This window comes from Sorangium sp. So ce327, from assembly GCF_051530205.1.
Taxonomy (GTDB): Bacteria; Myxococcota_A; Polyangia; order Polyangiales; family Polyangiaceae; genus Sorangium; species Sorangium cellulosum_B.
Genome location: NZ_CP150330.1, coordinates 11,930,136 through 11,987,806, shown reverse-complemented (window position 1 = coordinate 11,987,806; position 57,671 = coordinate 11,930,136). Strand labels below are relative to the sequence as shown.

Below are 57,671 nucleotides of genomic sequence, written 5' to 3'. Positions count from 1 at the left end.
CGTGGCGTCGGTGACCGGCTCGCCGTTCAGGGAGATCTCCCCGCCTTCGGGCGCATACAGCCCGACGAGCAGCTTCGCGAGCGTGGTCTTGCCGCTCCCGTTGCCGCCGACGAGGAACACGACCTCTCCGGCGCGGAGCTCGATGTCGATGGGGCCGAGCAGGAAGGCGCTGTCCTCGAGCTCGCGGTAGTACGAGTGGGTGACGCGCCGCAGCCGGAGCCGCTCGAACGGGGGCGGCGCGGCCGCGGCGGCGGGCGGCTCTGCGCCTTCGAGGCTGCCGGCGACCTGGTGGATGCGCTCCAGCGCGATGCGGGCGCGGCTGACGCTCGGGATCGCCATGAGCACGGCGTCCATCGGGAGCATCATGTACAGGAACACAAGGGCGTACCCGGACATGACGTGCGCCTCGACATCGAAGATGCGGCCGAAGATGAACAGGACCGCTCCGATGAAGACGAAGAACAGGAAGCTGCCCCAGCTCTCCGCGACGACGTAGATCGTCATGCCCTTCACGCGCTCTGCGCGCACGGTCTCGATGCTGCGCGCGAGCAGGTGGGACAGGAAGGCCTGCTTGCGCGGCCTGTGGAGCTTGAGCTCCTTCGCCCCGTCGAACAGGGCGCGGAAGTGGTGAAACAGCCCGTCCTCGTGCTTGCGTGAGGTGCGCAGGAAGTCGAGGGCCCTCGTGTGGGCGCGGAGGTACGCCGACGAGCCCAGCAAGACCATGAGGGCGGCGAAGAGGAACACCTTCCACGAGAGGACGCAGAGGTAGACGAGGCACCCCAGGACGACGGCGCCGTTCATGATGAGGTTGGGGAGGGTCACGAAGAACTGGGAGACCGTCCCGATGTCCTCCGTGAGCACGGCGAGGATACGCGCCGATCCCTGGACCTCGAGGTGGCGATAGGGCGCGTCGGCGACCTTGCCGCTCACGAACGCGCGCATCGAGGCGAGCGTGCCCTGGCTGAGGTGCACGAACAGCGATTGCGAGATCCAGCGGGCCGCGAGCACGACGAGGCTGAGCCCGGCGAACTTCCACCCGAGCGCGGGCATCGCGCCGGATTCTGCGGTGAGCGCCTGGTTGATGACGGCGACGAGCGCCGCTCCGCAGAGGCCGCTGACAAGGCTCGTGACGAGCGCCGCGAGCAGCAGCCAGCGCGACGACTGGATCAGGAACGCGAGCAGCGCCGCGCCCCGCCATCTCTCCTTTCGCTGCGACACGCCTCCGCCGAGCGTCTCCGCTGCTTCGTTCATCCCTCTCTCCGCGCTGCCTCGCGGCCGCCGGCCGCCGTGTCGCTCGCTCCCCGCGCCTCGTCCCCGTCGCGGGGGCGACGCCCTCGCTCAGGAGGGGCGGCGCCCGCCCGTGGCGGTCGAGGTTGCGAAGCCTCCCCCATGTACAGTGCGCCCCCAAACACGTCAATGGAAATTGAATGTCATTTTCATTCTCAAGATGGGCGCGGATGCCGCTGTCGGTGGAAATTTGTATCAGCCTTGTGCGTCGCACGTGGCGCTGGCTCCAGGGCGGCGAAGGACCGCTCCCTGAGCGCTCACGGGCTCGAGCGCAGGCCCCCTTCGCGTGCCTCGCGGCGCTGGAGTCCGCTGGGCGCGCCGCGCGGTTCGCGCTCGGCCAGCGGGCGTCGGGCGAGCTGCGGCTGTCGCAGGAGCTCTATCGGCGCGACGTCAAGCGCTTGTGCACGCGGCGTGCTGGCCGGGTTCCGGGCGCCGACGCCGCTCCCATGGAGACCGGGCCGGCGGCGGCCGCAGCGCGCGGCTCACGGCGCAGCTCGCCGCGGCTCAGATTGAAGAGGCGGCGAGGATCTTCGGTCAGGCGCTGGCTGCGGCTTCTCTGTAGCTGTCGTTCGGGGGGAGGGATCTCGGGGACACGGAGACGCCGTGTTCAGGATTCGGTCGTGGCGAGCAGCTCCCTGGCGTCGCTGACCACCGCGGCGCGGCGGATCCAGCGGTCCAGCTCGTCGAGATCGGTGCTCGCGAGGACGCGCTCTCGCACCTCGACGGGGACCTCCAGCCCGCGGGCCTCGAGGACGGCGAGCACCGCCTGTGCCTTGGTCTTCAGGGTGCCCTCCCGCATCCCTTCCTCTCGCCCCTTCGCCACGTAGCTGCGCGCGAATTCGCTCTGAAACTGGTAACCGCTCTTCATCATCGCCTCCAACTTCCGCCTCGCCGCTGCGTTCAGCGAGGATAGCACCAGGTCCCCGTAGACGGCTCGGCGCTCCTCATCGAGCTCGTCCGCCGCTGCCAAGAAAGCCAAGCCGATCGCCTCCGCCGCCTCGCTCTGTCCGTGCGCCATGGCCGAGAGCACGGCCACCTCGGGCGCCGCCTTCGCCTGCTCGGCGTCGGTGACGACCGGGACGCCCTGGGGCCCGAGCACCAGCGGCGTCAGCGCCCAGCCAAGGTGGCCAGTGTCGATCGGCCGCGCGCTCCACCGCGCCATCGCTGCGTTGATGGTGACGACCAGCAGCTGGGTCGGGCAGCGGTGCCGGGCGCGCGTCTGGGTGACGTACACGGGCCAGACGTAGGGCTTGTCCGGGTCCACACCGAGCTGGACCTCGACCACGATCGCCATCGCGGGCCGTTGCTGCTCGCCGACCAGCAGCACGACGACGACATCGGCGCGGCGGTCGGAAGGCACGATCTCGGTGAGGTCGGAGGTCTCGACGCGCGCCTCCGTGAAGGTCGGGACCGGATGGCCGAGCGCGTCGTGCAGCATCTCGGCGGCCAGCGTCGGCCGGTTCTTGAACAGCTCCACCAGAGCTTCATGGGTCACTGAGGGCATCGGGTAGTCTCACGAGTGGTTGCAATCATGCTGGATTTGCGTGGCGCGCCAGGCTCATGCGGTGGGGCCCGCAGGAGCCGAGCGGCCACCTCCCACTCATGAATTCCGGGCTGCTCCTCGGATTCGTCACGCCGAGTGCCCTGCGTGTGCTCCGACGGCCAGGGCTCGTGGGCTCCACGGGAGGGCTCGGGCGTACACGAGAGGAATTGGGCCCTCGACCGCTCCGAGACGCTACCGACGATGGTTGGTGTTCACGCAGCCGTTACCGAGCTGAATCGCCGCTGCTGCGCAGGAGCGCCCCTCGCACCGCGCGCAGCCCCTCGGTCAAGCTCACATAACGCGGGATCGCGTACCGCTCGCACACGACATCCACGTTGCCCTTGCGCCAGAACCCCTCCGGACAGACGACATGCATCTTCCCGGAGCGCCCGAACAGGCCGAGCTCCAGCAAGCTGATCGGCGCCTTCGAGCCCGGCGCGAAGTACATCAAGATGACGTCCGCCTCCTCGAGCCCGCGGAGCTCCCATTGCACCTGCTCCACGAAGCTCGGGTTCTCGAGGCTCTGCGCCCAGCCCGGCTCCCACCGCTCCCGCCTCGGGTTGAGGATCACCACCTCGAGATCCGCGAGCTCCTCCGCGACGCGCGCCTGCCACAGCTCGGCCTGGCCGTTGTCGATGGATCCGGCGAGGAACAGCTTCGGACCCGTCAATCCGTCGAACGGCCGCGGCGCCAGCACCTCGATCATGGGGAACACCTCGCGGATGAGAACACGTGGACGACGATCGCCATGCGGGCCGCTCCCCTCCCCCGCCCCGTAACCCGTAACCCGTAACCCGTAAACGCTCAGCCCGCTCCGCCGTGCCCGTGCCCGCAGCCTCGCTTCGGCTCGGGCTCGCCCTTCGACGGCGGCGGGGGCACCGGGGCGCACGTGCAGTCGAGGCACCCGTGCTCCGCGCAGCTCCCGCACGACGCGACCACCTGCTTGCGGAGGGCCTCGCGGGCGCGGAAGAGGCGCACCGCCGCGTTGTTCGCGGTGATCGACGCCTCCTCGGCGAAGGCCTGCACCGAGAGGCCGTCGACCTCCACGCGCTGGATCGCGGCGGCGTACTCGGGCTTCAGCGTGCCGGCCAGCGCCCGGACGCACTGGCAGACCGCGCGGTGCTCCACCTCGGGCTGGGCCGCCTCGTCGAGCTCGGCGGCCAGCGCGGCCATCGCCCGCTCCGACGCGCCCTTTCGCCGGAAATGGTCGACCACGGCGTTCCGGAGGGTCCGATAGAACCACGCCGTGGCCGACTCCTCGTCGCGCAGGCTGTCGATGCGCCCTATGCCCCGCACGAAGGCGTCCTGCAGGATGTCCTCGGCGATGGCGCGATTGCCCACCTTCCGTTCCAGGAAGCGCAGGAACTCCCGGTGGCTCTCGACGAGGGTCGCGACCGCCGAAGACCGCGCGTCCTCGGCGCCTTCGCTCGGCGGCTCGGCGCGCTCGGCGCGCTCGGGCCTTCGCTCTGGCTCGCTCTCGCTCATGACGCACCAGGCTATCCACGAGGGACGCCCTGCGCCACCGCGCCACGACACAAAGCGATGGCCCGCGTGACCGGTCGGGTCAGAATGTCCTCCTCTTCACCGGGAGGCTTGAATGACGCTTCAGAGGGTGCTCGTCCTGGCCAGCGTGGGGCTCCTGCCGGCCTGCTCAGGGGCAGATGCCGATGCCCCGCTGTCGTCCACGCCGCGCTGCAGTGCGTCGCCGGAGTGCGCCGCCACGCCCGACACGCCGCTGTGCGACCAGGCGCTCGGCGCGTGCGTCGAGCTGCCGCCGGGATCTGCGATCGGCGTGAAGGATGGCAGTCCGTCCTCGGTCGCGCTCGTGTCCGTCTTCGAGCCGAACCGGCAGCGCGAGCCGACCGACCTCGCCTTCAACCCGGAGCGGCCCGAGGAGCTCTGGGTCGTCAACCGCAAGGACGACAGCGTGATCATCATCACGAAGCCCGGCGCGCCCGACGGCTCGTGGGTCCGCCTCCGCGACCCCGCCGCGGCGCACTTCATGGACCAGCCGCCCGCGATCGCCTTCGGCCACCCGGGCACGTTCGGGGTCTGCGGCGACAACGACAACGGCGGCAACTACTTCATGGGCCCGTCGCTCTTCTCGTCGGATCTCTCGATCTTCGCCACGGAGACGCCCGACGGCCTCGGGTCGCACCTCGACATGCTCCACTCGAGCTCCTTCTGCAAGGGCATCGCGCACGAGCAGGCCAACGTCTACTGGGTCTTCAACGGCAACGACAAGTCGCTCGACCGGTACGACTTCGCCCACGATCACGGCCCCGGTCACGACGACCACTCCGACGGCGAGATCTACCGCTATGCCGCCGGCGAGGTGCTCGGCGTCGAGGCCATGTCGAGCCATATCTTCTACAGCGCCAAGGAAGAGCGCCTCTACGTCGCCGACACAGGCCACAAGCGGCTGCTCAAGCTGGATCCCACGAGCGGCGTGCCCGGCGCGAGCTTCGACGGGCAAGAGCCGGTCAAGGTGCGCAGGCACATGGACGGCGCCACCCTCATCGAGTTCGTCCCCCCGGGGACGCTCGAGGCCCCGAGCGGCCTCGAGGTCCACGAGGGCCTCGTCTACGTCACGGATCACGCGACCAGCCGGATCTACGCCTTCGACACGGCAGGGCAGGTGGTCCGCACCCTGGACACGGGCCTGCCCGCGGGCTCGCTCGCGGGGATCACCTTCGGGCCGGACGGCAAGCTCTACCTCGTCGACATGCTGACGAGCCGGGTCTACCGCATCGATCCGATCCTCTGAGGCGGCCAGTCGCGCGCCGCGCGCGCGGCCCCCTGCGCTCCTACGCCCCTGCGCCCCTGCTCAATCACTCTCCCCCCGCCGGCGCGCTCGCTCCCGGCCCGCCGAGCAGCGCGTCCAGCTCGGCCTCGCCCTTGTCCTCCGCCGCCCTGCGCCGGCGGCGGCGGATCCACTCGGCCGCGTCGTCGAAGAGCGAGTAGGCCACCGGCACCGCGAGCAGCGTGAGGACGAGGGAGAGCGACTGGCCGCCGAGCACGATGGCCCCCGTCGTCCGGTTCTGGCCCGAGCCGACCCCGTGCGAGAGCACGAGCGGGATCATGCCGGCCACGAAGGCGATCGTCGTCATGAGGATCGGGCGGAGCCGGTCCTTGTTCGCCTGCAGGATCGCCTGGAGCCGCGGCATCCCCTCCGCGCGCAGGTGGTTCGTGTGATCGATCTGGAGGATCGCGTTCTTCTTCACCACGCCGAAGAGGACGAGCAGCCCGAGCCCCGAGAAGAGGTTCAGCGACTGGCCGAAGAGCTTGAGCGAGAGCAGCGCGAACGGCACCGTGAGCGGCAGCGAGAGCAGGATCGTGATCGGGTGGAGCCACGACTCGAACTGCGCCGCGAGGATGAGGTACATGAACACGAACGCGAGCCCGATGACGACGACGAAGCTCGCCGCCGTGCTCGCCGTGTTCTTGGAGCTGCCCACCGGCTGCGCGGAGTAGCCCGCCGGCATCCGCTGCTCGGCGACGATCCTGTCGAGCGCCGCCTGCACCGCCGAGTCGCCGACGCCGGGAGCGGCGTTCGCGCTGATCGTGATCTGCCGGCGCCGGCCGAGGCGGCCGATCGACGAGGGGCCGCTGTCGGGCTCCATCGTGACCACGCTGTGGAGCGGCACGGCGCCGTGCTTGGACGAGGGCACCGTGAGGAACGCGAGGCTCTCGGCGTCGGCGCGGTGCTTCGCGTCCGCGCGCACGCGGACGTCGTACTGCTCGCCGGCCTCCGAGTACGTCGACACCTTGAGCCCGCCGACGAAGAGCTGGAGCGCGCCGGCCACGTCGGCCACCTGGACGCCGAGATCCGCGGCGCGATCGCGATCGATGACCGCGCGCAGCTCGGGCTTGCCCACGACGAGGCTGTTGTCGACGTCCACCGCGCCGGGGACCTTTCGCAGCTCCTCGGTGATGCGCGCCGCGTACTCCCCCAGCCGGTCGAGATCCGGCCCCTGGAGCGCCACCTGGATCCGCGCCGACGACTGGCCGCCGGACGAGACCGCCTGCACCTCGCCGGCCGTGACGCGCAGCTCCTTCGGCAGCTTCGCGAGGATCTCCTCGCGCACCCGCTGCATGATCGCGAGCTGCCCGAGCGCCCGCTGCTCCGGGTCGACGAGCATCACGTAGACCTTGGCGACGTTCGCGGCCTGCTGCTCGCCCTCCCCCACGGTCAGGAGCGTCCGGGTGACGCCCGGGAGCCGGCGCACGTCGCCGGCGATCCGCTCCGCGATAAGGCGGGTCGAGGTGAGGCTCGTCCCCTCGGGCGCGCGCATGTTGATCTCGAACTGCGCCTGATCGTCGTCCGGGAGGAAGCCGGCGGGCAGCGTCTTCGCGATCGGCGCGCACGAGCCGAGCGCGACCGCCGAGGCGACGACGATCACCCAGCGGCGCTTCATCACCCACGAGAGCGCGGCCATGTAGGCGCGCTCGATCGGCCGGTAGAAGACGTCGACGGCGCGCTCGAGGACCGACGGCTTCGCGGGGGCGCCGTGCCGCGCGTGCCCCGAGAGCCACCGCGCGGCGAGCGAGGGCGTGAGGGAGAAGCTGACGATCAGCGAGACCCCGATCGCGAACGCCATCGTGAGGCCGAAGCTCTTGAGGAAGCGCCCCACGATCCCGGGCATGAACGCGACAGGGATGAAGACCGCCATGAGCGACAGCGTGGTCGCCAGCACCGCGAGGCCGATCTCCTTCGTCGCGAGGACGGCGGCCGGGAACGGCTTCATGCCCTTCTCGTCGATGTAGCGGACGATGTTCTCGAGCACGACGATGGCGTCGTCGATGACGATGCCCACGGCGAGCGCGAGCGCGAGCAGCGTGAGGAAATTCAGCGTGAAGCCGGCGATCCACATCACCGCGAACGTGCCGACGACCGAGATCGGGATCGCGAGCGCCGCGATGAGCGTGCTGCGGGCGTTGCCGAGGAAGAGGAGCACCACCGCCGCGGCGAGGAGGGCGCCGAGGACGAGGTGCTCCTTCACGGCGGCGATGCCCGTGCGGATCACGCGCGAGCCGTCGCGCACGACCTCGATCTTCGTCCCCTCGGGCAGCGAGCGCTGCACCTCGTCGAGGCGCGCCTTCACGGCGTCGACGACGGCCACGGTGTTCTGGCCCGACTGCTTGACCACCGACAGGAGGACGGTGCGCCGCTCGTCGAGCTGGGCCCAGGTCGTCTCCTCCGCGCGGCCGTCCTCGACGCGGGCGACGTCCGAGAGGCGCACGGCGTGGCCGTCCTGCTCCCGGAGGACGATGCGGCCGAGGGCCTCGGGCGACTCGACGCGCCCCATCACGCGGAGCGTGAGGTCCTCGGGGCCGGTCTCGACGCTGCCGCCCGGCGTCATCAGGTTCTGCGCCGCGATCGCCCGCTGCACCTCGGCCGCGGTGATCCCCTGCGCCCGCAGGGCGATCGGGTCGAGCCAGACGTTGATCTGCCGGCTCTGCGCGCCGATCAGGCTGACCTGGCCGACGCCGGAGATGCTCTCGATCTGCCGGCGCACCCGCTTGTCGACGATCTCGCTGAGCTCGCGGATCGGCTGATCCGACGCCACGGAGACGAGCAGCACCGGGGCCGCGCCAAGGTCGATCCTGCTCACGATCGGCGGGTCGATGCCCTTGGGCAGGCTGGGCAGGACGACGCTTATCTTGTCGCGCACCTCCTGGGCCGCGACGTCGGCGTCCTTCTCCAGCTCGAAGCCGACCACGACCTGGCTCACGCCCTGGGTCGACGTCGAGCGCAGCTCCTCGATGCCGCTGATGGTGTTCACCGCGCCCTCGATCCGGTCCGAGATCTCGGCCTCGACCTCCTCGGGCGCGGCGCCGTCGAGGCGCGTCGTGACGACGACGAACGGGACGTCGATGTCGGGGAACTGGTCGAGGCCGAGCCGGGTGTAGCCGGCGACGCCGAGGACCACGATGACGAGCATGAGGACCGACGCGAAGACGGGCCTCTTGACGCAGACGCGAGCGAGCCACTGCATGACGACCTCACTCCACGGCTTGGCCGTTCTGGAGCGCCTCGGACGGGTTGATGACGATCGCTTCCCCTGCGCGGACGCCGCGGAGGACGGCCACGGCGTCGCCCTTCTCCACGCCGGTCTGCACGACGCGCTCTTCCAGCCGGTGGTCGACGACGGCGAACAGGTGCGCGCGCCCGTCCCGCGGGACGAGGGCGGACCTCGGCACCACCGGGCTCGGCACCTCGGCCGTGGCGAGCGCGACGGACGCGAACATGCCCGGCCGCAGCGCGCCGTCGGGGTCCTGCACCTCGGCCTCGGCGACGAGATCGCGCGTTGTCTCGCGGACCGCGGCGCCTACCCAGCGCACCGTGCCCGCGAACGACCGCCCCGGGTACGCCGGCACGGTGAACGTCAGCGCGCCGCCTGTCTTGACGGCCGCGAGGCTCGCCTCGGGCACGGTGAAGCGGAGGCGCGGCGCGCCCTTCGAGACGAGCGCGACGACCCGGGAGTCCTGGCGGACGTACTCGCCGACGTCGACGAAGCGCTCGGCGACCACGCCGTCGAACGGCGCGCGGATCTGGCCGTCGCCGACGCCCTGCGCGGCGGCGCGGGCGCGGGCGGAGGCGGCCGCGACCGAGAGCGGCGCGCTCCGGCACTGGTCGGCGATCCGGTCGTGCTCGACGCCGGAGATCGCGCCGCTCTCGAGCAGCGCCCCGTAGCGCTCGCACTCGCGCTTCGCCGTCTCTTCCTGGGCGCGCGTCAGCGCGGCGTTCGCCTGCGCCTCCGCGGCGGAGAGCGCGGCGGCGCGGACGTCGAGGCGCGCGATCAGGTCGCCCTTCTTCACCTCGGCGCCGCGCTCGACGAACGTCTCGACCACGCGGCCGACCGCGTTCGCGGCGAGATCGGTCTCCCGATCCCCGCGCAGCGTGCCGGTGAGCGCGATGCTGCGCGGCATGGGCTGCTCGCGCACCTCCGCGGTCTCGACGCGGGCCCTGGGCCCGTCCGTCTCGGCGGCGGTGGAGGCGCTGGCCCTGGTCCCGCAGCCCGCCGCTGCGGCGGCGAGCGCGACGAGCAGGAGGAGGCTTCGGGCGCGGCCTTTCGTCGTTGTGTGGCTCAAGGGTCCCTCGGGGCAGCGTCGGTCGCGGAGCGGCCTGGTGCGGGTGGAGCACGGCCCTCGGCGGAGCACGGCGCAGCGCGCGTCGGCGCACGCGCCGGTGCGCTGCGCCATCCGCTCGTTCCCCGTCGCCCAGCCTCCGGCCCCACCGCCCGGGCGCGCTGGCGCCCAGGCGACCGCAACCGACAGTTGCGATGGGTATAACACGGCCGGAGCCGACCGCAACCGCTGGTTGCGATGATCGCAACGAAAGGGTGCGATAGCCGGCCGCGCCGTGAAATTGGGCTGGCGTGTGCCGCGCGGCGGAACTTCAATGACGGTTGATGCAGGCGACGACGGCGAAGCGCACGGCGAAGCGAGGCTCCGCGAAGACGCGCGCGCTCGTGCGCGGCGAGCCTGTCGTGCGGGGCATCCTCGCCGCCACGCTGGAGGAGCTCGCCAGCGCGGGGTACCGCGCGCTCCGGATCGAGGACGTGGCGACGCGCGCGGGGGTCAACAAGACCACGGTCTACCGGCGCTGGCCGACGAAGGAGGATCTGGTGCGGGCCGCGCTCCTGTCGGTCACGGACGAGAAGATCATCCCGCCGAACACGGGCTCGCTCCGTGGAGATCTCGTCGCGCTCGGGCGCGCGATCATCGAGATCCAGGCGTCGCCGGTGGGGCAGAGCCTCTTTCACGTGTGCCTGTCCGAGGGGCCCGACTCGGAGCTCATGACCATCGCCCGCTCGCTGCGCGCGGTCCAGGAGGCAGGGCTGCTGGCCATCATCGAGGCCGCGGTCGCGCGCGGCGAGGTCGCGCCGAGCGCGGATCCGCTGCTGCCGTGCGAGCTGCTCGCGGCCTATCTCCGGCACAAGATGCTCGCGGACCGCACGATCGTGGGCGAGGCCCAGCTCGCTCACGTCATCGACGTGATCCTCCAGGGCGTGCTGCGCCCCGACAGCCGGAAGCGGGCCTGAGCCGCGGGGGGCGGCGGGGACGGCGCGGCGCCCGGGCGAGGATCAGACGGCGAGGGACTTCCACCGGCCGCGCGCGAAGGCGACGGCGAGGAGCGCGCTGCGGCAGATCCAGTCGGCGGTGCTCCCCATCCAGACGCCGACGAGGCCGTGGCCGAGGGTCACCGCGAACAGCCACGTCCCGCCGAGCCGGACGAGCAGCGAGCAGACCAGCGTGACGGCGAGCACGGTCCGGGTGTCGCCGGCGCCGCGGAGCCCCATCCCCATGACCGTGGCGAACGCCATGAACGGCTGCGCCACGGCGGCCACGGGGAGCGCGCGCTCTCCGAGCGCGAGGAGCGCGGGGTCGCTGGAGAACGCGAGCAGGAGCGGGCGCGGGGCGAGCGCGAACAGGACGCCGAACGCGGAGAGGGCGACGATGGCCATGAGGGCCGCGACGAGCCCCACGCGCGCGGCGTCGCGGGGGCTGCGCGCGCCGAGGCGCTGCGCCATGAGCGCCCCGGCGGCGATGCCGAACCCTTCGGCGGACAGGAAGCAGACCGACTCGACGGCGATGAGCGCCTGGTTCGCGGCCATCGCGGCGGCGCCGAGCAGCCCGATGATCGCGACGAACCCCATGTAGCCGGCGTGGTAGGCGGAGCGCTCGGCGAACGCCGGCAGCGCGACCCGGAGGACCCGCGAGAGCGCCGCGGCGCTCGCCTGCGGGGCGGCGGCCGGCGCTGACCGGAGGGGCAGCGGGCTCGATCGCGACAGGAGCGCCGCGGTGAGCAGCAGCGCCTCGGTCGCCATGGTGCACGCGACGCCGACGGCCGCGCCGCGCACGCCGAGCGCGGGCAGTCCGAGGTGGCCGAAGATGAGGACGGCGCTGACCGCCACGTTGACGAGGTTGCCGAGGGTGGCCACGGCGAGCGGCGTCCTCGTGTCGCCGACGCCCTGCAGCGCGGCCGCGGCGGTGGCCTCGACGAACGCGAGCGGGAGCGCCGGAAGCACGATCCCGAGGTACGCGGCCGCCTGCTCGATGACCGCCCCGCCGGCGTGCGGGAAGAGCGCGCGGAGCAGCGGGCCGCAGGCGAGGAGCAGCGGCAGCGCGATCGCCGCCCCGAGGGCGAGCGCGAAGAGGAGCGAGGCGCGCGCCGCCGCGGCGGCCGCGTCGCGATCGCCGCCGCCCACGCTGCGCGCGACGACGGCGAGCGTGCCGGCGGACGTGGCGCTGAAGACGGAGACGATGGTCCACGTGAGCGTCCCGCAGATCTGCATCGAGGCGAGCGCGGTCGTGGAGTAGCGACCGACCATGCCGCGCCCGACGAGGAAGACCAGCGTCAGGAGCAGCATGTGCGTGATCGCGGGCCAGGCGAGCCGCCAGACCTGCCCCGCCAGCGCCGCCCATTCCCGCGCCGCGGGGGCGGCGCGCTGGGCCGTCGGGGAGCCTGTCGCGCCCACGCGGCTACCGTAGCGCCGAGCCGGCGCCCGTCGAGGCGAGCGAGCAGGCGGCAAGGCGGCCCGCGCTGGGCGCGGCGATCGGGTCGGTCTCGGCGCGCGGCGCCGCGGCGCGCCGGCCCGCGCGCGAGGTGTGCGGCGTACCTCTCGGCGACAGAGGATATTTTATTGCAAATGTTGCAAATGACATTTTGTTGCATTAACTCGAGCCCACGCCAGACCTGGGCCCGGCCGATCGCGCCGCGGCCGCGGGTGCGCCTCGTTCACCCCGCGCCGCGCGCGCGGCAGGCGCACCCGCCCGCGCTGGAGCGCGCCGGCGCTGGCGAGAGAGGATCTCGACGTGACGCAAAAGCTTCCTGTGACCGTGCTGTCCGGCTTCCTGGGCGCCGGCAAGACCACGCTGCTGAACCATGTCCTCGCGAACCGCGATTCGATGCGCGTCGCGGTGATCGTCAACGACATGAGCGAGGTCAACGTCGACGCCGCGCTCGTCCGGGGCGGGGGCGCGGCGCTGCGCCGCGTGGAGGAGCGGCTCGTCGAGATGTCGAACGGCTGCATCTGCTGCACGCTCCGGGAGGATCTCCTTGTCGAGGTGGCCCGCCTGGCGGCCGAGGGGCGCTTCGACTACCTGCTGATCGAGTCGACGGGCATCTCGGAGCCGCTCCCGGTCGCCGAGACGTTCACCTTCGACGATCCGACGACGGGCAAGAGCCTCTCGGAGGTCGCCCGGCTCGACACGCTGGTCACCGTCGTCGACGCGCAGCGGTTCCTCGCCGACTGGACGAGCGCCGACGACCTGCGCGCGCGCGAGGCCGCGCTGGACGGCGACGACGAGCGCACGGTCGCGGATCTGCTCGTCGAGCAGATCGAGTTCGCGAACGTGCTCGTGCTCAACAAGACGGATCTCGTGAGCGATGACGAGGTCGAGCGCCTCACGGCGATGCTGCTGCACCTGAACCCCGGCGCCCGGATCGTCAGGGCCTGCCGCGGCCGGGTCGATCCTCGCGAGATCCTCGGCACCGGGCGCTTCGACTTCGAGGAGGCGGCGCGCTCGCCCGGCTGGATGCGGGAGCTGCGCGGGGAGCACGTCCCCGAGACCGAGGAGTACGGGATCGAGAGCTTCGTCTACTCGGCGGAGCGCCCGATGCACCCGGAGCGGCTCTGGGCCTTCCTCCACGGGGCGGCCGCCTGGGATGGAGTGCTCCGGTCGAAGGGGTTCTTCTGGCTGGCGACGCGCATGGACATCACAGGCGCCTGGTCGCAGGCGGGCGGCGCCGCCTCGTTCGAGGCGGCCGGGCTCTGGTACGCCGCCTTGCCGGAGGAGGAGCGGCCGGAGGACGAGCGGCCGTGCGCCGCGTGGCATCCGGTCTGGGGGGACCGGCGGCAGGAGATCGTGTTCATCGGCGTCGACATGGTTCGAGAGGAGCTCACGCGCGGGCTCGACGCCTGCTTGCTCACGCCGGGCGAGATGGCCGCAGGGCCCTCCGCCTGGAGCCGGTTCGAGGATCCCTTCCCGGCGTGGGAGGACGCGAGTGAGCCGGATGAACAGGAGAGCGAGGCCGGGCTGGCGCAGCTGCGGGCCTAAGGCGCTCCCTGCAGGATGGCTGACGCGGCCTCGGCGGCGCGGTCATGCAGCGCAGCGCATCCACGCTGGCTGCACGACCGCGAGCGCTGAAGTCGCGACTACTTGCCTCCTCCCTTCGAGATCTTCCCTTCCGTGAAGATCACGTGTTTGCGGGCGATCGGATCGTACTTCTTCATCTGCATCTTCTCCGTCATCGTCCGTTTGTTCTTCGTCGTGTAGTAGCAGTGACCCGTCCCCGCAGAGGAGACGAGCTTGATGACATCGCGCATGAGGTGCCCTCCTTGTCGCCGTTCGGCGTCAGGCCGCGCTCCGCGGCAGCGGCGGATCGCCTAACCTGCTGGATGCGACACCATTACTTCAGCCTCGCCTCTGATGCAAATAGATTGCATCAACGGCGAAGACTCATGGCATCTCGTCTCATGAGTCTTCGTCGCGGCGGCGCTTCGCGTGCACCGGGCTCCCCCGGAGCGAGGCGACCCTGCGAACAGGGTCACCCGCCCTCACGTCGAGTCAGCATTCCCTCCAGAGATCGCCGCTGCGCGGCGTTCAGCCGGATCCCCGGTCGCCGGAGCCGGAGCTGGCCCTCCGCCTCGCTCACGTTCGCCGCGAGCCCCCGATTCAACAGCAGGGCTGCCGCGATCGTCGCCGAGCGACCATGGCCGGACGCGCAATGCAGGTAGATCGCCGCCTTGCCGTGCAGTCGATGGATGAGCTCACGCAGCGCGCCCGCTTCGGGAGCTGTGCCGTCGAGCACCGGCACGCACAGGTAACCTGGATGGCGGCGCATCGCGGCGGCGGCGGGAAACTCCGCCGTCAGGTCCACGATCACCCGCACGCCTTCCGGTAGCTCCTGCCCGCAGGGGCGCCGACCGACCCAGAGCCCCGGCACCACCTCGTTCGCGCAGTCCTCACGCCCGAGCAGGCGCTCGCCGTGCCATATCGACCACGTGAGCAAGAAGTACGGCGCGAACAGCAGGCAGGCCCACCACGCCAGCGTGCCGTCGACCCGCTTTCCTAGCAGGGCGGGCTGGCGCGCCAGGTAGGCAGCGCCGACGAGGGCGAAGCTCAGCGCCGGCCAGAGCAGGGCGAGCCCGGCGCCGCCGGCGACGACGGCGAGCCACAGGAGCGACGCGCTCAGCGCGATGAACAAGGAGCCGTAGCGCATCGAGCGCCCTGATCGTACGGCCCGGGCTCAGCCGGCGCGAGCCTGCCGCATCACCGTCGCCAGGACGCGCTGCGCCACGCATCATGGAGCGAATACAGGCTTTACAGAGCGCGCAAATGGTGGATCATGCGGTCGACGCTGCGCGAGCGCGCGATGGCCTTCAACACGGCACCCACGGTGCCCCGGGGCGTTCCCGCGGAGGCAGCGTGAGAGACGTGTTGAAGCGATTCCAGGATTGCATCGAGAGTGCGTGGGTGGACGCGCAAGGCCGCGCGGCCCTGGCATCGCGATCGACGGGACGACCCTGTAGGAAGGTGCGGACATGAAGCTGTTTCGGTTTGCGAGCGGTGGCGGTCCTCGGCTCGGGCTCGAGGACGAGCGGGGAGCGCGCCACGACCTCACGGCGGCGTCCCCGGAGGCGTTCGCGTCCGTCGCCTCGTGGCTCACCTTGCCGGATCCCCTCGGCGCGGTGCGCGACGCGCGCGCGCGCGCTGCGGCCCACCCCCTCCCGCCCGACGTCCCGCTGCTCGCCCCGATCGACGGGCAGGAAGTCTGGGCGGCAGGCGTCACGTACGAGCGCTCGCGCGCCGCGCGCAAAGAGGAGAGCGCCGGCGGCGGCGACTTCTACGACCTCGTGTACGAGGCCGAGCGCCCCGAGCTGTTCTTCAAGGCGACGCCCCGCCTGGTCGTCGGCCCGGGCGCGCCGGTGCGCATCCGCCGCGACTCGAGCTGGAACGTGCCCGAGCCGGAGCTCTCGCTCGTCGTCTCCGCGGCGGGCCGAATCGTCGGCTACACGGCCGGCAACGACGTCTCGTCGCGCTCCATCGAGGGCGACAATCCCCTCTACCTGCCGCAGGCGAAGGTCTATGACGGCTGCTGCGCGCTCGGCCCCGCCATCGTGCTCGCGGACGAGCCCGGGCTGAACCTGCGCGCGCTCTCCATCGAGCTCGCGATCCGGCGCAGGGGCGAGGCGGTGTTCACGGGGAAGACCTCGACCGCGAGCATGCGGCGCTCGCCCGAGGAGCTCGTCGCCTACCTCACGCGCGAGCTGAGCTTCCCCGCGGGCGTCATCCTCATGACCGGGACCGGCATCGTCCCGCCGGACTCGTTCACCCTGGAGCCTGACGACCTCGTGGAGATCACGATCCACGGCGTCGGCACGCTGGCAAACCCCGTATCTCGAGGTTGACGAGGCGCCCCATGGAATTTCTCGCCCACAACGCCGCCACTGGCGAAAAACTCGGCGCCTACCGTGACGCCACCGCCGCCGAGATCGACGCCGCCGCCCGCGCCGCCGTCGCTGCGGCGCCGGCCTTCGCCGGCCTCGCGCCGGAGCTGCGCGCCCGGCTCCTGGAGACCGCCGCCGACGAGATCATGGCGCTCGGCGACCCCCTGATCCAGACCGCGCACCGGGAAACCGGGCTGCCCGTCGCCCGCCTCGAAGGCGAACGCGCCCGCACCACCGGCCAGCTGCGCCTCTTCGCCGCCGTCGCGCGCGAGGGCTCCTGGGTCGACGCCCGGATCGATCCCGCGCTGCCAGACCGCAAGCCGCTCCCGCGCCCCGACGTGCGCCGCATGCTGCGGCCGCTCGGCCCGGTCGCCGTCTTCGGCGCGAGCAATTTCCCCCTCGCGTTCTCCGTCGCCGGCGGCGACACCGCCTCCGCCCTCGCCGCGGGCAACCCGGTCGTGGTCAAGGCCCACCCGGCGCACCCGGGTACCTCCGAGCTCGCGGCCTCGGCCCTGCGCTCGGCCGTGCAGAAGGCGGGCCTGCCCGCGGGCGTGTTCGGCATGGCGCACGGCGCCTCGCCCGAGGTCTCGCTCGCGCTGGTGCGCCACGAGGCCATCCAGGCGGTGGGCTTCACCGGGTCCACCCGCGCGGGCCGCGCCCTCTGTGACGCCGCCGCGGCCCGCCCGCGGCCCATCCCCGTCTTTGCCGAGATGAGCAGCATCAACCCGCTCGTCGTGCTGCCCGGCGCGCTGCGCGAGCGCCGCGACGCGATCGCCGAGGGGCTCATCACCTCGTGCACGCTCGGCGTCGGCCAGTTCTGCACAAAGCCCGGCCTCGTCCTGGGGCTGGCCTCCCCCGAGTGGGATGCGTTCGCGCGGTCGGTCGCCGACCGGGCCCGCGCCGTCACGCCCGGGGTGATGCTGCACGCCGGTATCCAGGCGTCGTTCGACCGCTCCGTGCGGGAGCTGAGAGGCGTGGAGTGGCTGACCGACGCCGGCGCGCGCGTCGCTCGCGTCTCCGCCGCCGACTTCGCGCGGGAGCCGCACCTCGCGCACGAGATCTTCGGGCCGTACACGCTGCTCGTCACCGCTTCGAGCCGCGGCGAGCTGCTCCAGCTCCTCGGCGCGCTCGACGGCCAGCTCACCGCCACGCTTCACGGGACCGCCGACGACCTCGCCGCCGCCCAGGACCTCGTCGATGTCCTGGGCCGGGTCGCGGGCCGCCTCGTCTTCGACGGCTACCCCACCGGCGTGGAGGTGTCGCCCGCCATGCACCACGGCGGGCCGTATCCAGCGAGCAGCGACGTGCGCTTCACGTCGGTTGGCACCGCGGCCATCCTCCGCTTCGCGCGCCCCGTTTGCTACCAGTCGTGTCCACCCGCGCTGCTCCCGCCGGAGCTCCGCGACGAGAATCCGCTCGGGATATCGCGCCTCGTCGACGGCCGGGCCACCCGCGACGCCATCGCACCTGGCGCCCCCCGCGCATGAGCCACGACCCGGTATTCGAGTCCGGCAGCGAGGCGATCTACACCCTGCGCACGACCGCGCCCGGACCGTCGGGGCGCCTCCCGCTCGGGGCCGAGCAGCTGCGCGCCATGTCGAGCGGCGAGCTGTTCGGCTGGACCCAGAACGCCGGGATGGGGTGGAATCCCGCGCGCCTGAACGGGAAGCAGTTCCTCGTGCTCAGCACGCAGGGCGGGATCCGCGCGCCCGACGGCACGCCGATCGCGCTCGGGTACCACACGGGGCACTGGGAGGTGGGGCTGCTCATGGAGGAGGCAGCCCGCACCTTCACCGCCGGCGGGGCCATCCCGTTCGCCGGCTATGTCAGCGATCCGTGCGACGGGCGGACGAATGGCACCGTCGGCATGCTCGACAGCCTCGCTTACCGCAACGACGCCGCCATCGTCTTTCGACGGCTGATCCGCTCGCTGCCCACCCGCCGGGGCGTGCTCGGCGTCGCCACCTGCGACAAGGGCCTGCCGGCCATGCTGATGGCGCTCGCCGGCACCCCCGACCTCCCCACGGTGATCGTGCCGGGAGGCGTCACGCTCCTCGCGGAGGAGGCCGAGGACACCGCCAAGGTCCAGACGCTCGCGGCGCGTTATGCGCGCGGGGAGGTGAGCCTCGATTACGCCGCCGAGATGGGCTGCCGCGCCTGCGGTTCCCCCGGCGGCGGCTGCCAGTTCATGGGCACGGCCGCGACGAGCCAGGTGGTGGCGGAGGCGCTCGGCCTCGCCCTCCCGCACGGCGCGCTCAGCCCGTCGGGCGCCGAGATCTGGCGCGACCTCGCCCGCCGCTCCGCGCACGCGCTCATGGCCCTCGAGCGACGCGGCGTGACCACGCGGGACATCGTCACCGACGACTCGGTCCACAACGCCATGGTGCTGCATGCCGCCGTCGGCGGGTCGACCAACCTGGTGCTCCATGTGCCGGCGATCGCCCACGCGGCCGGGCTCCGGCGCCCCACGGTGGACGACTGGGCGCGCGTCAACGCCCTCGTTCCGCGGCTCGTGGACGTGCTGCCCAACGGGCCGAAACACCACGCCACCGTTCAGGTCTTCCTCGCGGGAGGCGTCCCGGAGGTCATGCTCCACCTGCGCGAGCTCGGGCTGCTGCGGCTCGGCGCGCGCACCGTCAGCGGCCTGACCCTGGGCGAGAACCTCGAGTGGTGGGAGCGCAGCGAGCGGCGCCGGCGCCTGCGCGACAAGCTGCGGCAGCTGGACGGCATCGACCCGGACGACGTGATCATGTCCGCCGGGAAGGCACGCGAGCGCGGCCTCACCAGCACGGTGACCTTCCTGCGCGGCAACCTCACGCCCGAGGGAGCGCTCGTGAAGAGCACCGCGATCGCTCCCCAGGTGATCGGGCCGGACGGCGTTTATCTTCACGAAGGGCCCGCGCGCGTGTTCGGCAGCGAGGACGCGGCGATCGAGGCGATCAAGACGGGCGCCGTGCAGCCGGGTGACGTGATGGTGCTGATCGGCATCGGCCCCGGTATCGGGATGCCGGAGACGTACCAGATCACCTCTGCCCTCAAGCACGTGAAGGACGGGCACCGTATCGCCCTGGTCACGGACGGTCGTTTCTCCGGCGTCTCCACCGGGGCGTGCATCGGCCACGTCAGCCCGGAGGCGTGGGCGGGTGGACCGATCGGCCGCGTGCGCGACGGCGACCGCATCCGGCTGCGGATCGACACGCGCAGGCTGGAGGGGACGGTGGACGTCGTGGGCGTCGATGCAGGCGGTCTCGCCGCCCGTTCGCCCAATCCAGCCCTTCAACCGGACGGCCGGGTCAACCCGGATACGCGGTTGTGGGCTGCGCTTCAGGATGCCAGCGGCGGCAGCTGGGGTGGTTGCGTCTATGATGCGGAGCGCATCATCGGGCTCCTCGGTCGCGCCATCGCCGCGGAGCGGGGCTCCTCTGGCACATGAGCTTTTGATGGTGCGTTATTTTTCCAGAAGAAAGGCGGATCACGTGAGGTTCCATCATTCAGCCATCGCGTGCAGCGTGGCTGTACGATGTGAACGATCACAACGAGAAGCTTGACTTCCGGATCGCGTTTGGATTTCCTAAGCGCCGAAACCAGAAGATCTGTCGTGGTAGGCCCCACGAGCGTCGACGATCACGTCATTGAATTGTGAGGGCGCCCGCGAAACCCGCGTGGTGTCCCGGGGATGACGCGCGACACCGTCGCTCGCCAGATACGAATCGTTGTACCCCAGTGTTTTTGCCGTGAGCGATACGGCGGCACGCAGACATTGCCCTCGTCTTTCGTGAGGGCGAGAACGTGACGACGTGGGATGGGCCGCAGAGGTCTCCATCCGACCACGTCTCTTTGCTCGAAAGGTAGCGGCACGATGTCGATTGGCCAGTTGAAGTCACGTGGATCGGCGCGGCGCGCAGCGGCGGTGTTGAGCTGTGCGCTCGGGCTCTGGGGTCTCGCTGGTCTGTCTGCTTGCAAAGACAAGCCCGACAGCGCTCCGGCCGCAGGGGGCTCCGCCAGCGCCGCGGCCGCGCAGGCGCCGAGCGTCGCGGCCGCGCAGGCGCCGAGCGGGCAGGGGCCCAAGGTCGTGCCGGGGCCCGGCTTCAACCCGGAGTGCTTCGCGCCGTGGAAGCAGGACACCAAGTATCTGCAGTGGACGGCGCGAAAGCCGCCGTTCCGCCTCGCGCTCGTCAACGGCTACGTCGGGAACGCCTGGCGCATCCAGATGGTCAAGACGGCCAAGGCCTTCGCCAAGGATCCGGCCATCGCGCCGCTGATCAAGGAGTTCAAGGTGGTGTCGACAGGCACCGACGTCGCGGCCCAGCTCGGCGCGATCGAGGACTTCATCAACCAGGGCTTCGACGGCATCGTCACGCTGGCCGTCAGCCCCGACGGCTTCGATCGCGTGATCCGGCTCGCTGACAAGAAGGACGTCATCCTGGTTCCGTTCGACAACGTGCTCGACACGGACAAGGTGATGCAGGTCAACGAGGACCAGCTGGCGATGGGGCGCCAGTGGGGCGAGTTCCTCGACAAGCAGCTCGGCGGGAAGGGCAAGGTGCTCGAGGTCCGCGGCCTGCAGGGCAACTCCGTCGATCGCGACCGCCACCTCGGCTTCCGCGAGGTCATGGAAGCGCCGGGGAAGAGCTACACCATCGTCGAGGTGGTGGGCAGCTGGGACGACGGCAAGGCGCAGAAGGCGGTGGCCGACGCGCTGGCCGTGCACCGCCAGTTCGACGCGCTCTTCGCGCAGGGCGGCTCGACGGGCGCCGTCCGCGCGCTGCTCGACGCCGGACATAAGCCGATCCCGGTCGCCACGGAGGCCGAGAACGGCGTGCGCAAGCTGATCGCGAAGCACCACGAAAAGGGCATGAAGGGCCTGTCGCTCGGCCAGTCGCCGGGGCTCGCGGCCATCGCGATGAAGGCGGCGCTCGAGGGCCTGCAAGGCAAGGTGATGCCGCAGATGATCTCCGTGCCGATCCCCGCCGCCGATCACACGACGCTGAAGGACGGCGAGAGCTTCTTCTCCCAGCTCTCCGACAACTTCTTCACGCCCAACGAGTTCCCGCCCTGCGGGGTCAACATCTCGGGCGTGAAGATCATGAACGAGTCGGAATCCGACGTGAAGTAGACGTCCAGTAAACGTCGAGCCAACGTCGAGCCAACGTCGAGTCAGCGTCAAGCAGACGTGAAGTAGCGCCCCAGCATCATGATCGAACCGGTGAGCCCTCCGCTTCTCGAGCTCCGGGCCGTCTCCAAGCACTATGGCGGGGTCACCGCCCTGAGCGGCGTCGACTTCGCCTGTGAGCCGGGGAAGGTGCACGCCATCCTCGGCGAGAACGGCGCGGGCAAGAGCACCCTCATCAAGATCATCGGCGGCGTGGTCAAGCCGAGCGCCGGGGAGCTCTTGCTCCAGGGCAAGCCGGTCCGGTTCGACCACCCGATCGAGGCGAACGCCGCCGGCATCGTCTGCGTCTTTCAGGAGCTGTCCCTGATGCCGACGCTGACCGTGGCCGAGAACATCGGCATCACCATGCCGACGAACCGCCTGGGGCTCTTCGATCGGAAGGCGCAGGTCCGCAGGGCCGAGGAGCTCCTGGCGCGCGTCGGCTGCGAGGGCGTGAACCCGAACGCCTGGGTGAGCGACCTGCCGCTCTCGCGCCGCCAGATGGTCGAGATCGCGAAGGCGCTCGGCAAGGACCCGCGGCTGCTGATCCTGGACGAGGCCACCTCCGCGCTGACCAACACCGACGTCAAGAAGGTCTACGAGCTCCTGGCCGAGCTCAAGGCTCAAGGCGTCGGCATGCTCTACATCTCGCACCGCATGCACGAGATCAAGGAGCTCGCGGATGTGATGTCGGTCTTCCGCAACGGTCGGCACATCGAGACCTTCGCGAAGGGCCAGCGCAGCGACGACCAGATCGTGGAGCTCATGATCGGCCGTGACATGGGCCACGTCTTCCCGCCGAAGCCGGCGGCCCGCAGCTTCCCGGCGACGCTGCTCGAGGTGAGCGGCCTGAGCTGGGAGCGGCAGCTCGAGGACGTGTCGTTCAAGCTCGGCAAGGGCGAGATCCTCGGCATCGGCGGGCTCGACGGCCAGGGCCAGCGCGAGCTGCTCCTCGGCTTGTTCGGCGTGCTCAGGGATGTGCGCGGCGAGATCAAGATCGACGGCAAGCCGGTCAAGCTGGCGAGCCCGCGCCAGGCCAAGGACCGCGCGCACGGCATCGCCCTCGTGCCGGAGGACAGGAAGACCGAAGGCCTGATGTTGCCGATGTCCATCGCCACGAACCTGTCGCTGGCGTCGCTCGACAGGTTCACGAGCGGCGTGGTGCTCGACCGCCGGCGCGAGGCCGCGCGCGTCGACGAGATGGTGCGCCGCATCCAGATCAAGATCGGCTCGCCCGACCACCCGGTGTCGTCGCTGTCCGGGGGCAACCAGCAGAAGGTCGTGCTGGCCAAGTGGCTCATGACGGAGCCGCGGCTGCTGATGCTCAACGATCCCACCCGCGGCATCGACGTCGGCACGAAGCAGGAGATCTACCAGCTGCTCCGCGAGCTGGCGGACGCCGGCACGTCCATCCTCTTCTACAGCACGGACTACGACGAGCTGATCGGCTGCTGTGATCGCGTGCTCATCCTTTACCGGAACCGCGTGCAGGGCGAGCTCGTGGGGCCCGACATCACCGAAAAGAACATCCTGGACCTGGCCCTCGGTCTGCGCGGCGGGCCTGAGCCCGCGAAGCGCGGAGACGAACGCGCGCCATCGGAGGCACGATGAAGGACTGGAAGCTCCGCCTGCGCCAGAACCAGGGCCTGCTCGTGGCCGTCGGTCTGTGCATCTTGTTCTACGGGCTCTACTCGCTGTCGCATCCCAAGGGCTTCAGCGCGCCGCTGATCGGGCAGAACGCCAACGAGTCGTTCGTGCTGGTGGCGGCGGCCATGGCCCAGACGATCCCCGTGCTGACCGGCGGCCTGGATCTGTCGGTGGGCGCGGTGATCACGCTCGTCAACTGCGTGGCCTCGCACGTCCTTGCGGGCAGCGCGCTCACGATGTTCCTGGGCATCCTGCTGTGCCTGGCCGTGGGCATGGCGGCGGGCCTGCTCAACGGCTGCCTCGTGGTCTATGGCCGCCTGCAACCGATCATCGCCACCCTGGCCTCGGGCACGATCTTCCTCGGCGTCGCGCTGTTCCTGAGACCGACGCCCGGCGGCCAGGTCGACGGCGATCTGGCGTTCGCCGCCACCTTCGATCTCAACGAGCTGCTGCAGGTCGCGGGCGCCGCCCCCCTCGACGGCGCGCTCGGCTTCGTCGGCCAGATCCCGTCGCCCGCGATCTGGATGGCGCTGCTCGCGCTGCTCTGGGCCTACTACCGCCGCACCCGCTACGGCCTCGGCGCTTATGCCGTCGGCGCGTCGCAGGAGGCGGCGTACATGTCGGGCGTCCGCATCAAGCGCGTCAAGCTGGCCGCGTACACGCTGTCGGGGTTCTTCGCCAGCGTCGGCGGCCTCTACCTCGCGCTGCAAACGACGTCGGGCAACGCCGACATCCCGCAAGCCGGCTCCTACACGCTGAACTCCATCGCCAGCGTCGTGATCGGGGGCACCTCGTTGTACGGGGGGATCGGCGGCGCCATCGGATCGCTCTTCGGCGCGCTGGTGCTCCGCTCCGTCGCCTTCAACTTCCGCGTCTTCGACGAGGGCTCGGCGCTGGGCCTCCTCGCCAACCCGCTCTACCAGCCGCTGTTCGAGGGCCTCATCCTGCTCGCGGCCGTCTGCCTCGGCGCGCTCTGGGTCATCCGCGTCAAGAACCGGCTGCACGTCTTCAGGTGAGCTCGATGCAACAGCCCCTCTCCCTCAAGAGCCGACTCGGCGAGATCGACAAGCCGACCTGGTACGCGCTGCTGTCGATCGGCGTCGTCCTCGTGTGCGGCTCGATCGGCACGCTGGTCACCCAGGGCACGCTGAGCTTCCTGAGCCCGTATTACATCCTGCAACAGCTGCAGATCGCGGCCTTCCTGGGCGTGGCCGCCACGGGCATGATGATCGTGATCCTGCTCGGTCACATCGATCTCTCGCTGCCGTGGGTGCTCACCTCGAGCGCCATGCTGGCCGCGGGGATGGGCGGCTGGGCCGCGTTGCCCTGCGGCCTGGCCGTCGGCGCCGCCGCGGGTCTCTTGAACGGGCTCGGCGTGGCCTACCTGCGCGTGCCCTCGATGATCTTCACGCTGGGCACGAACACCGTGCTTCAGGGGCTGATGGTGCTCTACACGGGCGGCTTCGCTCCGCGCAGCGAGGCACCGGCGTGGATGGAGGTCCTGGCCGTGGGCAAGACGCTCTCCATCCCGAACTCGCTGTTCGTCTGGATCCTGGTCGGCGGCGTCGCCACGTTCGTTCTGAAGAGGACCGCGCTCGGCCGCTACATCTATGCCGTGGGCAACCAGGAGCAGGCCGTCTACCTCTCGGGCGTCAGAACGCACCTGGTGCTGATCGGCGCGTTCGTGATGTGCGGCGTGTGCTCCGCCATGACCGGGATGCTGCTCGCAGGTTTCTCGCACAAGGCCTACCAGGCCATGGGCAACGATTACCTCATGCCGGCCATCGCCGCGGTGGTGATCGGCGGGACCAACATCATGGGCGGGCGCGGGACGTACCTCGGCACCGTCCTCGGCACCATCCTCATCGTGCTGCTCCAGAGCATGCTCAGCGTGCTGCAGATGCCCGAGGCCGGCCGCCAGATCATCTACGGCGCCGTGATCATCGCCATGCTGCTCGTCTACGGCCGACAGCATCAGGAGGGGCGATGACTAGCGCCCGGCGCCGCGGGTGTTCAGGTAGACAGAGTACAGCGAGGTCGTGCCGCAGATGAACAGGCGGTTGCGCTTGGCGCCGCCGAAGCAGACGTTGGACACGGTCTCCGGGATCAGCACCTTTCCGAGGAGCGCGCCGTCGCTCGCGTGGCAGTGCACGCCGTCGCCGGCCGACAGCCACAGGTTGCCGTGCACGTCGACGCGGAAGCCGTCGTATAAGCCGACGGGGCAGGTCGCGAACACCTCGCCGCCGGTCAGCGTGCCCTTCGCGTCGACGCGGAACTTGCGCACGTGGTGCGGGCCGTCCTTCACGTGCGTCGCGCCGGTGTCGGCGATGTACAGCAGCGACTCGTCCGGCGAGAAGGCGAGGCCGTTGGGCTGCACGAAGTCGTCCGCGGCGACCGTCAGCGCACCCGAGGCCGGGTCGAGGCGGTAGACGCGCTGCGCGCCCTGCTCGCTCGGCGACGCGTCGCCTTCGTAGTCGCTGTCGATGCCGTAGCTCGGGTCGCTGAACCAGACGCTGCCGTCGGACTTCACGATCACGTCGTTCGGCGAGTTCAGCCGCTTTCCCTCGAAGTGCGACGCGAGCACCGTGCGCGAGCCGTCGTGCTCGGTGCGCGAGATGCAGCGGCCGCGGTGCTCGCAGGACACGAGGCGGCCCTGCAGGTCGACCGCGTGGCCGTTGGAGTTCATCGCGGGCTGGCGGAACACCGAGACCGAGCCGTCGGTCTCGTCCCAGCGCATCATGCGGTCGTTCGGGATGTCCGACCAGACGAGGTAGCGCCCCGCCGGGAACCACGCCGGCCCCTCCGCCCAGCGGCAGCCCGTGTACAGCTTCTCGACGTGCACGTGCGGGAACGCGAGCTTGCGGAAGCGCGCGTCGATTACCTGGAAGCTCGGGGTCAGCTCGATGACCATCGGGTTCTCCTTCTAGCCGGTCCGGACCTGCCGCGTCACCGTCGCGAGGACGAGCTGCGTCACGCGGCGCATGAAGCCATAGTCGAGCGTCTCTGGGGTGTCCGTCGGGCGATGGTAGTTCGGGTTGCGGAACTCCGCCGTGTCGGTCCACAGCATGGCGGGGATCTTCGCCTTCCAGAACGGCGAGTGATCGCTCCGGTGGAGCACGGGGAGCCACTCTTCGAGGCCGAGGTAGACCTTGAGGCCCACGACCGGCAGCTCGGGGACCAGCGCCTCTGCCTGCTTCGCGGCGAGCTCCACGAGGTGGTTCGACCGGTGGTTCGTGAGCAGCCCGATGAAGTCGCCGACGTCCGGCGCCCCGGCGACCGGGACCGGCATCCGCTGGGATCCCGGCTCGTGGCTCGCGTAGCCGACCATCTCCAGCACGTGCACGGCGGCGATCGGCGCCCCGCCCTGCGATCGACGGCGCGCCACGAACTCGACGCTGCCGAGCAGCCCGTCCTCCTCGCCGTTCCAGGCCACGAAGCCCACCGGCGGGGCCGGCTCGAAGCGCGAGAGCGCCCTCGCGCAGGCGAGCATCGCGGCGATCCCGCTCGCGTTGTCGTCGGCGCCGGGCGTGTCGGGCACGCTGTCGTAGTGCGCCCCGACGAGGATCATCGGGCGATCGCCCGGGTCCCGGGGCGTCGCGACAACGTTCCCGAGCTCGCCCTCGATCTCGACGGCGTAGCCCCGCTCCTCCAGCGCGGCGGCGACGTACTGCGCCGCGCGGCGGTTCTCCGCGCGCTGGCGGAACATGTGCCGCGGCCTCGCGAGCGCGACGATCGCGTCGAGCAGCTCCGCCTCGCTGACCGACGCGAGCGCGTCGATGAGGCTGCCGTGATCGCCCATGGCCTTCGTGCGTCTCAGCTCCATCGCGGGGCTCCTCCTGCTACCGGCGGAGTGTAGCCGAGCCCTACCCCTCCCCTCACCCTTCCCCGCTGTTCGGCCGCGGCAAAACGACCGCAACGGTCACCCGAGCGGGTGCACTTCGTACCTCGGAACGCTGATGATCCCCTCGTCGCTCACGAGGCCGCACAGCGCCGGGTCGAGCAGGACGTCGGCCACGCAGCGCTGATCCGACCCGAGGGCCATCAGGCCGCCGATCAGCCGCACCCCGTGGCTGTAGTCGGCGTAGGTGTCCTCGTGCGGCAGCCGCCGCCGGAGCGACGTGTCCAGCGGCTGCCACGGCTTGCCGTCCGCCTTGTAGAAGCCGAAGATCGCCAGCCGGCGCGCGTGGTGGTGCAGCCGGTTGGTCACCACGACGTCCTTCTTGTGTCCGGCGAGCAGCTCGCCGAGCTCGCCGACCCGGTGCTGCTCGATGGCCAGGTGGTGGTCACGAAAGCGCTCCACCTTGGTGCCGTCCTCGGGATCGAACGGGATGGCCGTCTGCTTCCGCGAGGCGGCATAAATGTCCTTCACGAGCTTCTTCGTCGGCAGCACGCAGCCGCACGCATCCGCGACGCGCTGGGCGGTGACGCCGGTGAGCGGCATGCGCAGGAAATCGGTGTCCGGGCCGATCGCCAGGTAGTCGGCGCACACGTACGCGACGCCCCGCTTTCCGTCGGGCGCCTCGACCGTGACGCGATGGAAGCGGCGCAGGAAGCTGGGCACGTTCCCCCGCAGCACCTCCTGGAGGAAGAGCTCTTCCCGCGCCGCGAGCGACAGGCCCCGGACCTGCTCGTAGAACCTCGTGCCGGTGAGCGCGCCCGGATCGCGCGGCGGCAGCCAGTCGAGGCCCGTCCCGTCGAACACGGGCGCCAGACGCGCGGACCCGGGCTGCGCCTGGCTCGACGCGAAGAACGCCACGGCGCCCCCGGCGTCGTTCGCCCGAGCCGCCGCGACCGGCTCGGGGGTGGCGGTCACCGTGAACCGGAAGCCGCTCTGCGCGAACGTGTAGCTGCGAACGCCGGCCGCGTCGTGGCCCGGGGTCGCCATCGCCGTCGACCCGCTCGCCGCTCCCTGGACCTCTGCCTGCGGCCCCGCCGCGCGCGCCGCGCCTCCCGCGGCCGCCCCCTGGCCGACGATGCCCAGGAGCGCGCGGCCCAGCGCGCGCGGCAGCTCGAGCGCGCAGGGCGGGCGCGGCAGCGCGCGCTGCATGGCGTCGCGCGTCTCGGGCCCGACCGCGCCGGTCACGGGCAACCCCATCTCCTGCTGGAAGATCCGCGTGGCCGCCTCGGTCTCCTCGCCGAAGTCGCCGTCCGCGCCGGACTGCGGCAAGAGCCCGGCACGCCACATCAACAGGTGCTGTTGCCAGGCCTTCACCTCGGGCCCCTTGGCGCCGCGCGCGAGCCCGCCGCCGGGCGGCGCGGCGCCGTAGTCGAGGCCCGGGATCCGGCCCGCGTGCGTCCAGCCGCGGTCCAGCGCCGGGAACACGCCGACGCCGTGCGCGGTGTCGCGCGCCTCGATGGTGCGGCCGTCGCCCAGGCTCATGGCCACGTGGGCGTGCTCGGGGCGCCCGCCCGTGAACGGGTCTGTCGAGAAGCGGAACAGGAGGGCGCCGCGGGTCGCGATCGCCGTGTCCACCGGCATGAGCAGCCGCGCCGCCTTCACGTGGCGCGCCTGCATCCAGGAGCCGTCAGGCATCGCAGGCTCGACGGCGAGCTGGGCGCAGCCCCACTCGATGAGCTCGGAGCAATCGAATGCGGAGGGGTTGGGATCGGTCAGGCGCACCTCGTGCCCGAAGATGTATCTGTCATCCGCTTGCGAGAGCAGCTTCTGGCAGAGCGCGTCGGCCGTAGGCAGCGGCTCAGACGTCTCAGACGTCACGGACCCGGCCTCGAGCCGGGCGAGGCGCCGCAGATCGCTCACCGTTCCATTGAACAGGTTGGCGTCCACGGTGTTGGTCCGGACGCCCGGCATCACGGCCTTGGCGGTGATCTGCCAGAACGACCACGCAGACCAGGGGTCCCAGGCCCTGAGCGGCTTCCTGTGCGCCCAGTCCGCCCATTCCTTCGGGTTGGCCGGCGGCCTCGCCCGCACCGAGTCGAGGCCATAGGTATAGTTCGCGATCCAGAGCGGGCAGTCGACGAACTCGGAGCTGCCGCCGAGGTGATCGCGCCAGAAGTCGTGGCGGGTATAGAGGATGACCGAGCGGCCCGGGTAGCGCGACTTCACCTCCTGGACGAAGCGGCGGGTCCACACCTGAAGAGCCAGGGTGTCCTGCGACGTCCAGACATGGCCGCTGTTGCCCGCGTGCTGCGTCTCCTCGAGATCGAGCACGATGTCGAGCTCCCCGGGCTCGAGGTCGCCGACCGCGCTGCAGAGCTTCTGCGCCTGCTCGGCCGCGTCGAGGCGCGGCAACGCATAGTGATAGTACCCTCGGAGGAGCCCGCAGCGCGCGGCCTCGGCCCGGTTGGTCGCGAACTTCCTGTCGACCCCCTCCGTCCCGAACGTCGCCCGGATGAAGACGAAATCGAGCCGTGAGGCGAACGCGTCCCACTGGATACTTCCCTGGTGGACCGAAACATCAGCTCCGCTCAACATAGGCTCTCACCTCCCCCGCACGCGCAGAGCGCAGCCTCGTGCCCGAGAGCCGTGCCCTGCGTGCGCGCCCTCACGCTCATGTCGCGCCGCCCGGGCGATGTGATCCCCCGGGGTAGTTCAATTGCTATCGCAGGGCGGGGTGTCCGTCGAGCAAGGTCGACGCCGCGGAGCATCCGTCCGTGCGGTCATCATGGCTGTGGCGACGACAGGGAGGCGGCGTTCAGCGCGGAGGCTTCCGCCGTTCTTCTTCTGGCCTCTATCACTCATCGGAGAGGTCCACTGTCGTCTCATCGCAGCACCTCTTGAGTTCACGATAAGGCGCAAGCCGAAACCCACCGATGACGTCACACCGGGACTGTTGGAGTCGAGACACAGAACAAATCTCTCGTAATGAGAACTTGTTTCATCCCTCACCTTCGCCGATGCGGTCTGCCGCTGGAGGCAGGCGCGTGAGAAAGATGCTGAGCGCCGGGAGAACGACTCTCGGTCGTGATATAGGGATCGCTCCATGTCGAACGGGGCGCCTCATCCATCCACCTTCGAGCTTCGCGCTGGCTCTCTCGCAGCCCGAGACCTCACAGTGCTCGCGTTTCGCGGTCGCGAGTCCATCTCGCGCGGCTACCGGGTCGACATCGACGTTGCCGTGTCGTTCGCCGATCCGGCAGCCTTCGAGCCGCAGATCCTCGAGCAGCCGATGCATCTCGCGCTGCAGGGCGAGGGCGCTCCGCTCCGCGTCTTTCATGGCGTCTGCACCCACGTGGCATGGAGCGCCGCGCTCGACGACGGCCGGAGCGCGTACCGGCTCCGTCTCGCCTCGCGCCTGTCGCTGCTCGGCAGGCGCCGCGCGAGCCGCATCTTCCAGGACAGGACCGTCGACGAGATCGTCGACCTCGTCCTGGAGGAATGGCGCATCCCCCGCCGCTTCGCGCGGGTCCGCGCAGCTCCGAAGCGCGCCTATTGCGTGCAGTACCGCGAGACCGACCGCGACTTCGTGACGCGCCTCCTCGCGGAGGAAGGCCTCTTCTACTATTTCGAGCACGACCCCGGCGAAGGCGCCGAGCGGATGGTGATCGGCGACGACGCGAGCATCTATCCGCCGATCCCCGGCGCCCCGCGGCTCCTTCACAGGAGCGCGCCGGCAGGGACCGGCGCCCTCACGCCCGGCGAGGACCACGTCCAGCGGTTCGTCGCGGAGCGCTCCGTCCGGCCGACGTCAGCCGTCGTCCGCGACTACGACTTCGAACGTCCGCTGTTTCACCCCTCCTCGTCGGCGAGGACGGCACAGCTCGACGGCGGCGGCGGTGCGGACGACGGCCGGTACGAACACTACGAGCACCATGGCGACTACGAGAAGGTGGAGGTCGCTCGCGAGGACGCCGCGATCCGGCTGGAACAGCTGCGCCGGAAGGCCGTTGTCGCCCGCGGGGAGAGCGCGTGCCGGCGGCTCGTGCCCGGCCACCGCTTCTTCCTGGAAGAGCACGACGTGGCGGCGTACGACCGGGGCTGGGTCGTGACGCGCGTCGACCACGAGGGTGAGGCGCCGCAGGTCTCGGGCGCTTCGCCCACCTACCGCGCCCGCTTCGCCTGCGCGCCGGACACGGTTTGCGTAAGGCCGCGCCCCGCGCCGCGGCGCATCCAGCAGGTCGTCGAGACCGCGACCGTCGTGGGCCCGCCGGGCGAGGAGGTGCATACCGACGCCTTCGGGCGCATCAAGGTCCAGTTTCACTGGGACCGCGAGGGCCAGGGGGACGACCGGAGCTCGTGCTGGATCCGCCACGCCGAGCTCTGGGCGGGGCGCGGCTTCGGCACCCAGTTCGTCCCGCGCGTCGGCATGGAGGTGGTCGTCTCGTTCCTCGGCGGCGACGTCGATCGCCCGATCGTCACCGGCTGTGTCGCCAACGCGGTGAACCGCGCGCCGTTCCAGCTCCCGGAGGCCAGGACCCGGAGCGGCGTGAAGACGCGGAGCAGCCCCACCGGCGGCGGCCACAACGAGCTCAGCTTCGAGGACCGGAAGGGCGGCGAGCTCGTCCACCTGCGCGCCGAGCGCGAGCTCGACGTCCGCGTCGGGACCGATCAGCGGGTCGGTGTCGGCGGCGACCGCTCTGTCATGGTGGCCAGCCGCGACGCGCTCGACACCGGCGATCGGCTCACGAAGGTTCGTCGCGACGACGACCTCGAGGTCGAGGGCCGGAGGAGTGTCCGCGTCTTCGGCGAGAGCGAGGAGCACGTGCTCGGGAGCCGCGCGCTGCGTGTCGAGGGGATCGACAAGACGAGCCTCCTCGGCGGCTCGGAGCTCACCGTCGAGGGTCCGTCCATCCTCCGCGTCACGGGCGAGTACAGCATCGACGTCGGCACGGGCGACGACGCGGGCGCGGCGCAGATCAACGTCTCGGGCTCGCTGGTGCTCGGCGGCTCGAAGTCGCTGCGCCTCATGACGCAGGGGAGCCTCACCCTCTCCGCGGGCGAGAGCTCCCTCGAGATCAGCCCGGAGGGGATCCGGATCATGGCCGGCCGGGTGGAGATCGCCGGCACACAGGCGCTTTCGCTGGCGGGCAAGGGACCGACCCTGTCGCTCGGGGAAGAGGCGGAGCTCGCCGCCAAGAAGATCCGCATGTTCTCCACCGACGCGGCCCTGGAGCTCGACGAGGACGCCGCGCTGTGGGGCAAGCTGGTGAAGCTGAACTGCTCGCGCGACGAACCGCCGCCCGGCGGCGACGAGGACGAGGCGAGGACGAAGCCGTTCAAGGTGCAGCTCACGGACGAGGAGCTTGAGCCGTACGCGGGCAAGCGCTACCAGCTCGTCGCCGAGGGCCGGCTGTTCGAGGGCGAGACGGACGTGGACGGGGCGATCGCGGTGGAGATCCCGGAGACGGCGCAGCTCGTCGAGATCACGATGTGGCCAGGGAAGTACCCGACGGGCCCAAGGAAGAAGTGGACCGTGCGCGTCGCCGCGCTGCCCGAGGCGACGACGGTGGAAGGGGCGCTGCGACGGCTGAAGAACCTCGGCTACTATGAGGGGGCGATCAAGGAGAATCCTCCGGCGGACAAGGGGTTCCGGGCGGCGCTCGCGTGGTTCCAGAAGGATCACGAGCTCGGAGAAACAGGGGAGCTCGACGCGCAGACGGCGAGCGAGCTCGCGCGAGTACACGGCAGCTGAGGAGATCGAGATGGCGGACGGGAACCAGGGCGGTGGTGGGCCGGCGCAGGCGCCGGCTGGGGATTTCCTGACGAAGCTCTCCGAGGCGTACCCCTACGGGGACGAGCCGCCGCGGCTGACGGTCGCGATCAACGACATGGCCGCGGGGGCGCCGGACGGCACCGTGTTCGGCGACGACGGGGTACGACCGGTGAGCCACGAGGTGCCGGAGGGCGCGCTCTCCCGGCCGGAGACCATCGGCGATGTGCTCGCGTGGATCGACCAGCGGATCCGAGTTTTTCCCATGGATCAGGTGTGGCTCACGCAGGCCGGGCCGCTGATGAACTGGTGCGCCGACCCCAAGGAGGAGCAATGGGCCCAGGCGGTCACGGAGATCCTCTTCGGCGCCACGTATGGCAACCTCGGAGGCTCCTACGACATGGGGACGAGGAAGGGCGTGGCGGGGTTCCCCGTTTCGGAGAACTGGGAGACGTACATCTTCAGCCGGATCCAGCGGCGGTACCGGAGCACGCTCACGCGGGAGTCGAAGAGGTACAAGGTCACGTATGGGCATTACAACATCGAGTCCTGGCTGACACCAGAACCGATTCGCGACGACCTGGAGACCGCTCAGCCGCAGGGAGAAGCATCGAGCCCCCCCGACGGCTCAGGGCCCCCCGACGACTCGCTGCGGGTCAAAGACGAGGAGGCGCCGGTCGTGGGCCCGATGAAGGACGGCAGGCTGCTCGAGGACCCCATGGCGCCTCGTTGGAAAGAGCAGAAGAACGATGATCCGGCCGTGCCGATCGTCGTCGCCTGCCAGCACCTTGCGACCTACGGAGCGCTGACGCGTGGCTTTCGCATCGAGCACCTGGACAGCATCGGCTACGCAGCCCAGTTCGCGACTGGAAGCTTCGCCATCTTCTCAGGAAAGCCTGCGGCCCCCGCCGATGAGCCGCCCCCGCAGGGCGGGCGCTGGTACACCCTCCATTCCGCTGCTACGGACAAGGCGAGCGCGGGGCCGGATGCAGGAGCATCGTCTCCGCCCGTCGCGTACGAGGACCTGCTCACGGTCGAGCGCGCCAGGCAGCTCTCGCCGCCGCTCGCGCCAGGGACCATATTCGTGTTCGATCCTGACGCCGGAGCCCAGAAGGTCACGCTCTATCTGAGCAGGTACGAGGACGAATGCATTCCTGAAAAGGTCCTCCTGAAGCACTTCGCGGCGCGCAAGACGCCCGGAGCGCAGCAGGTCGAGAGCGCCTATTCGCAGAAAGACAGGGTGGCCCCCGACTACCAGCAAGAGCTGGATCTCGCCAGGCCGAAGGAAGATCCCGGGCTTCTCAGGGATATCCGGATCCTCGAGAAAGCTGGACAGATGGTGCTTGCGGAGCAAAAGCGCGCTCAGATGCAAGAGAAGCTGAACAAAGGCCTCGCCGAATGGGAGCGTCAGAAGGCGCTGGCGCTCGACACCAGAACGAAGGCCATCGTCATCGATCTCAAGAAGCAGCTCGACGGTTCGCATATCCACTACGTGCTCCGGGTGCACAAGGACAAGCCGCTCGTGCAGCTCATGGACACCGGCAACGGCTCCAATTTCTGGGCGAAGATCAAGGGGGAGAGCCGGGAGAGCCCGGGGCGGGGAGCGCTCGTCGAGTTCATGCAGGTCGGCATCGTCGACGGAGGCGCACAGAACAAGGTCGGCCCAGGGCAGATGCTCGGCTTCTGCGGCATGGGCGTCACGCCGCCTCCTCCCGAAGATCTCGGCGAGATGGCCGCCTTCATCAAGAAGGCGCGTCCGATCGGCCTGTTCCGCCTTGTCCTGACGCTGCGGCCCAGCAAGGCGGTGATGATACCGGACGACGTGCTCTACGTGAGCCGGCTCGCACGCATGTACGGCGGCTCCCTGGAGCAGAACTACACCATCGCGCAGATGCTCTGGGGGATCAGGAACACCCCCGGCTTCACGAACTTGCAGCCGTGGGTCATCTTCTTCATGCCGCACGGGGTCCTCGCCCGGTCGATGTGGGCACACGGCGGGCGCGAGATGACGCTGAGCATGTTCATGTCTGAAGTCGCACCCAAGTACAAGAATCAGCTCGGCGATCCTGCAAACCTGATATTGTACAAGCACTACTTCCCCGCCGTGGTGATCACGAACAGCGGGCGGCAGCAAGCGGACTACGCGGGCAAGGCGCACTTCCAATGCCGATGGAAGTACATGTCAGGTAGCTCAGGCGGGCCAGAACAGAGCGCCGCCTGGCCCAAGGCGATCGAGAACAAGCTCAAGGAGACCGCCTGGAATGGCATCTATTGGCATCCAAGGTTCGGCACCGGGGCAGCGGCCAGGGAGCGAATCGACGCGCTCACGCCCTCGATGTTCCTGGACGGGGCGCCCTCGCTCACAGGAGACGGCGATGCTCAAGCGTCTGCCTGACGGCTCGGCCTTCGTCGCGGCGGCTCTCTCGGTGCTGCTGACCGGATGCGGTGGATCGAGCGTGCCGTCGAGGGACTCCGATGCGCGGCAGGTCGTCGCGCTGCCGCCGCCGGCCCCGAGCGCTGCGCCGCTCGAGCCGGCGAAGGCTCCGGACATCGTGCTCTTCTCCTTGCCGCCGGCGGAGGATCCCTCGGCGGACCTTCTGCGCTGCGAGCGGGGGGACATGGAGGGGTGCCGCGCTGCGGGCTGGCTATTCCTCCACGGCTTCGGCGTGGCGGAGGATGCGTCACGCGCGGATGAGCTCTATACGAAAGCATGCAAAGGCAAGAACACCAAGTCGTGCATGCAGTTCGCCGTGGAGTACTACCATGTTCACGACTGGCCGATCAAAGCGACGGCAGAGCTGGTGGAGGCTGTTCACCACAAGATGGCCTGTGATCACGGCGAACAGCAGGGCTGCCTGGCCCTCGCCCTGGATGTGCTCCGTCATCCGAAGGAGCTGAGCATCTTTCAGGACACCGTGGGCAAGACCGCACAGAAGACCGCGGAAGACGCCTGCGCGGCGTCCCACATCGCCGCGTGCTCGACGCTGATGGAAGCGGCCCAGCGGAGCGGAGACAAAGCCCGCGCGGAGACCTTGGCGATGACGCTCCGCACGATGTGCGGCGCGGGCGAGATGGGCGCGTGCTGGCCCGTGCTCCGCTACCCCTGGTCGGACAGGACGCCGGCCGAGCGGAAGAGCTACACGAAGGACCTCGGCCACAAACTCTGCAGGTTCTCCCAGGCCGAGTGCCGCGCCGGCCGGGGAGCCTGCTCGCTCGCGATGGGCTGTGTCGATGAGGACGGCTTTGAACCGCAAGGACCGGAAGCCGTGGCGGAGTTCACCTACCGCGCGTGCGCCGTCAGCCGCGACTTCAAGCGGTGCGAGGAGCTGGCGGAGTTGTTCGAGCGCGGCAAGGGCGTGCCCAAGGACCCGGAGAAGGCGAGCTTCTTCGACATGGCCGCCTGCCAGCACGGCCGCGACCTGGCGTGCGATCGCATGGCGGGGCGTATCCGGAAGCAGGGGAGCGGACCCGAGGTCGACAAGAAGCTCTTCGAGGTCACGAAGCTGGGCTGCCGCATCGACAATCGCGACGTCGGTTGGCTGATGAGCTGCGAGCGGCTCGCGGAGATGTACGAGACCGGCCGCGGGACGCAGAAGGACGTCGAGAAGGCGGTGGAGCTCTTCACGGCGGTGTGCCCCTACCGAGCAGAGTCGTGCGACAACCTGCGCCGCATGAAGAGGCCCGTCCCGCCCGACGCGGACGGGCCGTGACGAGGGAGAGCCAACGTGAGCGGAAAGGACGGAAGTGTCATGCGGCTTGAGCGGTATGCCGAGGTCCTGGCCCATGTGGTCTATTTCCGCGGCGCGGATCTCTACGAGGTGCTCGCATGCCTCGGCGTCACGCCGGCGGACTGGGAGCGGGCCGACGCCGAGCACACGGCGGAGCTCGCGCTCTCGGCGAAGCGCAACCAGGGCATCCAGGCGCTCCGCTTCAGCTCGGCCTTCGCGCGGACCCGGCGCAGCCTCGAGGCGAAGCGGCCCTCCCTGGCGTCGCTCGGGCCGTCGCAGCGCCCGGCGGCGGCGGACACCGCGCCGGCGCACGCCCCGCCGCCTCCAGCTCCAGCGCCGCCGGCGCTCGCGCCCCCTCAGGGGCCGGCGTTCGTCTCGCCGCGCTCGCCGACCGAACGCGACGAGGTCTCGCCCTGGGCCGCCAGCGCGCACGCCCGGCCCGCCAGCGACGGCAGCCGGCCCCCGGCGCCACCCCGCTCCGAGGGGGTCGCAACGCCGCCAGGTCCACCAGCGCCCCTCCGGCGCGGCGGCCCGCCGAGCCCACTGGAAGGGGCGGCCATCCCCCAGGGCACGGCCGATATCAAGGAGTTCGTTCCGCGACCCGACATGCCGTTCCAGCCCGGCCAGGTGCGGGCCGCCGGGCAGAGCGCACCGGAGGGAAAGCGGCTCCAGCGGTTCGACCCGCAGACGGGCAGGCCCCTCGAGACACCCCTTGGGGTCGACGCACCGAAGCCGGGTGACGAGGGGAGCGGCTGACGCCGATCGACGCCCGCGCGCGCGACAGGAGCAACATCGCCCGATGGCCCGAGAAGAACAACGACCCCCTGCGCCTTCACCTGTGCTGAAGGACGCAGACAGCTGCCGGAGTGCCGTCGGTCCGATCGAGTCCACTCGAGCAGGAGACACGCGCGGCACATCGCCCCGGTAACCGGCACAGGAGAGCACGGAGGAACATGCGATCGCGATCCCCCAGGCCAGGAAAGCCAGCGGCGAAGCAAGGCGACAGGATCGTCGGCATCGACACGCATGTGCTGATGGTCCCGTCGCCGGGAGGGCCTGTGCCCACGCCGACGCCGATGCCGTTCAGCGGGAACCTGTCCGGCGATCTGAGCGCGGACGTTCTCGTCGAGGGCAAGCCAGCAGCGATCCAGGGCAGCACCGCGACGAACGCGCCCGCGCATGTGCCCGCAGGGGGCACCTTCCAGCGTCCTCCGTCAAACCAGGCCAGGGTGCATACGGGCAGCAAGACGGTGCTCATCAACAACAAGCCCGCCGCGCACCTCGGAGATCCGGCGCTGACCTGCAACGACCCGGCCGATGCCCCGAATGGGAGCGTGATCGCCGCCGGGACGGTGCTGGTCGGCGACTAGGGACCAAGAGGATGGCGGCAGCCACGAAGCGCGCAGCGATAGCGCAGGAAGCGAGCGAAGGGATCTCGCTGGCGCAGTATGCGGCCGTCAGGGCGGCGGTGGCGGAGGGGTTCCCTCTCGCGGACGTGCTCACGGTCGAGGGGCTGAAGCCGCGTACGTTCACGCGGGCCGATCTTGCCTGGAAGCAGCGGCTGGCCGCAGAGCTGGAGCTGCTCGCGGCGTACGAGCAGGAGCTGGCGCAGGCGGAGGACTGGCTGGATCGGCAGGTCGAACCGCTCGCGGAGGACGAGGCCGCCTGGGCGAGCTTTCTTGCTGCCTTCGGGGCGCACCCGGCCCCGTTCGATCTGCTGCAGGAGAACGACCTGGGCATGAACGACGTCGCGCGGCTCCGCCGCCGATGGGCGCGGCGCGCCGCAGCGAACGCGAAGGTCGGCGAGCTCCTCGAGGAGCTGCACGCGAAGCCCGGGAAGCTGGGGCCGCTCCGGATCGCCCCTCGGGTGCTGCGACCGTCGAGGGTAGCCAGGGCGCGGGGATCGGCGAAGGGGCCTGCCGACGAACGCTCTGCTGCGGTACCGCTCGGCGAGCCCGGGCTGGGCCTCGCCGAGTACGCTGCGCTCTGCGCGGAGCTCGATGCGCTGCCGGAGCAACGCGAACGGGTGCTGCGGCGTCACGGCCTGGCCGATGAGGAGCAGCGCGCCGGTCTGGATCGGCGGTGGCAGGCAGCGCTCCAGCGTGACGCGGCGCTGGCGAAGGACTTCGAGCGGCTCCAGGCGCATCACGCGCGTCGGCTGGAGCTGCTCCTCGCCCGAGCGCGGGAGGCTGGCCATGTCGAGCGCTCGCCAGCATCTACCGCCGCCTCATTTGCGCCTGCCGCGCCGTCCTACGAGGCGATCGTCGGTCCTGCGGCGTCGGCCATGACCCCAGCGGCGCTCCAGGGCACGGGGCCCCTGCTGGATGTCCCCCGAGACACGGTGCTCCCCTTCGTGCCCGTGCAAGGCGAGCTCGCGACCGCGACGGCCGAGCCGAAGCCTCCTCGCGCTCCGGAGTCGCCCACCGGCACCACCGCCGTGCCCGACATTCCGCGAGTGGCGGAGCTGCGGTTCCCTCAATCCGGTGCGGCGATGGCGGTGAAGCGCCCGCTTCCTGGGATCACGGAAACCGCACCGCTCTCGGACATTCCCCGCGGCCCCGCGCTCCCGTTCACGACCGGAGCATCCACGAGGCGTACAGGCGCTCTCGGGGCATCGAGGCCCGCTCCTCACGCGGCAGCAGACCTCCGGGAGACGTCGCTGCACGTCGCGATCCCCCGTGAGCTGCTGGCGCAAACCGCGTCCTCGCCGGCCCCTGTGACCGGAGCGGCCGCCCAGACCTCCAAGGCATCGCCGCCTTCCACGCCGTCGAGCACGGCCGGGGAGGGCGGTATGGCGCCCCTCCCAGGGTCGCTGGAGACAATCCTGCCGCTCGCGCAGTATGCCGCGCTCTGCGCGGAGCTGGCCCTGTCCCCCGCCATGGCCGAGTCGATCTTCCAGCGCTACGGCCTGGGTTCCGGCGAGGTCCGGTCCGTGGTCGATGCGGCCTGGAAAGAGCGGCTTCGCGTGTCCCCGGCGGAGTACGCGAGGTGGCAGGACATGGTCCAGCGTTGTTACGCGCACTTCGCCAGGCGAGGTGCGCCCGCGCGGTGAACCGTCTCGATCTCGAGGAACGCTCGTGCGATCGGTTCTTGGCAAGGCACAGGGACGCGCGCCCCATGCACTCACTGCTACGGCCGGCGCGCAAGCCACGGGCGGACCGCGAGAACCGCCTCACGCGGCGGATCCACGGGAGCGCGTCGAGAAGGGTCATCTTCCCGGCGCCGCCCTCCAGACCGTCACCCCTCGCCCGCCGTGTCAACCGCTGCCGCAAGCACGAGCGCCCATCCCGTGTCGATCCACCGCGTCGCCGCCCTCGGCGTCCCCTCGAGATAGCGCAGCCGGTTGACCCGCTGCTCGTCCAGCAGGCCGCCATTCTTCCTGACGTCGTCGCTCGCGACGAACACCCACGCGAGATCGGTCAGCGACACCGTTCGCTCTGCAAAGCCGTCAGGGCCACCGTCGATGCGCAGCCCGCCGCCGTCGGCCCGGCCGACGATCCTACACCGCCTGCCGTCCCGCTCCACGAAGGCGCCCGCGCCGGGCCGCCGGAGCAACTCCTCCACCAGCCCCCGCGCACGCTCGCGGCTCCCCACCGGCAGCGATCGGGACACCCCACGGCCTGATCCCAGGGCGCGGTACGCGGCATGGTCGATCTCCGGACAGGCCCAGAGCCCCTCCTCATCGAGGTAACGGGCCACGCCGAGGTATCGCCAGCCGGGCTCGCCGGGCGACCGCGCGATCACGAAGGCCGTCTCCCCAGGGCGGCGGTCCGGGGCTGGCACCGGCGATCGAACGCGGTCGGGCGCGACCAGCGCTCCAGGCGCCTCCAGACAGAAGAAGAGGTGACCGCCAACACGGCCAGTCCGCGGCGGCTCCTCCAGCCCGAACGCGCGGGCTGCGGCGTCATCGTCCTCGAAGCGCTCGCCGGCGCTCGGGCCGATGTCCTCGGGGCGGACCACCTCGACCAGGAGCGCGACAGGCACTGTCTCGGCCGTGGCCTCGTAGGACGGCCCGTCCGGATTGTCCGAACGGAGCCACCATCGCGACTGAGCGCGCGCGATTCGCTTGATCTGGTAGGCAAACCCCAGACCGCGATCGGGAACCTGAAGCAGCGCCACCTTGCCGTCCAGCGCATCGTACGAGGCGCCGCGCGCGAACCTCATGATCAGCCAATCCCCGTCGCGGATCGGACGCTTCCCGCCATCCATCGAGTCGCCCGCAGCGCGCACCGCAAAGAGCCCATCCCCGCGCGCGGCCACGATCGGGAGCCGCACCGTCTCGGCCTCGGGAGAGAGCTCCGTCGGTACGCCGGCGGCGCCCGCCGCCGCGCGCAGATCGGGGAAAGCGACCAGCGCGCCGCGCGGCGCCGTGGAGACGCCTTCCGGGCTCTCCGGCTCCGCCCATAGCGCATCGGGCGAGCGGACGAAGCGGACGTGGAACGCCGTTCCAGGGCGGCCAGCGGCGAGGCCAAACCAGCGGCGCAACAGATCCGGGAGCTCGTTGCGCTGCGAGCCCACGCGGTGCGCAACGTTGCAGAACTCCTTCATGAAGCGGAAGCGCCACACCTCACCGTCCCGAAGGCGGACGTCGACGTCCCCTGAAGGGCGGTCAGGGCGGGCTGCCCGCGAGGGCAGCTTGAGGATGGGGTCGCGCTTGTTCCACAGCACCTTGGCCGAGAACGACGCGCCGGAGCCGTCCTCGCGGCGGCGCGCGCGGTACATGGCGAGCCGGTAGTCGACGAGCTCCCGCGTCATCGCGGCAAAGGCCTCCTCGTCGCCTGGAGGACTGGAGAGCTTCGAGACGAAGCGGTCCCCGTCGAGCCCGAACCAGCGGCGGCCTCGCGCGCCCGTCCACGCGGCGATGGGGTTCTCCTTCCAGTAGCTGACGAAGCGCGGCTCGTCGAACCTCCGGCTGCCGCCCAGCTCGGCCACGCCGTCGAGATCTCGCGAGAGCTCCGGAGAGCGAGCCAGAATGGATTGGCTCCTGCGCGCGAGCTCGACGATCGAGATCCCGTTGAAGAGCGCACCCGTCTCGAGCAGCGCTTCGAGCGTGACCATCTTGGTACACTTGCTCATCGCGGTGATCTCGAGCTCTCGGAGCCACGCGCCGGCGACCTGAAGGACCCGGTGTTCCGACGCGCTCAGATCGCCTTCGGAAGCCACGAAATCGAACCAGCCCTGGTGGGCCGGCCGCAGCGTGGCTGGCCGGTAGCCCATCCGGAACAGCTCGCCGGCCGTCGGGCGCTCGCCGCGCGCGTCGCGGAGATCCCGGTACGCGCGCTCCACCTCGCTCTTCCCGCGCGCAGGAAGCAGGCTGAGCAAGAGCTCTTTGGCCTCGAGATCGAGGTCCACCGTGCAGCCCGGCGGCAGGCGCGCGGCGCGGATTCCGCCGAGGAAATCGCGCAGCTCGGACGGCTCGGAGCCGAGCGAGACCAGCGTCCGCACGCGGTCGAGGAACACGCGGTGATTGCCCACGAAGTCGAGCACGGTGAGGCGCGCCTTCCCGTCCGCGACGCGCAGGCCGCGGCCGAGCTGCTGCAAGAAGACGACAGGAGACTCCGTGGGACGGAGCATCACCACGCGATCGACGTTCGGCAGATCGATCCCCTCGTTGAAGAGGTCGACAGCGCACAGCGCGTCGAGCCTGCCATCAACGAGGTCCGCCAGCGCCTCCTCGCGCGGCGCCGACTCCGGACCAGAATGGACCACGGCGATGCGAACACCTCGTGTGGCGAGGAAGTCGCAGGCATGGTGCGCGTGCCGGATCGAGCAGCAGAACACCAGCGTGCGCTCCCCCGGGTGCTCCTGCCACGCGCGCCACATCTGCTCGAGGCGCCGATCCGTGTCGATGGCCTTCTCCAGCTCTCCTGGATCGAACCTCCGGTTCTGGAAGGTGACAGCGCGGTAATCGGTGTCGTCCCTGAGGCCCAAATACGCAAATGGGACGAGCAGCTTCCGCTCGATGCCGGCGCCGATGTCCGCCCGGTAGGCGACGTGATCGTCGAAGAGCCCGACGACATCCGCGCCGTCGGCGCGCTCGGGCGTGGCGGTCAGGCCGAGCAAGAAGCCCGGATCGAGCCGGTCCAGGATGGCGCGGTAGCTCGGTGCGGTGCCGTGATGGACCTCGTCGACGATGGCGTAGTCGAAGCTCCCCGGGGCGAGGCGCGCGAGGTGCTCGGGACGGGACAGCTTCTGGACCGAGGCGAAGACCACATCGCCGACCAGTTCACCGGCGCTCCCGGCGCACCAGCCGAAGCGCGCGGTGTGGTCCCGCAGGAGGCGGCGGAAGGTCCGCGCGGCCTGGACCAGGAGCTCCTCGCGGTGGGCGAGCACGAGGACGCGCGGACGGCGGCCGTGGTGCTCGGCCCAGGCCTCGACGTCGAGCGCGGCGAGGTACGTCTTGCCGAGACCGGTGGCGAGCACCACGAGCGCGCGGCGGCGCCCCTCCTCCGCGCGGCTCCGCTGCAGCGCGGCGAGCGCCTCGCGCTGGATGGGGTGCGGGGGAGGCGGGGGATCGATGGGCTCGGCGTCCTCCTCGCCCGGCGGCAGGCCCACCGCGACCTGCCGCGCGCGACGAGCGTAGCTCTCGACCCAGTCGGCCGTGAGCGGCCGGGCGCGGGACCACCAGCGCTCGAAGGCGTCGGCGGCGGCCCTGTAGGCGTCCGGATCGCGGTGGCGGTCGACGCGGAGGTTCCACTCGATGCCGGGGCCGAGCGCGGCGCGGGAGATGTTGCTCGATCCGACGAACGCGGCGCCGAAGCCCGGGCCCTCGAAGCGCCACGACTTGGGGTGGAACGAGCGGATCTTGCCGGGGAGCGCGTCGACCTCGACCACGCGCGCCTCGAAGCTGCCCCGGGTGCCTTCAGCGCCCGCCAGCGCGGCATTGCCGCCGGCCCAGTCGAGCAGCTCGGTGAGCGCCGTGGCCTGGGTGATGTGGAGGTAATCGCCGGTGACGAGCCGGACGCGGGCGCCGCGCGCGAGGGCTGCGAACACATGGCTCTCCAGGACGTCGAGGCCGCTCTCCTGGACGAAGGCCGAGAGGATGGCCACGTCGGTCGCGCGCGCGAAGACCGGCGCGAGGTGGCGCAAGAAGGGGTCCTCGGCGCCGCCGGTCGCGAGCGGCGGGGCTCGCCCGGCGAGGTAGTTCCCCCGGCCCGGGATGACGTGGCGCACGCCGCCGCGCGGGTCGTCCACGTCGCCGCGGAAGCGCGGGATCACGTGGACGTGCAGGTGCATCACGGTCTGCCCTGCGGCCTCGCCGGCGTTGATCCCGACGTTGTAGCCGTCCGGATGGAGCTCGGCGTCGAGGTCCCGCTTGACCGTGTCGACCAGCTCGAAGATCGCGGCGCGCTCCTCGGCGGTGGCGTCGAACCAGGTCGAGACGAGCCGGCGCGGGACGACGAGCGTGTGGCCGGGGCTGACCGGGAAGCGGTCGCGCAGCGCGAAGGCGAGCGCGTTGCTCGCCACCCAGGCGGACTCGGGGGCCTCGAGGAACGGGGAAGTCACCGGCCGGGGGGATGATACTTCAGGAGCGGCGGCGAGGTGTCTTCTGGTCGCCGCCCCCTGCGGCTTCCCGAGGAGCTCGATCATGGCTACCCCGGCGACTGTTCACGTCGAAGGGCCACGATGTTCGAGAAGCAGTTGTCGGTCAGCGCCTCGAAGTTCCCGAGGGCGACGAGAGCTTTGACGCCGCTACCGTCCTCGTGGAGCGCCTTGGGGTGCTGCTCGAGCCGCGCATCGTAGAACCAGTCGAAGTTTTTCGTCTCGATGTATATCGTGAACGGCCTCTGAATGATGAGGCCATCGGGTACGCTTCCCTTCTTGCGCGTGCCTCCTGATATCCAGCTGATGAGCCCGGGGGTAGGTTTGGCGACGCTGCTGCCACAGACACCGGGGGCGCCTGACTCCTGACGGTCCTGCACGTTGAGCGCCACGAGGGCAGCCTGCAGACCTCGGCACGACCGCGGCCGCGCATCGAGCGGCTCGCGCCTGCATTCGATGCAGCATTCTCTCGAGAGATCGCCGCTGCGCGGCGTTTAGCCGGATCCTCGGCCGTCGATGCCGGAGCTGGGCTTCCGCCTCGTTCACGCTTGCAGCTTCCAGCGAGAAGATGCCAGCAAGCAAGAGGCAAAAGGCGCTGGATGCTGCGGACGCGGCGCTGGCGGCAGCCAAGCAGGCCGAAACCGAGGCACAACAGGCGGCCGCGATGTAGGTCGACGCCGTGTCCCAGCCGTTCCGATCGGGTATCATGAGGCGCGAGATGAGTCGTCGTGTTCTCCTTGGTCTGTTCGTTGCAGTCGGTGTGACCTCCTCTGCCTGCCGGCCAGCGGCGCGACAAGTCCAGCCCGAAGCCGGTGTCGCGCACGCCGCTCCTCGTCCGTCCGCAGCTTCGAGGGAGCAGGTCGGCCTATGTCCACCGATTCAACGCGCCCGGGTGGCCACGTTCAATGAAGAACAACGCACCCATGATAAGCGCTGGCTCTTGCCCGAAGTGGTGGAGAGTCCGCCCAGAGAGCCCGTGCAGGAGGACTCCGAGGTACCGCTGGACGAAGCCAGCGCGCGGGCGCGAGGCGCCACCTCTAGCAACGATCCGGTGTGGATACTGGGCGACGGGGTTCCGCCGTGCCGGATGATGCCGGGGCAGTATCTGCTCCAGCGCGAGAGCTGGGGACCCCAGATCGCGAGAGTCGTGCGGGTGCTCGAGGGGCTGTGCCCTGAGCAGGGTCGGTCGGCACGGTCGGTCGCGTTTCAACAGACCGAATCGCCGGAGAGGTGCCTCTTGCATAAGAAAGAGACATTGACCCCACGTGCTCCACCCGAAGGTATCATTCCCCAGAAGCGTTGCGAGGAGCCGGAGTGCCGCTATATGGAGGCGGTGGGCGGCGGTGAACTACCCGGTGGTGGCGGAAGCGCGGTGCTCGAAGTTACAGCCACCTGGCTCTACCCTACGGAAGAGCATGAATGTTCCTGGGCGCACGACGACTTCTACGGCATCTTCGTCCAGGCGAGAAAAGAGCTACCGCTTATCAAGATTCCCGAGGTGGACAGCCTTTTCGGTGTCCTGGTCGATGATCGAGGGCTCCGTGCCGTGATCGGCGACGCGTTATGGATCATGACTTTCGTGCCGATCGCTCCGTCTGGGCAGCCGGAGAAACCGCTCAGCGTGACGGCCCATGTGGCCCATCATGAGGAGAAGACCTGGAACTCGCTCGCGCCCTGCTGCGGTCCGTGAGCCGGTGGTTGCCGCGAGATAAGGAGAAGCGAGGATGCCAGCGCATCAGCCGAAGGCGGGCAAGCCCGCGGCAAAGCAAGGGGACAAGGTCGCCGGCATCGACACGCACGTGGTGATGATCCGCTCGCCGGGCGGGCCGGTGCCCACGCCGACGCCGCTGGCGTTCAGCGGAACGTTGAGCGGCGATCTGAGCCGCGACGTCCTGATCGAGGGCAAAGCGGCCGCGATCCAGGGCAGCACTGCGGCGAATGCGCCCGCGCATGTACCTCCAGGGAGCACGTTTCAGCGGCCGCCGTCGAATCAGGCTCGGGTCCGGGCGGGCAGCAAGACGGTGCTCATCAACAACAAGCCGGCCGCGCGCCTCGGGGATCCAGCGATGACCTGCGATGACCTAGCCGACGCGCCGAACGGGAGCGCGATCGCCGCCGGGAGGGTGCTGGTGGCAGGACGTGATCCAGCGCTACTCGTCGGCAAGGAACTCGTCGTCGAACGGGTGAATGCCGATCGGCCGAACGTGGGTGACATACACGTCGACAAGGAGAGCGCGGTTCTCCGGCGCAAGCGCCCAGCGATCGAGGAGGCTGAGAACGTGGAACGGCGCCAGCGGTTCGAGCCCTTCGCCGGGCGTCGCGTCGCGTGGCACGACGAAGAGCAACTGGACCGGTCAGGTCTGGTTTCCACGCGCCGCCCTCATGGGCGTCGCGCCCACCTTCGAGGGCCGCGCAGAGCGCGTCTGTCCGCCACCCTCGGCGCAGCACCCGCAGCACCGGCGGCGCCCGCCGAGCCGGCGACGGTGGCTGAATCGGACATATCGAGGGACGAGGACCTGCTCCACGCGTTCGACGAGGGCGCGCGAGAGGGCTGAGAGACGGGCGCGCGATGGATGCCGAGGAGCTCACATGGAACCGGAAGGGGCAGCTCGGGCCCAGGCAGCGCCGCGAAATCGAGGCGCAGTTCGGCGCGTGGCTCGCGCGTCCTGAGTACGACGGCTGGCGGCGCGATCTCGCGGACGGGCAGGTCGTCGCGTTCGAGGGTGAGGTGGTCTTCGATTTTCATGCGATCCACGACAAACGTTCGGCAGATGCGCCCCAACCTGGCCAGCTTGAGCCGGTGCAGACGGCCTATTTCGCTGTGGCGCCGGGGCAGGCGCCCGCGCTGCTCGCACCCTGGCTCGGACTCCCACCGGGCCCTTACCGGCTCTACCTCGCGCCCCACGCGCGGACCGTCGTCGGCGCCGAGCCAATGGCCTCGCCCGAGGTGTACCAAACGAACCTCCACGCGGTCCTCCGCAGCGCGCAGAACCTCACGGAGGCGACGCTGGCCGCGAACCGCAGCGGCCGGATGAGCGCCGAGCAGAGCGCGGCGCTCGCGGCACGGCGGGGCACGGACGCGGCGTTCGCGTCGAGGCTCGGGTGCGCCGGCATCTTCTTCCTGCTCCTGGCGATCGGGGGTGCGCTCCTGGATGGACTCTCTGGCCCGAGCTCCGCTGGCCGCGCCGCGCGGTGGCCGGCGCTGCTCGCCGTCGCTGGGGGTGCGTTCGCGCTCGCGATCGTCGCGACCGTCCACCGGCGCTTCGCGCGAGCCGCCGAAGCGGAGGACGCGCGCGAGGGGCGCGCCGTCGCCGTCGAGGGGCCGTGCACGAAGCAGTTCGTGGTCCAGCGTCACGGCCGGATCCTGCGATCGTTGCGGATGGGCCATCGCTCGTTTGACGTGTCACACCAGGGCGAGCTCTTCGCGGCCGTCGTCGAGGGGTCGATCTACCGGGCCTACGCTGCGCCGCGCTCGGGGCGGCTCCTCGCGATCGAGCCCACGCGGGTGCAGCTGTCGTTCGGATCGGGATAGAGTCGGCGTGCGGCACAGGTCACAGGGCGCTGGAGTGTCGAATGACACGGCGCGATCTGGAACCCGCGCGTGGGCGACGAGGTGCCGGAGCTAGAAGAAGCCGGAGACTGCACAACATGCCCGTGGGCTGCGCGGGCAGACCTGAGGGGTGCAACGGCGGGCTCACCCTCCGATGTCAACGCGGTCGCGCGCCCCCGCCGCGAACTCCTTCAGCGCGGTCTTCATGCGTGCGGTACGGTCCTCGATCGCCTTGGCGACGTCGGCCGCCAGGCGCTGGCGCGGGTCAAGGAGCACCTCGTTGATGTCGACCTTCGCCCCCCAGGCATCGATTTTCGCAGGTGTATGCTTAAACTCATGGATTCGTTCGAGAAACGAGCGAAGCGGCTCGGCCCCCTTGGCAATGTTGAAGGACTTCTCGAGGAGGCAGCAGTTACCGAACGCGTTCACTGTCGCGACGACGTCGATCGCGTCCTGCGCCTCGTCGGCCTCGTCGCCTGCGGGCGCGGTGATTGTCGCCGCCGGGGGAGCGATCGCCTCCCACAGCTTCACGGCCACGATGTGGTCCACGTCGAGGTTGAGGCTCCCGCGCTTCGATTCGCGAAGAGGCAATTTCGACGAATCCCACCGATCGGCATCGAGCCGATGCCAGAGCCACAGCGGCATGTAGTACTGGTGAACGTCGTTGCGGGAGAGCACCCGCAGGTCGTCAATGTACTTCTCGGCGCCAGCTCGCAGCGCCCCCAGCCATGCGTCCATGCGCTCGCGGAGGATCTCCAGTACTTGTTCCGGCGCCTTCGCGGCGCGGACCTTCTCCCAGTCGCTTGCGAGTTCGGCGACGTATTCGGCGAAGACCTTGTCGGTCGACTTTCCCCACCGACCGGACCACTGCGAGAGGATCAACCATCGGTCACAGTTCCTCGTGAACAGGCCGGCGAGCGACTTCTCGAAGCTGTCGCCGACCGTGACCGAGAGAGGGTGGTCGGCGACCCACTGACGTCCAAGTAGCCTCCACGCGGAAAGCAGCGTGAAGACGTTCAGAGACAAGTAGTGCGTCCCGAACTCGAGCCCGCGGTCGTCGAGGATCTGCGCCGCCTCGACGAGGTTCGAGGAGATCACCGACCAGCGCGCGACCAGTTGCTGCGCCATCGGCCGCACCTTTTCGCCTCGAAGAAGATCATTCGCCGTCAGCAGCTCGCCCTTCCTGTCGAGCACCGACCACATTGCCGATACGACGGCGACGACATCGTCGGCACCGAGGTCGATGCGTTCGGCCTTGAGCTGCTCGCGCAGCTCGTCGAAGCACTTCCCTGCGGTGCGCTGGTCGGTCTTCGCTGGGTCCCAACCCGTCTTGATCCATGCGAACGTGATCTCCTGCCGGCTCAGGGCGCGGCCGGCGGTGTTCAGGCGCGTAAAGATGTTCACGATCGCATCGTTGTATACGTCGTGGCTGAAGTCCCGTTCGTTGAACGGTTTCAGCCACAGGTAGGAGACCTTCTCTTCCTGAATGCGCCGGAGCGTCAGCGCTAGCTCGGATAAGGGATCAAGCACCACATCGGCAACTTCACGAGGCACGTCGTGCGCATTCAGGAGCGCGCCCACGTGTTCGTGAAAGTGCCTCGGAACCGCCGCGTTTGCCCTTTCGGACGCAATCTTCCACAACCTGCTCAGCCGAATGAAGCGGCCCTTGTTCTCGATGTCGAGAGCACTGGGGACGGGGTACTTGTAGTTGACCGGTCGCTTGTAGGCGGAGCGCCCGTTGTTCGGATTGAGCACCGCCCACTGGAGGACGTCGCGGAACTCGAGGTGCGCGAGTTCGCCGACTTTCGCAATGGCCGTCTTGAAATGCCAGACGTCGAGGCACAGGTGCGCGAGCGACCAGTGCTTGCGCGCGTACTTGCCGCGCGGCCGCTCGGCCTCGAGCACGGTCGACCACTGTTCGTCGAGGAGGCGGAACCCGTTGTTGTCGCCGACGAACGCGAGAATGAGGCTCTGTAGCCGCTGCTGCCCATCGAGCACCATCCGAAACTCGGCCGGCGGGTTGCTCTTGCCTACCTGTTCGTCGTCGAAGTCGGCGCCGGTGCGGTCGACGACGCGCCAGAACGGTCGCGAGGGGATGCTTGCCATATCCTCTTTCTTCACATCCCACAGGAGGAGGGTGCCGAACGGCCACCCGCGAAGAAGCGAGTCGACAAGCAGCGTGACCTTGTCGGGGGTCCACACGTACGGGCGCTGCAGATCCGGGACGAGCAGCGTCGCGCCGTCGTCGGCGCACGCCGAGCGCAGAAGATCGAGGAGGGGCTTCGAGTCGTGGTCGTAGATCTGCATGGTCTGCCCTCGCCAAGAAGATACGCCCTGCGTGGCCGCCGCTTCGTCGCGCGCGACGACCTGGGCCAATCCGGAGGTAGATGAACCGGCGTCGGAGCCAGCCCCGATGACCCTTGTGGCCGCCTATTTCAACGCGCAGTGCCCCTCGTGGTCAAGATTCGCGGCGACTTCCTGGCGATCTCGGGCGGCAGGCGCGATCTCACAGTGGTCACCTGTCGGTGATCATCGCATCCCGCGTCCGATGGGTGAAGACCGCGGCTACGTGATCGCCGGCGTTCACCGTTCACCACCGACACCCACGCCGATGTGGGCCGCGTTCGCCTCCACGGCGTAGACGTTGCGCCCGCCGAAAAGTCGAAGGCCCGAGGGCTGCACCCTCGGGTCTTCTGGAGCTCCGCCTTACCCGAGTCCCCCTCCTCCATCACACGCCGGGCTCCAGGCCCAGAAAACGGCGGCATGGAGCCGTTGCCGTCCGCCTACCGCCTTACTCTCTGCGCCTGCTGACGCGTTCAACTTCGCCTCTGCCGTCGCTGCGATCGCGGCCAGCGCCTCTGCCTCGACTGCCGCCCGCTCCGGCGTCGTGAGTCGCTCCGCCGCGCCGGCGCCGCCTACCGGACCCAGCCTCCGGCTCGCAGCCTCCAGGCCGCTCGCCAGGCCCGCTACCGCGACCGGCAGCGGGACAAGTTTTCCGCGCAGAATGTGACGCATCACGGGGTGACGCAAGCCGCGGCCGTGTCGACGTCCGAGCTCGCGCCGGATCTCTCCTCCGGCCGAACGGACGACGATGACGATCGAATCCGAGATGTCGGCCGCTGTTCGCTCTGCGGAGCGCGGCTTCCGCCCTGAGCCCTGCGCGAGCGGCGCGCTCGGCCAGCGCGTCACCGGCGCGCTCCCCGCGTCCCACGAAGCCCTCCGCGGTGACGGGAGGCGGCGGTGATCGCGAAAGAGAAGGAGGCCGAGGTTCTGCGCCTCTACCACGGCGAGAAGTGGCCCGTCGGTACCATCGCCGCCCAGCTCGGGCTGCACCACACCACCGTGCAGCGCGTGCTCGGGCAAGCGGGCGTCGACCCGAAGGTCGTCGCGCCGCGCCCGTCGATGGTCGACCCGTTCGTGCCCTTCATCGTCGAGCAGCTCGGCAAGTATCCCTCGCTGCGCTCGAGTCACCTCTTCGGCATGCTCAAGGAGCGCGGCTATCCGGGCGGTCCCGATCATCTGCGCCGGGTGATCGGTCGTCTCCGCCCCAAGAAGCCGGCGGAGGCCTTCCAGCGGCTCCGTACGCTGCCCGGCGAGCAAGCGCAGGTCGACTGGGCGCACTTCGGCAAGCTGGCTGTCGGCCGGGCGCTGCGCCCGCTCTGGGCCTTCGTCATGGTGCTGAGCTACTCGCGGCGGATCTTCCTGCGCTTCTTCCCGAGCGCGGCGATGCCCTGCTTCGTGCGCGGGCACGTCAAGGCGTTCGCCGACATCGACGGCGTCCCGCGCGTGCTGCTCTACGACAACCTCAAGAGCGCTGTCGTGGAGCGTCACGGCGACGCGATCCGGTTCCACCCCATGCTCCTGGCTCTGTCGGCGCATTACCGCTTCGAGCCGCGCCCCGTCGCCGTCGCCCGCGGCAACGAGAAGGGCCGCGTCGAGCGCGCCATCCGCTATGTCCGCGAGGCGTTCTTCGAGGCCCGGACCTACGCCGACCTCGACGACCTCAACCGACAAGCGACCGAGTGGACCAGCTCCGCAGCGCTCGATCGCTCCTGGGTCGAGGACCGCGCCCGCACCGTGCGCCAGGCCTTCGATGACGAGCGCCGCGTGCTGCTCGCGCACCCCGACACGCCGTTTCCAGCCCACGAGCGCGTCGAGGTCGAGGTCGGAAAGACCCCCTACGCGCGTTTCGACCTCAACGACTACTCTGTTCCCCACGACCGGACGAGCCGTACGCTCGTCGTCCTCGCCGACCTCCAGCAGGTGCGCATTGCCGATGGCAACGAGATCGTCGCGACCCATGTCCGCTCGTGGGACCGCGGCCAGCAGATCGAGCAGCCCGAGCACATCCAGCGCCTTGTCGACGAGAAGCGTCGCGCCCGCGAGCATCGCGGCCTCGATCGGCTCGCTCGCGCCGCCCGCAGCAGCCAGGCTTTCCTGCGCCTCGTCGCCGAGCGCGGCGACAACGTCGGCAGCGCCATCGCCCGGCTTCTGCACCTGCTCGACGCCGTCGGCGCCGCCGAGCTCGAAGAGGCCCTCGTCGAGGTGCTCGAGCGCGAGACCATCCACGTCGGTGCCGTCCGCCAGGTAATCGACCGCCGCCGCTCCGAGCGCCAACTGCCGCCTCCGGTCTCGATCCCCGTTACGCGCGACCAGCACGCCGCCCTCGTCGTCACGCCGCATTCGCTCGCCACCTACGACGCGCTGAAGAAGGACTCAACGCCATGACCGACCTGACGCCCACCGAGACCAAGGCCCGCCTGAAGGGCCTCGGTCTGTTTGGCCTGCTCGCCTGCTGGGAGCAGCTCGCCGACAAGCGCTGGCTTCGAGGTGCTCGCCATCGAGGAGCGCGAGCGCCAAAAGCGCAGCCTCGATCGCCGCCTCAAGAACTCCCGCGTAGCCGCCTTCAAGCCCATGGCGGACTTCGACTGGTCCTGGCCCAAGAAAATCGACCGCGAGGCCGTCGACGACCTCTTCGCTCCCGGCTTCCTCGCCACCGGCCACAACGCCGTGCTCGTCGGCCCCAACGGCGTCGGCAAGACCATGATCCTGAAGAACGTCGCCCACCAGGCCGTCGTCCGCGGCCACACGGTCCGCTTCTCGACCGCGAGCGACATGCTCGCCGACCTCGCCGCGCAGGAGTCCTCGGCCGCGCTCGCGCGAAGGCTGCGCCGCTACACGGTTCCCACCCTTCTTTGCATCGATGAAGTCGGCTATTTCTCCTACGATGGCCGCTACGCCGACCTGCTGTTCGAGGTCGTCACCCGTCGCTACGACGCGCAGAAGCCGATCCTGCTCAGCACGAATAAGGCCTTCTCCGACTGGGGCCAGGTCTTCCCGCACGCCGCGTGCGTCGTCACGCTCGTCGACCGGCTCATCCATCGCGCCGAGGTGATCGAGATCGAGGCCGAGAGCTACCGGCTCAAGGAAGCCAAGGAGCTGAGCGCCATCCGCACCAAGCAGCGCCGCACCAAGAAGCACTGAGCGGCCTCTTCACCGGTGAACTTCACCGGCGTCGGATGCGGGTTTCACCGGCACCGGGCGCGGATTTCACCGGTGAACTTCACCGAATCTCCGCGGATTGCCGCGATCATCAACACTGGTGGCTGCTGAAGGAGCGAGCGCACAAGGCGGCGCGCTTCACAAGGGGCACGACGGCTGATGTGGAGCAGCTTCAACCCCGGACGCCCCCGTGACCGGCCCTCACTAACGCGCGCACGATCCGGTACAAGGAGTCTGCTTCATCGCCGCCGTCGGCGAGCCGCGCTCGGGCCCAACGCAGGAGCCATGCCGCGTTCTCGTCGAGCTCACCGGCGAGCACGGCCAGACGCGGGGTCTCGCTCCTCGGCGCTGCCCAGAACCAGCTCTTCGCCGATGGACGGTGATGTTGAACCGCAAGCGCCGTCTCTTCGCGGGCTCTCTGAGGAGAGAGCCGCCACACAACAATTGCCAGCTCAGCCGCCAGGTTTGCTTCCGTGTCGGTGGTGAGCTCGAGGAGCACGTCGAGATCATCGTGCGTGAACGCCGCCGTCATCTCTCTTGCGTCTGCGAAGGACGGCGGGCGTCCGGTCGATGGCCGTGCCCAGCGGAGCAGCGCCGTCCTTCGTAGCCGTGGGGGCAGCCGCGCGAATGCCTTGGCGGATGTCTTGAAGCCGCGCTGCGCCAGGGTCTCGTCAAACAGGGGCTCCGGGACGTGATCCAGCAGGAACCCGAGGAGCTCCGCGTGCCCCGGAGTCATCTCCTCGATCGCCGACGCCACATCCCCGGCGAGCGCGACGGCGCCGCTCCAGAGCCGCTCGACCATCACGTCACGCCGCGGCGTCGCGCCGAGCCGCTCCACGAGAAATGACTGTTCCCAGCTCCCTCGAAGCGCCCGCACGTGCTCGGGCCGTACCATCCATTTCTTCTCTGGCGCGACCTCGATCAGCCCCGGGACCAGGATCGTCGACAGCTTTTCGGGGCTCTCCTTGTCAACGCACCGACGCAGGATCTCCGATGCCATCTCGGCGACCCGACGCGCCGCCCGGGAGACCTCCGGGCCGCCATACTCTCCGCGATCGTGAGTCCATGGAAGATCCATTGTATCCAGCTGCTCGACGCGGAGCGACGACGCCCAGCCCGGAAACTCTCTGACCAGCCGGTCCTCGGGCCACGAAGGGGGACAAGGGAGTCGAAGGCTGAATGTCCATGCGTCGGCGATCCACTCGTCGATGTGGTATCGAGTGATCGGCAGGGGCCGCTCTCCATAGGACTGGTCGAGCAACAAGAAGCGAGCTTGAAGCTCGGCGAGCCGCTGCCACCGCTCGCGCTCGCGAGGCTTCAGCCGAGCCGCGCATTCCGCGAGACGCCTCGCTGCCGCGCTGAAGACCGTCTCGATCGCGCCTGCCACGGCCAGCGTGTCCCTTTCTTCCGCATGGCGAAGGACCTCTTTGACCACGGTACAGAAGCCGGCCAGAGAGAGGCCGTCGAGGGAAGCATCCACGATCCAGCGACGAGAGGCGTCGACAGGAAGGCGTCCCCAAGACTCCACGGATTCGGCTTCCAGCGCGTCGCGCACACCTTCGATGGCGTGGCCTGCCATCACCCAGCGCGGGTAAAGCTGCAGCGCCCCGTCTTCAGCGCCGCGGAGAAGACCGAGCTCACGCAGGTGCGCGACGGCGACACCCGCTCCGCAGCCGTCCGCCGACCCCGGCGTCGACGCAGCCGGCACGACGTCCTCCCACGCGCGTGGCGTGAGGCCCCGGTCGAGCGGAACCGAGCCCATGACGCGCGCCCTGGCGAGGCGCCGGAACGTCTCGGCGCCGACGCGCCGGCACCATACCCGCGCGTCGGACGCCTCTGCAGCGGGCTGCGCGAGGACGCGGCTCGTCCAGCGTTCGGCCATTTCGCGCAAGTCAGCGTCATCAACCCCATGGAGGTGCACCTCTGCGCAGAGGGCGAGGAGGTCCCCCGGGGTCTTGATGAGCACCTCGTCCGGGTCTCGCTCCGCGAGCCACGTAAGCAGCTCTTGCTCGTCGAACTTCGAGTCGCCGGCGGACTCCTCGAGGCGCCCGTCAACCCAGTGGATCATCCGCTCGCGCCAGCCCGCGGGCAGCTCCGCTTCGACGATTCGCCAGCCCGGAAGGGCACCGTGAAGGAAAGAGCGCGGCGGCCGGCGCTGACCGGGTCCGAAATACCGGTTGGATGTTTCCGAAGATGCAGGCACGAAGGGCGCCATGATCACCGTGGGGGTCGATCGGCGCGCGAAGGCTTGAAGCGCTGCTGGATCCGAGCGGTCGTCCCGCACCTCGATCTCGACGACCAACGGTAGCTGCGACGAGACCGACTCCGTCGCGGCCTCCAGGGTCGGCGCGGCAACGACCGAAAACTCCCGGTCGTGCCGCTGCTTCAGATAGCGAAGCACGAGGGTCTTGCCGGCCCCGGGCGGCGCGAGGAGCCATCGCTGAGTGTCCGGCCCCCCAAGCTCTGCGACGGCCTGGTGGAGCAACCAGCCCGAGCGCCCGAGCCGGCACGGCTCATCCTGCGCCCCGAGCGGCTTGAGGCTCGGCGCTTCGGGAAAGACGAGCGCATGCTTCAGGGCCAGAGGACCACCGAGCAGCTCGGCCAGCTCGTACCCGAGATCTGCGGCGATGAGCTCCAGGAGCAAGGTGCGCTTCGCCCACCAGCCCTCGTTCTTGCCGGACATGAGATCGCGGATCTTGTTCGCAAGCCCCATGGGCTCACTCACCCTCGTGGCGAAGATGCGATCGCTTCTCTTCCAGAGGGGGAGGAAGTGCGCCGCGGCGCGCTCAGGGTTTCGGTACTTTCGCTTCAGCTCGTCCTGCCAGGTCACGAGCCAGCTTACCACGCGCGCCCGGGCTCTCCCACTGGTGGCGCCACCAAATTTCTGGTGGTGTGCTGGTTGCTGACCTTGGTCTCCGCGCTCAGATTCCGGTTCGAAAGGAGGTCGTCATGCACGACTCGAGGAATCCTGCGACTACGTCCATCATCACCGTCGATCTTGTGAAGGCCGCGCTTCGGTCCGAGGAGCTCGGCCACCTTCCCCTGGCCGAGCTGGCGCGAGACGCGCGCGATTACGAACGCTTCCTGCTTCTCGCCCAGCGTCACCCCGATGAACCGCTCGCTCCGACCAGGGCCATCGACCGCATGTGGCATCTGCACATGCAGCACCCGAGAGCATACGCCGTCGACTGCACCCGTCTGTTCGGAGAACTCCTCGACCACGACGGGGGCTTCGGCAGTGATCCCGACCAGGAGCCCATGCTCCGCAGCACGTTCGAACGGACGGCAGCCCTCTGGCAGTCCGAGTTCGGAGAGGTCTACGGAGGCCGGAGCGTCGCCTGCAAGCGCAATTGCGTGAGCAGGTGCCAGCGAAAATGCAAGACCATCGCGCCCGCGGAGCCGCGACCGGCCTCCGACTGCCGGGCGTAGAGCAGGCTCCGCTTCATTCCGAGGAGGTGCGCCCCGCTTGTGAGAGGCGCGGCGTCGGACAGCGGGGAGCGCTGCGACGCTTCCCCTTCGGCGTCAGTGGTTTGCGCGTGCGTCGAGGATCGCGACCATCGGTTCGGCAATGCCGGCCGCCGACACAGGGTTCTGCCCCGTGACGAGCCGATCTGCGACGACGACCTGCTCCTGCCACAGCGGCGCCGGTTCAAAGAGACCCCCTCGCGCGGTCAGGCGATCCTGGAGGAGGAACGGGATGAGCGTGCTCGCGAAGTTTGAGGGGGTGCCGAGCACGAAGATTGAGGGACGCGCGGCGTCATGGCCATCACGGCCTTGGGCATAGCCGGGCCGCGACGCCAGGACGGACACGAGCACGAAGTTTGAGGGCCTTTGAGCGCGAAGATCGAGGGACGCGCGGCGTTATGAGCCGAGCGCGGGCGGGGTCGCCTCAAAACGGGATGTCGTCGCCGAGCCGCTCGTCGCCGAGTGCCCGCGGGTGCTCGGCAGGGAGAAAGGCGCGGTAGCCGTCGAGCGCGGCGTGGAGCTCGCGGACGGCCTCGAAGATGCGGCGGGCCGCACGAAGACCCGGAGTGCGGGGCGCGGGCTCCTCGGGGGGCGCGAGCAGATCGGGGTGCTGCGCGAGCAGGACCTGGATGAGGAAGAGCAGCGTGGCGTCGAGCAGCGCGAGGGGCTCGGGGATCGGCAGCGTGACGTTGGCGGTGCGTGGCATGGGCGCCTCCAGGTTCACCGTTTGCGGTTAGCGGACTTGGGCCTCGGGGCCGCGCCGAAGATCTCGAGGAAGAGCTTCTCGTCGAGCCGCGGCAGCTCGCGCTCGGCGGCGGCGGCGAGCAGCTCGTCGGCGAGGTTCATGAGCACGCGGTAGTTCCCGGCGGAGTGGTCGGCGAGCGTGGCCTTGAGCTCCGCGGTCATCAAGGAGGGGTTGCCGGCGGCGGCGAGCACATGGTCGAGACACGCGAGCAGCTCGTCGCGAGAGGCGTAGTCGAGGACGAGCCGGCGGCGGATGCGCGAGCCGAGCGGCAAGAGCTCGGCGGTGCGGAGACGCTCGGGGAGACGGGAGTCACCGGCGAAAACAACGCAGAGCAGCTGCCTCGAATCGAAGTCCTTGCTGGAGAGGATGCGCAGCTCGTTGAGCACGGGCGTGCTCGTCTCCTGCGCCTCGTCGAGGATCAGCACGGGTCGCCGAAGCGTCG

The 57,671-nt window shown here is 70.0% G+C and carries 39 protein-coding genes and 2 pseudogenes (2 of these 41 cut by a window edge); 22 read left to right on the top strand and 19 right to left on the bottom strand.

Annotated features, from left to right (window positions below):
• The 4 genes from WME95_RS45025 to WME95_RS45010 form a co-directional block, all read right to left on the bottom strand.
• On the bottom strand, window positions 1-1,251 hold the 5' portion of the coding sequence (locus tag WME95_RS45025; protein WP_437905369.1) for a cyclic peptide export ABC transporter. 471 nt of this gene lie to the left of the window's left edge; only the first 1,251 of its 1,722 coding nucleotides appear in the window; its start codon is at window positions 1,249-1,251; its stop codon lies off the left edge, out of view.
• 643 nt (window positions 1,252-1,894) lie between these two features.
• On the bottom strand, window positions 1,895-2,791 hold the full coding sequence (locus WME95_RS45020) for a hypothetical protein (RefSeq protein WP_437905368.1): 897 nt from the start codon (window positions 2,789-2,791) through the stop codon (window positions 1,895-1,897).
• 262 nt (window positions 2,792-3,053) lie between these two features.
• Window positions 3,054-3,536 (bottom strand): nucleoside 2-deoxyribosyltransferase domain-containing protein, encoded by a 483-nt coding sequence (locus WME95_RS45015; RefSeq protein ID WP_437905367.1) that lies wholly within the window; start codon window positions 3,534-3,536, stop codon window positions 3,054-3,056.
• A 98-nt stretch (window positions 3,537-3,634) separates the two neighbouring features.
• The gene (locus WME95_RS45010; RefSeq protein ID WP_437905366.1) at window positions 3,635-4,315 is read right to left on the bottom strand and encodes an RNA polymerase sigma factor; all 681 of its coding nucleotides are present in this window, start codon (window positions 4,313-4,315) and stop codon (window positions 3,635-3,637) included.
• A 112-nt stretch (window positions 4,316-4,427) separates the two neighbouring features.
• Here WME95_RS45010 and WME95_RS45005 point away from each other — a divergent pair, with 112 nt between their 5' ends.
• The gene (locus tag WME95_RS45005) at window positions 4,428-5,597 is read left to right on the top strand and encodes a hypothetical protein (protein ID WP_437905364.1); all 1,170 of its coding nucleotides are present in this window, start codon (window positions 4,428-4,430) and stop codon (window positions 5,595-5,597) included.
• Window positions 5,598-5,661: 64 nt separating this feature from the next.
• Here the strand turns inward: WME95_RS45005 and WME95_RS45000 are convergent, their stop codons facing one another.
• Both WME95_RS45000 and WME95_RS44995 read right to left on the bottom strand, forming a co-directional pair.
• Window positions 5,662-8,829, bottom strand: coding sequence for an efflux RND transporter permease subunit (locus WME95_RS45000; RefSeq protein ID WP_437905362.1), 3,168 nt, complete (start codon window positions 8,827-8,829; stop codon window positions 5,662-5,664).
• Window positions 8,830-8,836: 7 nt separating this feature from the next.
• Window positions 8,837-9,925, bottom strand: coding sequence for an efflux RND transporter periplasmic adaptor subunit (locus WME95_RS44995; RefSeq protein ID WP_437905361.1), 1,089 nt, complete (start codon window positions 9,923-9,925; stop codon window positions 8,837-8,839).
• A 320-nt stretch (window positions 9,926-10,245) separates the two neighbouring features.
• On the opposite strand from WME95_RS44995, the gene WME95_RS44990 reads away from it, so the two are divergent.
• Complete coding sequence (locus WME95_RS44990) at window positions 10,246-10,878, top strand: TetR/AcrR family transcriptional regulator (protein ID WP_437905360.1); 633 nt, start codon at window positions 10,246-10,248, stop codon at window positions 10,876-10,878.
• Window positions 10,879-10,920: 42 nt separating this feature from the next.
• On the opposite strand, the gene WME95_RS44985 is transcribed toward WME95_RS44990, so the two are convergent.
• The gene (locus WME95_RS44985; RefSeq protein WP_437905358.1) at window positions 10,921-12,315 is read right to left on the bottom strand and encodes an MATE family efflux transporter; all 1,395 of its coding nucleotides are present in this window, start codon (window positions 12,313-12,315) and stop codon (window positions 10,921-10,923) included.
• A gap of 337 nt (window positions 12,316-12,652) precedes the next feature.
• Here WME95_RS44985 and zigA point away from each other — a divergent pair, with 337 nt between their 5' ends.
• The gene (gene zigA / locus WME95_RS44980) at window positions 12,653-13,897 is read left to right on the top strand and encodes a zinc metallochaperone GTPase ZigA (protein ID WP_437905356.1); all 1,245 of its coding nucleotides are present in this window, start codon (window positions 12,653-12,655) and stop codon (window positions 13,895-13,897) included.
• A gap of 98 nt (window positions 13,898-13,995) precedes the next feature.
• Here zigA and rpmG read toward each other — a convergent pair whose 3' ends face one another.
• The gene (rpmG, locus tag WME95_RS44975) at window positions 13,996-14,166 is read right to left on the bottom strand and encodes a 50S ribosomal protein L33 (protein WP_012240854.1); all 171 of its coding nucleotides are present in this window, start codon (window positions 14,164-14,166) and stop codon (window positions 13,996-13,998) included.
• 221 nt (window positions 14,167-14,387) lie between these two features.
• Window positions 14,388-15,062 (bottom strand): dual specificity protein phosphatase family protein, encoded by a 675-nt coding sequence (locus tag WME95_RS44970; protein ID WP_437905355.1) that lies wholly within the window; start codon window positions 15,060-15,062, stop codon window positions 14,388-14,390.
• A 322-nt stretch (window positions 15,063-15,384) separates the two neighbouring features.
• Between WME95_RS44970 and WME95_RS44965 the strand changes: the two genes are divergently transcribed.
• The 7 genes from WME95_RS44965 to WME95_RS44935 all read left to right on the top strand — a co-directional run bounded on the left by WME95_RS44965 (window position 15,385) and on the right by WME95_RS44935 (window position 25,079).
• Window positions 15,385-16,251: a fumarylacetoacetate hydrolase family protein gene (locus WME95_RS44965; protein WP_437905353.1), complete on the top strand. Its 867-nt coding sequence runs from the start codon at window positions 15,385-15,387 to the stop codon at window positions 16,249-16,251.
• Between the two features lie 11 nt (window positions 16,252-16,262).
• Window positions 16,263-17,777, top strand: a complete 1,515-nt coding sequence (locus WME95_RS44960; protein WP_437905352.1) for an aldehyde dehydrogenase (NADP(+)) — start codon at window positions 16,263-16,265, stop codon at window positions 17,775-17,777.
• Entirely contained in the window at window positions 17,774-19,723 is a 1,950-nt protein-coding gene (locus tag WME95_RS44955) for a YjhG/YagF family D-xylonate dehydratase (protein WP_437905351.1), read from the top strand. Before WME95_RS44960 ends, WME95_RS44955 begins: the two co-directional genes overlap by 4 nt.
• A 441-nt stretch (window positions 19,724-20,164) precedes the next feature.
• Window positions 20,165-21,406, top strand: coding sequence for a sugar ABC transporter substrate-binding protein (locus WME95_RS44950; protein ID WP_437905350.1), 1,242 nt, complete (start codon window positions 20,165-20,167; stop codon window positions 21,404-21,406).
• A gap of 78 nt (window positions 21,407-21,484) precedes the next feature.
• Window positions 21,485-23,053: a sugar ABC transporter ATP-binding protein gene (locus WME95_RS44945; protein WP_437905349.1), complete on the top strand. Its 1,569-nt coding sequence runs from the start codon at window positions 21,485-21,487 to the stop codon at window positions 23,051-23,053.
• The gene (locus WME95_RS44940; RefSeq protein WP_437546954.1) at window positions 23,050-24,105 is read left to right on the top strand and encodes an ABC transporter permease; all 1,056 of its coding nucleotides are present in this window, start codon (window positions 23,050-23,052) and stop codon (window positions 24,103-24,105) included. The genes WME95_RS44945 and WME95_RS44940 overlap by 4 nt, the downstream gene beginning before the upstream one ends.
• A gap of 5 nt (window positions 24,106-24,110) precedes the next feature.
• Window positions 24,111-25,079 carry an ABC transporter permease gene (locus WME95_RS44935; protein ID WP_437546952.1) on the top strand — a complete coding sequence of 323 codons (969 nt, stop codon included), beginning with the start codon at window positions 24,111-24,113 and terminating at the stop codon, window positions 25,077-25,079.
• On the opposite strand, the gene WME95_RS44930 is transcribed toward WME95_RS44935, so the two are convergent.
• The 3 genes from WME95_RS44930 to WME95_RS44920 all read right to left on the bottom strand — a co-directional run bounded on the left by WME95_RS44930 (window position 25,080) and on the right by WME95_RS44920 (window position 29,522).
• The gene (locus WME95_RS44930; protein WP_437905346.1) at window positions 25,080-26,000 is read right to left on the bottom strand and encodes an SMP-30/gluconolactonase/LRE family protein; all 921 of its coding nucleotides are present in this window, start codon (window positions 25,998-26,000) and stop codon (window positions 25,080-25,082) included.
• Between the two features lie 12 nt (window positions 26,001-26,012).
• On the bottom strand, window positions 26,013-26,912 hold the full coding sequence (locus WME95_RS44925; RefSeq protein WP_437905345.1) for a M20/M25/M40 family metallo-hydrolase: 900 nt from the start codon (window positions 26,910-26,912) through the stop codon (window positions 26,013-26,015).
• 96 nt (window positions 26,913-27,008) lie between these two features.
• Window positions 27,009-29,522, bottom strand: coding sequence for a GH25 family lysozyme (locus WME95_RS44920; RefSeq protein WP_437905344.1), 2,514 nt, complete (start codon window positions 29,520-29,522; stop codon window positions 27,009-27,011).
• Between the two features lie 508 nt (window positions 29,523-30,030).
• Between WME95_RS44920 and tssI the strand changes: the two genes are divergently transcribed.
• The 6 genes from tssI (at window position 30,031) to WME95_RS44890 (ending at window position 39,477) form a co-directional block, all read left to right on the top strand.
• Window positions 30,031-32,679, top strand: a complete 2,649-nt coding sequence (gene tssI, locus WME95_RS44915; RefSeq protein ID WP_437905343.1) for a type VI secretion system tip protein TssI/VgrG — start codon at window positions 30,031-30,033, stop codon at window positions 32,677-32,679.
• A 10-nt stretch (window positions 32,680-32,689) separates the two neighbouring features.
• Window positions 32,690-35,092, top strand: coding sequence for a hypothetical protein (locus WME95_RS44910; protein WP_437905342.1), 2,403 nt, complete (start codon window positions 32,690-32,692; stop codon window positions 35,090-35,092).
• Window positions 35,073-36,407, top strand: a complete 1,335-nt coding sequence (locus tag WME95_RS44905; protein WP_437905341.1) for a hypothetical protein — start codon at window positions 35,073-35,075, stop codon at window positions 36,405-36,407. The genes WME95_RS44910 and WME95_RS44905 overlap by 20 nt, the downstream gene beginning before the upstream one ends.
• Before the next feature lie 39 nt (window positions 36,408-36,446).
• Window positions 36,447-37,181: a hypothetical protein gene (locus WME95_RS44900; protein ID WP_437905340.1), complete on the top strand. Its 735-nt coding sequence runs from the start codon at window positions 36,447-36,449 to the stop codon at window positions 37,179-37,181.
• A 197-nt stretch (window positions 37,182-37,378) separates the two neighbouring features.
• Complete coding sequence (locus tag WME95_RS44895; protein WP_437905339.1) at window positions 37,379-37,795, top strand: PAAR domain-containing protein; 417 nt, start codon at window positions 37,379-37,381, stop codon at window positions 37,793-37,795.
• An 11-nt stretch (window positions 37,796-37,806) separates the two neighbouring features.
• Complete coding sequence (locus tag WME95_RS44890) at window positions 37,807-39,477, top strand: hypothetical protein (protein WP_437905338.1); 1,671 nt, start codon at window positions 37,807-37,809, stop codon at window positions 39,475-39,477.
• Window positions 39,478-39,662: 185 nt separating this feature from the next.
• On the opposite strand, the gene WME95_RS44885 is transcribed toward WME95_RS44890, so the two are convergent.
• Window positions 39,663-44,015, bottom strand: a complete 4,353-nt coding sequence (locus WME95_RS44885) for a DEAD/DEAH box helicase family protein (protein ID WP_437905337.1) — start codon at window positions 44,013-44,015, stop codon at window positions 39,663-39,665.
• 2 nt (window positions 44,016-44,017) lie between these two features.
• Window positions 44,018-44,359: a hypothetical protein gene (locus WME95_RS44880; protein WP_437905336.1), complete on the bottom strand. Its 342-nt coding sequence runs from the start codon at window positions 44,357-44,359 to the stop codon at window positions 44,018-44,020.
• 500 nt (window positions 44,360-44,859) lie between these two features.
• Here WME95_RS44880 and WME95_RS44875 point away from each other — a divergent pair, with 500 nt between their 5' ends.
• The 3 genes and pseudogenes from WME95_RS44875 to WME95_RS44865 all read left to right on the top strand — a co-directional run bounded on the left by WME95_RS44875 (window position 44,860) and on the right by WME95_RS44865 (window position 47,499).
• A complete protein-coding gene (locus WME95_RS44875; protein WP_437905335.1) occupies window positions 44,860-45,657 on the top strand; it encodes a hypothetical protein in 798 nt (265 codons plus the stop codon).
• 34 nt (window positions 45,658-45,691) lie between these two features.
• Window positions 45,692-46,099, top strand: a pseudogene (locus WME95_RS44870) (PAAR domain-containing protein); the annotation flags it as partial.
• Between the two features lie 437 nt (window positions 46,100-46,536).
• Window positions 46,537-47,499, top strand: a complete 963-nt coding sequence (locus WME95_RS44865) for a hypothetical protein (RefSeq protein ID WP_437905333.1) — start codon at window positions 46,537-46,539, stop codon at window positions 47,497-47,499.
• A 162-nt stretch (window positions 47,500-47,661) separates the two neighbouring features.
• Here WME95_RS44865 and WME95_RS44860 read toward each other — a convergent pair whose 3' ends face one another.
• Window positions 47,662-49,824: a DUF262 domain-containing protein gene (locus tag WME95_RS44860; RefSeq protein WP_437905331.1), complete on the bottom strand. Its 2,163-nt coding sequence runs from the start codon at window positions 49,822-49,824 to the stop codon at window positions 47,662-47,664.
• Window positions 49,825-50,757: 933 nt separating this feature from the next.
• Between WME95_RS44860 and istA the strand changes: the two genes are divergently transcribed.
• Both istA and WME95_RS44850 read left to right on the top strand, forming a co-directional pair.
• Window positions 50,758-52,245 (top strand): IS21 family transposase, encoded by a 1,488-nt coding sequence (gene istA / locus WME95_RS44855; RefSeq protein ID WP_437905330.1) that lies wholly within the window; start codon window positions 50,758-50,760, stop codon window positions 52,243-52,245.
• Window positions 52,242-53,001: pseudogene (locus WME95_RS44850) on the top strand (ATP-binding protein). The gene istA and the pseudogene WME95_RS44850 overlap by 4 nt, the downstream one beginning before the upstream one ends.
• Before the next feature lie 190 nt (window positions 53,002-53,191).
• On the opposite strand, the gene WME95_RS44845 reads toward WME95_RS44850, so the two are convergent.
• Window positions 53,192-55,849, bottom strand: a complete 2,658-nt coding sequence (locus WME95_RS44845) for a hypothetical protein (protein WP_437905329.1) — start codon at window positions 55,847-55,849, stop codon at window positions 53,192-53,194.
• A gap of 119 nt (window positions 55,850-55,968) precedes the next feature.
• Between WME95_RS44845 and WME95_RS44840 the strand changes: the two genes are divergently transcribed.
• Window positions 55,969-56,448, top strand: a complete 480-nt coding sequence (locus tag WME95_RS44840; RefSeq protein ID WP_437905327.1) for a glycine-rich domain-containing protein — start codon at window positions 55,969-55,971, stop codon at window positions 56,446-56,448.
• 93 nt (window positions 56,449-56,541) lie between these two features.
• On the opposite strand, the gene WME95_RS44835 is transcribed toward WME95_RS44840, so the two are convergent.
• From WME95_RS44835 to WME95_RS44825, 3 genes are all read right to left on the bottom strand, one after another.
• The gene (locus tag WME95_RS44835; RefSeq protein WP_437905326.1) at window positions 56,542-56,835 is read right to left on the bottom strand and encodes a hypothetical protein; all 294 of its coding nucleotides are present in this window, start codon (window positions 56,833-56,835) and stop codon (window positions 56,542-56,544) included.
• 73 nt (window positions 56,836-56,908) lie between these two features.
• Window positions 56,909-57,190, bottom strand: a complete 282-nt coding sequence (locus WME95_RS44830; RefSeq protein WP_437905325.1) for a hypothetical protein — start codon at window positions 57,188-57,190, stop codon at window positions 56,909-56,911.
• Window positions 57,191-57,204: 14 nt separating this feature from the next.
• A protein-coding gene (locus tag WME95_RS44825) for an ExeA family protein (RefSeq protein WP_437542216.1) crosses the window boundary here: on the bottom strand, window positions 57,205-57,671 show its 3' portion. The gene runs 370 nt beyond the window's last position; the window shows 467 of its 837 coding nt (coding positions 371-837); its start codon lies beyond the right edge, outside the window — the gene reads right to left on this strand; it ends in the stop codon at window positions 57,205-57,207.

What these genes read in the sequence shown, in the direction of transcription:
- WME95_RS44970 (WP_437905355.1), bottom strand. Translation starts at nt 15,062, where the DNA reads ATGCGCTACGGCTCCTTGTTCATCGCGCTGAGCGCGTCGCTCCTGTGG.
- WME95_RS44935 (WP_437546952.1), top strand. Translation starts at nt 24,111, where the DNA reads ATGCAACAGCCCCTCTCCCTCAAGAGCCGACTCGGCGAGATCGACAAG.
- rpmG (WP_012240854.1), bottom strand. Translation starts at nt 14,166, where the DNA reads ATGCGCGATGTCATCAAGCTCGTCTCCTCTGCGGGGACGGGTCACTGC.
- WME95_RS44930 (WP_437905346.1), bottom strand. Translation starts at nt 26,000, where the DNA reads ATGGTCATCGAGCTGACCCCGAGCTTCCAGGTAATCGACGCGCGCTTC.
- WME95_RS45005 (WP_437905364.1), top strand. Translation starts at nt 4,428, where the DNA reads ATGACGCTTCAGAGGGTGCTCGTCCTGGCCAGCGTGGGGCTCCTGCCG.
- WME95_RS44920 (WP_437905344.1), bottom strand. Translation starts at nt 29,522, where the DNA reads ATGTTGAGCGGAGCTGATGTTTCGGTCCACCAGGGAAGTATCCAGTGG.
- WME95_RS44905 (WP_437905341.1), top strand. Translation starts at nt 35,073, where the DNA reads ATGCTCAAGCGTCTGCCTGACGGCTCGGCCTTCGTCGCGGCGGCTCTC.
- WME95_RS44965 (WP_437905353.1), top strand. Translation starts at nt 15,385, where the DNA reads ATGAAGCTGTTTCGGTTTGCGAGCGGTGGCGGTCCTCGGCTCGGGCTC.
- WME95_RS45000 (WP_437905362.1), bottom strand. Translation starts at nt 8,829, where the DNA reads ATGCAGTGGCTCGCTCGCGTCTGCGTCAAGAGGCCCGTCTTCGCGTCG.
- WME95_RS45010 (WP_437905366.1), bottom strand. Translation starts at nt 4,315, where the DNA reads ATGAGCGAGAGCGAGCCAGAGCGAAGGCCCGAGCGCGCCGAGCGCGCC.
- WME95_RS44840 (WP_437905327.1), top strand. Translation starts at nt 55,969, where the DNA reads ATGCACGACTCGAGGAATCCTGCGACTACGTCCATCATCACCGTCGAT.
- WME95_RS44940 (WP_437546954.1), top strand. Translation starts at nt 23,050, where the DNA reads ATGAAGGACTGGAAGCTCCGCCTGCGCCAGAACCAGGGCCTGCTCGTG.
- WME95_RS44960 (WP_437905352.1), top strand. Translation starts at nt 16,263, where the DNA reads ATGGAATTTCTCGCCCACAACGCCGCCACTGGCGAAAAACTCGGCGCC.
- WME95_RS44955 (WP_437905351.1), top strand. Translation starts at nt 17,774, where the DNA reads ATGAGCCACGACCCGGTATTCGAGTCCGGCAGCGAGGCGATCTACACC.
- WME95_RS44860 (WP_437905331.1), bottom strand. Translation starts at nt 49,824, where the DNA reads ATGCAGATCTACGACCACGACTCGAAGCCCCTCCTCGATCTTCTGCGC.
- WME95_RS44885 (WP_437905337.1), bottom strand. Translation starts at nt 44,015, where the DNA reads ATGATCGAGCTCCTCGGGAAGCCGCAGGGGGCGGCGACCAGAAGACAC.
- WME95_RS44990 (WP_437905360.1), top strand. Translation starts at nt 10,246, where the DNA reads ATGCAGGCGACGACGGCGAAGCGCACGGCGAAGCGAGGCTCCGCGAAG.
- WME95_RS44865 (WP_437905333.1), top strand. Translation starts at nt 46,537, where the DNA reads ATGGATGCCGAGGAGCTCACATGGAACCGGAAGGGGCAGCTCGGGCCC.
- WME95_RS45015 (WP_437905367.1), bottom strand. Translation starts at nt 3,536, where the DNA reads ATGATCGAGGTGCTGGCGCCGCGGCCGTTCGACGGATTGACGGGTCCG.
- WME95_RS44945 (WP_437905349.1), top strand. Translation starts at nt 21,485, where the DNA reads ATGATCGAACCGGTGAGCCCTCCGCTTCTCGAGCTCCGGGCCGTCTCC.
- tssI (WP_437905343.1), top strand. Translation starts at nt 30,031, where the DNA reads ATGTCGAACGGGGCGCCTCATCCATCCACCTTCGAGCTTCGCGCTGGC.
- WME95_RS44925 (WP_437905345.1), bottom strand. Translation starts at nt 26,912, where the DNA reads ATGGAGCTGAGACGCACGAAGGCCATGGGCGATCACGGCAGCCTCATC.
- WME95_RS44830 (WP_437905325.1), bottom strand. Translation starts at nt 57,190, where the DNA reads ATGCCACGCACCGCCAACGTCACGCTGCCGATCCCCGAGCCCCTCGCG.
- WME95_RS44910 (WP_437905342.1), top strand. Translation starts at nt 32,690, where the DNA reads ATGGCGGACGGGAACCAGGGCGGTGGTGGGCCGGCGCAGGCGCCGGCT.
- WME95_RS45020 (WP_437905368.1), bottom strand. Translation starts at nt 2,791, where the DNA reads ATGCCCTCAGTGACCCATGAAGCTCTGGTGGAGCTGTTCAAGAACCGG.
- WME95_RS44895 (WP_437905339.1), top strand. Translation starts at nt 37,379, where the DNA reads ATGCGATCGCGATCCCCCAGGCCAGGAAAGCCAGCGGCGAAGCAAGGC.
- WME95_RS44890 (WP_437905338.1), top strand. Translation starts at nt 37,807, where the DNA reads ATGGCGGCAGCCACGAAGCGCGCAGCGATAGCGCAGGAAGCGAGCGAA.
- WME95_RS44900 (WP_437905340.1), top strand. Translation starts at nt 36,447, where the DNA reads ATGCGGCTTGAGCGGTATGCCGAGGTCCTGGCCCATGTGGTCTATTTC.